This is a genomic window from Pseudarthrobacter sp. TE3704, from assembly GCF_056279405.1.
Genome location: NZ_JBWCCJ010000001.1, coordinates 165,685 through 223,355, shown reverse-complemented (window position 1 = coordinate 223,355; position 57,671 = coordinate 165,685). Strand labels below are relative to the sequence as shown.

General features: G+C 63.9%; 44 protein-coding genes (2 of these 44 only partly in view). 31 read left to right on the top strand and 13 right to left on the bottom strand.

The features are described from left to right. The 5 genes from ACZ9BC_RS01055 to dnaA form a co-directional block, all read right to left on the bottom strand. Positions 1–47, bottom strand: the start of a protein-coding gene (locus ACZ9BC_RS01055) for a DciA family protein (RefSeq protein WP_476244348.1). Its footprint begins 511 nt before the window's first position; 47 of the gene's 558 nt are visible here — the first part of the coding sequence; the start codon lies at positions 45–47; its stop codon lies off the left edge, out of view. Beyond that, positions 31–1,242, bottom strand: coding sequence for a DNA replication/repair protein RecF (gene recF, locus ACZ9BC_RS01050; RefSeq protein ID WP_476244347.1), 1,212 nt, complete (start codon positions 1,240–1,242; stop codon positions 31–33). The genes ACZ9BC_RS01055 and recF overlap by 17 nt, the downstream gene beginning before the upstream one ends. A gap of 45 nt (positions 1,243–1,287) precedes the next feature. After that, positions 1,288–2,172 (bottom strand): phosphogluconate dehydrogenase (NAD(+)-dependent, decarboxylating), encoded by an 885-nt coding sequence (gene gnd, locus ACZ9BC_RS01045; RefSeq protein WP_476244346.1) that lies wholly within the window; start codon positions 2,170–2,172, stop codon positions 1,288–1,290. A 92-nt stretch (positions 2,173–2,264) separates the two neighbouring features. Beyond that, on the bottom strand, positions 2,265–3,389 hold the full coding sequence (gene dnaN / locus ACZ9BC_RS01040; protein ID WP_079597943.1) for a DNA polymerase III subunit beta: 1,125 nt from the start codon (positions 3,387–3,389) through the stop codon (positions 2,265–2,267). A 525-nt stretch (positions 3,390–3,914) separates the two neighbouring features. Then, positions 3,915–5,336, bottom strand: a complete 1,422-nt coding sequence (dnaA, locus tag ACZ9BC_RS01035; RefSeq protein ID WP_476244345.1) for a chromosomal replication initiator protein DnaA — start codon at positions 5,334–5,336, stop codon at positions 3,915–3,917. Between the two features lie 469 nt (positions 5,337–5,805). Between dnaA and rpmH the strand changes: the two genes are divergently transcribed. The 8 genes from rpmH (at position 5,806) to ACZ9BC_RS00995 (ending at position 11,523) form a co-directional block, all read left to right on the top strand. Continuing rightward, positions 5,806–5,943: a 50S ribosomal protein L34 gene (gene rpmH / locus ACZ9BC_RS01030; RefSeq protein WP_003800212.1), complete on the top strand. Its 138-nt coding sequence runs from the start codon at positions 5,806–5,808 to the stop codon at positions 5,941–5,943. A gap of 41 nt (positions 5,944–5,984) precedes the next feature. Beyond that, the gene (gene rnpA, locus ACZ9BC_RS01025) at positions 5,985–6,395 is read left to right on the top strand and encodes a ribonuclease P protein component (protein WP_079597941.1); all 411 of its coding nucleotides are present in this window, start codon (positions 5,985–5,987) and stop codon (positions 6,393–6,395) included. Beyond that, a complete protein-coding gene (gene yidD, locus ACZ9BC_RS01020) occupies positions 6,388–6,783 on the top strand; it encodes a membrane protein insertion efficiency factor YidD (protein WP_476244344.1) in 396 nt (131 codons plus the stop codon). The genes rnpA and yidD overlap by 8 nt, the downstream gene beginning before the upstream one ends. A 15-nt stretch (positions 6,784–6,798) precedes the next feature. Further along, positions 6,799–7,773 (top strand): membrane protein insertase YidC, encoded by a 975-nt coding sequence (yidC, locus tag ACZ9BC_RS01015; protein WP_476244343.1) that lies wholly within the window; start codon positions 6,799–6,801, stop codon positions 7,771–7,773. Continuing rightward, on the top strand, positions 7,773–8,339 hold the full coding sequence (locus ACZ9BC_RS01010; protein ID WP_079597938.1) for a Jag family protein: 567 nt from the start codon (positions 7,773–7,775) through the stop codon (positions 8,337–8,339). The genes yidC and ACZ9BC_RS01010 overlap by 1 nt, the downstream gene beginning before the upstream one ends. A gap of 21 nt (positions 8,340–8,360) precedes the next feature. Then, on the top strand, positions 8,361–9,011 hold the full coding sequence (rsmG, locus tag ACZ9BC_RS01005; protein ID WP_079597937.1) for a 16S rRNA (guanine(527)-N(7))-methyltransferase RsmG: 651 nt from the start codon (positions 8,361–8,363) through the stop codon (positions 9,009–9,011). Positions 9,012–9,100: 89 nt separating this feature from the next. Next, positions 9,101–10,168, top strand: coding sequence for a ParA family protein (locus ACZ9BC_RS01000; RefSeq protein ID WP_476244342.1), 1,068 nt, complete (start codon positions 9,101–9,103; stop codon positions 10,166–10,168). A gap of 65 nt (positions 10,169–10,233) precedes the next feature. Continuing rightward, positions 10,234–11,523, top strand: a complete 1,290-nt coding sequence (locus ACZ9BC_RS00995) for a ParB/RepB/Spo0J family partition protein (RefSeq protein WP_476244341.1) — start codon at positions 10,234–10,236, stop codon at positions 11,521–11,523. A 4,722-nt stretch (positions 11,524–16,245) separates the two neighbouring features. Here the strand turns inward: ACZ9BC_RS00995 and trxA are convergent. The 5 genes from trxA to ACZ9BC_RS00970 form a co-directional block, all read right to left on the bottom strand. Continuing rightward, positions 16,246–16,572 carry a thioredoxin gene (gene trxA / locus ACZ9BC_RS00990; RefSeq protein WP_079597934.1) on the bottom strand — a complete coding sequence of 109 codons (327 nt, stop codon included), beginning with the start codon at positions 16,570–16,572 and terminating at the stop codon, positions 16,246–16,248. A 37-nt stretch (positions 16,573–16,609) separates the two neighbouring features. Next, positions 16,610–17,566, bottom strand: coding sequence for a thioredoxin-disulfide reductase (gene trxB, locus ACZ9BC_RS00985; protein ID WP_476244340.1), 957 nt, complete (start codon positions 17,564–17,566; stop codon positions 16,610–16,612). 273 nt (positions 17,567–17,839) lie between these two features. Continuing rightward, entirely contained in the window at positions 17,840–19,465 is a 1,626-nt protein-coding gene (locus ACZ9BC_RS00980) for an ABC transporter substrate-binding protein (RefSeq protein WP_476244339.1), read from the bottom strand. A gap of 166 nt (positions 19,466–19,631) precedes the next feature. Next, positions 19,632–21,791 carry a murein biosynthesis integral membrane protein MurJ gene (murJ, locus tag ACZ9BC_RS00975; RefSeq protein WP_476244338.1) on the bottom strand — a complete coding sequence of 720 codons (2,160 nt, stop codon included), beginning with the start codon at positions 21,789–21,791 and terminating at the stop codon, positions 19,632–19,634. Positions 21,792–21,852: 61 nt separating this feature from the next. Next, on the bottom strand, positions 21,853–22,353 hold the full coding sequence (locus tag ACZ9BC_RS00970) for an NUDIX hydrolase (protein WP_058269716.1): 501 nt from the start codon (positions 22,351–22,353) through the stop codon (positions 21,853–21,855). Between the two features lie 207 nt (positions 22,354–22,560). Between ACZ9BC_RS00970 and ACZ9BC_RS00965 the strand changes: the two genes are divergently transcribed. The 3 genes from ACZ9BC_RS00965 (at position 22,561) to ACZ9BC_RS00955 (ending at position 25,394) form a co-directional block, all read left to right on the top strand. Next, on the top strand, positions 22,561–24,069 hold the full coding sequence (locus ACZ9BC_RS00965; RefSeq protein ID WP_476244337.1) for a CCA tRNA nucleotidyltransferase: 1,509 nt from the start codon (positions 22,561–22,563) through the stop codon (positions 24,067–24,069). After that, positions 24,066–24,650 carry a histidine phosphatase family protein gene (locus ACZ9BC_RS00960; protein WP_079597928.1) on the top strand — a complete coding sequence of 195 codons (585 nt, stop codon included), beginning with the start codon at positions 24,066–24,068 and terminating at the stop codon, positions 24,648–24,650. Before ACZ9BC_RS00965 ends, ACZ9BC_RS00960 begins: the two co-directional genes overlap by 4 nt. Positions 24,651–25,253: 603 nt before the next feature. Further along, positions 25,254–25,394 carry a hypothetical protein gene (locus tag ACZ9BC_RS00955; protein WP_476244336.1) on the top strand — a complete coding sequence of 47 codons (141 nt, stop codon included), beginning with the start codon at positions 25,254–25,256 and terminating at the stop codon, positions 25,392–25,394. Between the two features lie 62 nt (positions 25,395–25,456). On the opposite strand, the gene ACZ9BC_RS00950 is transcribed toward ACZ9BC_RS00955, so the two are convergent. After that, positions 25,457–26,974, bottom strand: a complete 1,518-nt coding sequence (locus tag ACZ9BC_RS00950) for a glycosyltransferase family 39 protein (protein WP_476244335.1) — start codon at positions 26,972–26,974, stop codon at positions 25,457–25,459. Between the two features lie 165 nt (positions 26,975–27,139). On the opposite strand from ACZ9BC_RS00950, the gene ACZ9BC_RS00945 reads away from it, so the two are divergent. The 18 genes from ACZ9BC_RS00945 to ACZ9BC_RS00860 all read left to right on the top strand — a co-directional run bounded on the left by ACZ9BC_RS00945 (position 27,140) and on the right by ACZ9BC_RS00860 (position 52,091). Next, on the top strand, positions 27,140–28,600 hold the full coding sequence (locus ACZ9BC_RS00945; protein ID WP_476244334.1) for a glycosyltransferase family 87 protein: 1,461 nt from the start codon (positions 27,140–27,142) through the stop codon (positions 28,598–28,600). Then, positions 28,593–30,038: a phytoene desaturase family protein gene (locus tag ACZ9BC_RS00940; RefSeq protein ID WP_476244333.1), complete on the top strand. Its 1,446-nt coding sequence runs from the start codon at positions 28,593–28,595 to the stop codon at positions 30,036–30,038. The genes ACZ9BC_RS00945 and ACZ9BC_RS00940 overlap by 8 nt, the downstream gene beginning before the upstream one ends. A gap of 73 nt (positions 30,039–30,111) precedes the next feature. Continuing rightward, positions 30,112–32,100 carry a penicillin-binding transpeptidase domain-containing protein gene (locus tag ACZ9BC_RS00935; protein WP_476244332.1) on the top strand — a complete coding sequence of 663 codons (1,989 nt, stop codon included), beginning with the start codon at positions 30,112–30,114 and terminating at the stop codon, positions 32,098–32,100. 37 nt (positions 32,101–32,137) lie between these two features. After that, complete coding sequence (locus tag ACZ9BC_RS00930; protein WP_476244331.1) at positions 32,138–33,820, top strand: ATP-binding cassette domain-containing protein; 1,683 nt, start codon at positions 32,138–32,140, stop codon at positions 33,818–33,820. Between the two features lie 140 nt (positions 33,821–33,960). Then, the gene (locus tag ACZ9BC_RS00925) at positions 33,961–34,734 is read left to right on the top strand and encodes a DeoR/GlpR family DNA-binding transcription regulator (RefSeq protein ID WP_476244330.1); all 774 of its coding nucleotides are present in this window, start codon (positions 33,961–33,963) and stop codon (positions 34,732–34,734) included. Continuing rightward, on the top strand, positions 34,731–35,942 hold the full coding sequence (locus tag ACZ9BC_RS00920) for an MFS transporter (protein WP_476244329.1): 1,212 nt from the start codon (positions 34,731–34,733) through the stop codon (positions 35,940–35,942). Before ACZ9BC_RS00925 ends, ACZ9BC_RS00920 begins: the two co-directional genes overlap by 4 nt. A 147-nt stretch (positions 35,943–36,089) precedes the next feature. Next, positions 36,090–37,586, top strand: a complete 1,497-nt coding sequence (locus ACZ9BC_RS00915) for a bifunctional phosphatase PAP2/diacylglycerol kinase family protein (protein WP_476244328.1) — start codon at positions 36,090–36,092, stop codon at positions 37,584–37,586. Between the two features lie 170 nt (positions 37,587–37,756). Next, the gene (locus ACZ9BC_RS00910) at positions 37,757–38,704 is read left to right on the top strand and encodes an ABC transporter ATP-binding protein (RefSeq protein ID WP_079597920.1); all 948 of its coding nucleotides are present in this window, start codon (positions 37,757–37,759) and stop codon (positions 38,702–38,704) included. A 5-nt stretch (positions 38,705–38,709) separates the two neighbouring features. Beyond that, positions 38,710–39,606 carry an ABC transporter permease gene (locus ACZ9BC_RS00905; RefSeq protein WP_476244327.1) on the top strand — a complete coding sequence of 299 codons (897 nt, stop codon included), beginning with the start codon at positions 38,710–38,712 and terminating at the stop codon, positions 39,604–39,606. 5 nt (positions 39,607–39,611) lie between these two features. After that, complete coding sequence (locus tag ACZ9BC_RS00900; protein ID WP_476244326.1) at positions 39,612–40,970, top strand: sensor histidine kinase; 1,359 nt, start codon at positions 39,612–39,614, stop codon at positions 40,968–40,970. Then, positions 40,967–41,659, top strand: coding sequence for a response regulator (locus tag ACZ9BC_RS00895; protein WP_476244325.1), 693 nt, complete (start codon positions 40,967–40,969; stop codon positions 41,657–41,659). Before ACZ9BC_RS00900 ends, ACZ9BC_RS00895 begins: the two co-directional genes overlap by 4 nt. A gap of 64 nt (positions 41,660–41,723) precedes the next feature. After that, the gene (locus ACZ9BC_RS00890; protein WP_476244324.1) at positions 41,724–42,641 is read left to right on the top strand and encodes an intradiol ring-cleavage dioxygenase; all 918 of its coding nucleotides are present in this window, start codon (positions 41,724–41,726) and stop codon (positions 42,639–42,641) included. Positions 42,642–42,651: 10 nt separating this feature from the next. Then, positions 42,652–43,953 carry a M18 family aminopeptidase gene (locus ACZ9BC_RS00885; RefSeq protein ID WP_476244323.1) on the top strand — a complete coding sequence of 434 codons (1,302 nt, stop codon included), beginning with the start codon at positions 42,652–42,654 and terminating at the stop codon, positions 43,951–43,953. A 540-nt stretch (positions 43,954–44,493) separates the two neighbouring features. After that, a complete protein-coding gene (locus tag ACZ9BC_RS00880; protein WP_476244322.1) occupies positions 44,494–45,033 on the top strand; it encodes a GtrA family protein in 540 nt (179 codons plus the stop codon). After that, on the top strand, positions 45,030–48,089 hold the full coding sequence (locus ACZ9BC_RS00875; RefSeq protein WP_476244321.1) for a galactose oxidase-like domain-containing protein: 3,060 nt from the start codon (positions 45,030–45,032) through the stop codon (positions 48,087–48,089). Before ACZ9BC_RS00880 ends, ACZ9BC_RS00875 begins: the two co-directional genes overlap by 4 nt. A 2-nt stretch (positions 48,090–48,091) precedes the next feature. Then, positions 48,092–48,805 carry a hypothetical protein gene (locus tag ACZ9BC_RS00870; protein ID WP_476244320.1) on the top strand — a complete coding sequence of 238 codons (714 nt, stop codon included), beginning with the start codon at positions 48,092–48,094 and terminating at the stop codon, positions 48,803–48,805. Between the two features lie 80 nt (positions 48,806–48,885). Continuing rightward, entirely contained in the window at positions 48,886–50,553 is a 1,668-nt protein-coding gene (locus tag ACZ9BC_RS00865) for a glycosyltransferase family 2 protein (protein WP_476244319.1), read from the top strand. After that, the gene (locus ACZ9BC_RS00860) at positions 50,550–52,091 is read left to right on the top strand and encodes an ArnT family glycosyltransferase (RefSeq protein ID WP_476244318.1); all 1,542 of its coding nucleotides are present in this window, start codon (positions 50,550–50,552) and stop codon (positions 52,089–52,091) included. Before ACZ9BC_RS00865 ends, ACZ9BC_RS00860 begins: the two co-directional genes overlap by 4 nt. Positions 52,092–52,176: 85 nt before the next feature. On the opposite strand, the gene ACZ9BC_RS00855 is transcribed toward ACZ9BC_RS00860, so the two are convergent. Together ACZ9BC_RS00855 and ACZ9BC_RS00850 are read right to left on the bottom strand one after the other, a co-directional pair. Further along, positions 52,177–52,338: a hypothetical protein gene (locus tag ACZ9BC_RS00855; RefSeq protein WP_476244317.1), complete on the bottom strand. Its 162-nt coding sequence runs from the start codon at positions 52,336–52,338 to the stop codon at positions 52,177–52,179. A 194-nt stretch (positions 52,339–52,532) separates the two neighbouring features. Next, positions 52,533–55,226: an AAA family ATPase gene (locus tag ACZ9BC_RS00850; RefSeq protein ID WP_476244316.1), complete on the bottom strand. Its 2,694-nt coding sequence runs from the start codon at positions 55,224–55,226 to the stop codon at positions 52,533–52,535. Positions 55,227–55,691: 465 nt separating this feature from the next. On the opposite strand from ACZ9BC_RS00850, the gene ACZ9BC_RS00845 reads away from it, so the two are divergent. Then, positions 55,692–57,107 carry an amino acid permease gene (locus ACZ9BC_RS00845; RefSeq protein ID WP_476244315.1) on the top strand — a complete coding sequence of 472 codons (1,416 nt, stop codon included), beginning with the start codon at positions 55,692–55,694 and terminating at the stop codon, positions 57,105–57,107. Between the two features lie 286 nt (positions 57,108–57,393). Further along, positions 57,394–57,671: the 5' portion of a 30S ribosomal protein S6 gene (gene rpsF / locus ACZ9BC_RS00840; protein ID WP_015939036.1), read on the top strand. Its footprint extends 28 nt past the window's final position; only the first 278 of its 306 coding nucleotides appear in the window; the start codon lies at positions 57,394–57,396; the stop codon falls past the right edge of the window.

Here is a 57,671-nt window from a genome sequence, read left to right as displayed (position 1 = left end):
GGATCGCGGCCGGGCTGCAGCCCGCCGTCTTCACTGTCCCTGACCATCAATTCCTCCCGGGATGACTTTCACCCGCCGTCCGGACAGCTCTTCCGGGATATCGGCGTCGACGGCGGCGGTCACCAGGACCTGTTCCGCGCCGGAGACTATAGCGGCCAGTTTACGCCGGCGCTGCACATCCAGTTCGGCAAAAACGTCGTCGAGGATCAGGATGGGGGCGGAACCGCCCGTGCGGGCGTCGTCGAGCATCACGTAGTAGGAAGCGAGCCGAAGGGACAGGCACATGGACCAGGTTTCACCGTGCGAGGCATAGCCTTTCGCCGGCGCCTGTCCCAGGACAAGTTCCAGGTCATCGCGGTGCGGGCCCACCAGCGAAATACCGCGTTCCACCTCCTTTTTCCGCGATTCGGCGAAGGCCCGGACGTAGCGTTCGGTGAGGTCTTCCACGGACAGCGCGCGCAGGTCGTCCGGTTCGACGGCGGTGCCTGGCACTGCCGTGCGTGGCCCACCTGGCAGCGGCGCGCCGTCGTCGTCCATCTGGTTCTGCAGCGTGGAGCGGTAGGTGGCGTCAGCGGATTTGGACCCGTCCGTCAGTTCGGCATAGGCGCGGGCCAGGTGCGGGCGCAGGCGTTCCACCAGTTCGAGGCGCGCGTGGAGCAGTTCGGCCCCCGCTTTAGCCATGTGTTGGTCCCACACGTCCAGGGTTGCCTCGTGTCCGGAGGTGAATTTTCCGCCCCGTGCTGATTTGAGCAGGGCGTTGCGTTGTTTCAGTACCCTGTCGTAGTCGCTGCGGGTGGCAGCGTGGTGCGGGATGAGGCTGGCGAGCAGTTCGTCCAGGAACCGCCGGCGGTTGGAAGGATCGCCTTTGACCAACGCCAGGTCCTCCGGAGCGAAGAGGACGGTCTGGCAAATGCCCAGCAGATCGCGGGCACGTACCGGATTGCTGCGGTTGATGCGGCCGCGGTTGGCCCGCCCGGCGTTGATTTCCAGTTCCAGGACCGTGGTTTGCCCGCCGCGGACAAGCCGTGCCCTGACGAGTGCGCGGTCGGTACCGAACCGCAGGAGGGGTCCGTCCGAACTGACGCGGTGGGAACTCAGCGTGGCAAGGTAGCCGATGGCTTCCATCAGGTTGGTTTTGCCGATGCCGTTGTATCCCACCAGGACGGTGACGCCCGGCTCGAAGGCAAGGTCAACCTGGGCGTAGCTGCGGAAATCGGTCAGGGAAAGGTGTTCCAGATACACGCGGGTTTCGACAATTCTGGGGACAGCAGCTGTCCCCGGTGGATGCTACTTGGCCGGACGGGTTGCGTGTCCGCCGAACTGGTGCCGGAGGGCAGACACCATTTTCATGGCAGGGGAACTGTCTTCACGGGACTCGAACCTGGCGAACAGTGCGGCCGTGATGGCCGGGGCGGGGATGGCGTTGGCGATGGCCTCTTCCACCGTCCATCTGCCTTCACCGGAATCCTCTACGTAGTCATCGATGTTCTGCAGCCCCGGATCCTCTTCCAGTGCCTTGACGAGAAGGTCAAGGAGCCATGAACGGACCACGGTGCCTTTTTGCCAGGCGCGGAAGGTGCCCGGCAGGTCATTGATGATGTCCTTGGACGCGAGCAGCTGGTAGCCCTCCGCGTAGGCCTGCATCAGGCCGTATTCGATTCCGTTGTGGACCATTTTGGCGTAGTGGCCTGCACCGATGCCGCCTACATGCACAAAGCTGTCCTCGCGTTCACCTTCGGGACGCAGTGCATCGAACACCGGCAGTGCCCGCTCGATGTCTGCGGCGTCCCCGCCGGCCATCAGGCCATAGCCGTTCTGCAGGCCCCAAACACCTCCGGAAACTCCGCAGTCAACGAACCGGATGCCTTTGGCAGCCAAGAGTTCGCCATGCTTCTGGTCCTCCGTGAAGCGGGAGTTGCCGCCGTCGACCACCAGGTCACCCTCGTCAAGCTTCTCCGCCAGTTCCGTGATGACGGCATCGGTGACCGCGCCGGCCGGAACCATCACCCAGACCAGCCGGGGCGCCGGGATGGCGGCGAGGATTTCATCCACCGAGGCGGCGTCGGTGACGTCCGGGTTGCGGTCATAACCCGTGACGTCGATGCCGCCCTTGCGCAGCCGTTCGCGCATGTTGAATCCCATTTTGCCAAGGCCGATCAGTCCAATGTGCATGGGGAACTCTTTTCTGCGCTAGGGATGGGAGGTTGCCCAACTGGGTAGCAGTAACTGTCGTTTTGGGCCTCCAAAACGACAGTTGGCGCTACTTAGTTGGGGAGGCGGACGGGCATCACCAGGTAACGGTAGTCATCCTGGTCCTCGCCGTCGGCGTCTGCCTGGGCGGTGATCATTGCGGGCTTGGGAGCCGAGGTGAAGGAGAACCGGACGAACTTGGTTTCGATGACGCTCAGGCCTTCCACCAGATAGTGCGGGTTGAAGGCCACCGTGATGTCCTCACCGGAAAGCTGGGCTTCAAGTTCCTCTGATGCCTGGGCATCTTCACCGGTACCGGCGTCCAGGTTCAACTGCCCCTCGGTGAAGGCAAGCCGGACCGGGGTGTTGCGTTCAGCCACGAGCGACACACGGCGGACAGCCTCCACCAGTTCTTGGGTCTGCACCGTGGCGTGGATGGGGGTGGATTCCGGGAAGAGCGAGCGGATCTTCGGGTAGTCGCCGTCAACCAGCAGGGACGTGGTGGTGCGTCCGCCGCTTTCGAAGCCGATCAGGCGGCTGTCGTCGTCGGAGAGGGCAAGGTTGATATCTCCGCTGTTGCCCAACGTCTTTGCTACTTCGTTCAGGGTTTTTGCCTTGACCAGGGCGCTGGTGGAGATGCCGGGGGTCACTGGCTTCCACGGAACCTCACGCATGGCGAGGCGGTAGCGGTCGGTGGCGAGAAGGGTGATCAGGTCGTCTTCGATTTCCATCCGGACACCGGTCAGGATGGGCAGGGTGTCGTCCTTGCTGGCAGCGATGATCACCTGGGAAACAGCCTGGGCGAAGGAGTCCCCGGGCACGGTTCCGCTGATGGCCGGCAATGCCGGCAGCGGCGGGTATTCGGCTTCAGGCATTGTGGCCAGGTGGAAGCTGCTGCGGCGGCAGGTGAGAGTTACCTTGTTGCCGTCGGTTTCGACGTCGACAGGAGCCGACGGGAGGCTGCGGCAGATATCGGCCAGCAGGCGTCCGGACACCAGGATGGTGCCTTCGTCCCTGATGTCGGCTGCGATTTCCAGCCGGGCTGAGGTTTCGTAGTCGAAGCTCGAGAGGCTGACTGTTCCGGCTTCAGCCTTCAAAAGCAGCCCGGAAAGAACGGGCACAGGCGGCCGCGGAGACAAGGACCGGGCTGTCCAGGTGACGGCTTCTGCCAGGACGTCCCGATCGACTCTGAACTTCACGGAAGGGTGCCGCCTTTCATTGCTGCTGCCATGTGGACTGGAAACTCCCGTGGGGGAATCCCAAAAAGTGGTACCCCACACCCGAAACGTGCATGGTCCCTGCTGATGGAAACCACGCAGGAACCCGGGGATGGGAGCGCTGCTGACAGCTTAGCCGGAAGATCCGGGATTAACCCATCCCCCGGGTTCGTCCTGGGGAAGGCCGGGGCCGCCCGGCCCGACCCTCGTGGGGTGCGGATCGATCTTGTTGTTTGAGGGATTTCAATTTTTTGGGATTAGTAGTGTTAATAACTGCTGTGGAAACTGTGGATAACCTCGTCCAGCCCCGCGTTCCGGCGGTTAAGCCCTGTTCATGGACTGTGGGCGCAGCAGGTTTTAAACAGGGTGTGGATGGGGATAAGAATTTTGGCGATTTTGCCGATCCACAGGCGGATTAAGGGTTTTAAGCCCATTAACCGCGGTTGTCCCCTTAACTATCCACAGGCTTATCCACATGCACCTGTTAATAAGGTATAGGCGGGGCGGTTAGGAGTCGCGCTGCTGCTGCTTGATGCGGTTGGTCAGCTCTGTCACCTGGTTGTAGATCACACGGCGCTCGGCCATCAGCTCGCGGATCTTCCGGTCGGCGTGGATGACGGTGGTGTGGTCGCGGCCGCCGAGCTCCTGGCCAATCTTGGGCAGGGACATGTCGGTCAGCTCCCGGCAGAGGTACATGGCGATCTGCCGGGCAGTGACCAAAGTGCGGGTCCGCGACTTGCTGCAGAGCTCTTCCATGCTGAGTTTGAAGTAGTCGGCCGTCTGCTGCAGGATCTGGCTCGAGGTGATCTCCTGGGCGCCGTCGTCGGTGATGAGGTCCTTGAGGACCATTTCCGCCAGCGCCACATCCACGGACTCCCGGTTGAGGCTGGCGAAGGCCGTGACGCGGATCAGGGCACCTTCGAGTTCACGGATGTTGCTGGAGATCTTGGAAGCGATGTACTCGAGGGCATCATCGGGTGCGGACAGGCCTTCGCTCAGGGCCTTCTTGCGGAGAATGGCGATACGGGTTTCAAGTTCCGGCGGCTGGATATCTGTCAACAGGCCCCACTCGAAGCGGGACTTCATCCGGTCTTCGAATCCCGCGAGCAGCTTGGGCGGCTGGTCCGAGGTGATGACCACCTGCTTGTTGTTGTTGTGCAGCGAGTTGAATGTGTGGAAGAACTCCTCCAGCGTCCGGTCCTTGCCGGCCAGGAACTGGATGTCGTCGATGAGCAGGACGTCCACGTTCCGGTAGGTGGTCTTGAAGCTGGCGCCTTCGTCATCGCGGATGGAGTTGATGAAGTCGTTGGTGAATTCTTCGGAGTTGACGTAGCGGACGCGGATACCGCTGTACAGGCGGCGGGCATAGTGGCCGATCGCGTGCAGGAGGTGGGTCTTGCCCAACCCGGAATCGCCGTAGATGAACAGCGGGTTGTATGCCTTCGCCGGGGCCTCCGCAACGGCGACGGCGGCCGCGTGGGCAAACCGGTTGGAGGAGCCGATCACGAAGGTGTCGAAGACATACTTCGGATTCAGCCGGCCAAACTCATGGGAGGTGCTGGGCAGCATGGGCTGCGGCTTTTGCTCTATCAGCTGGTCCGAAGCGAAGGACGGCTCGACGGCGGGTTCGGGCTCCTCGTGGATGGGAACCAGGTCCGTGTCGACGTCAATGGCGCACCGGATGTCCTCGGAGAAGACGTTGTGCAGGGCATCATCGAGGGCGTCCTTGACCTGGGTCTGGAGGACTTCACGGGTGAGTTCATTGGGAACCGCCACCAGGAGGGTGGAGCCAATCAGGCCCTGCGCCTGGGCGAGGATGACAAAGCCACGCTGCCGCGGTGAAACACGGTGGTCCTGTTCCAGCAGGCTGACAACTCGCCGCCAGGAACTTCCGACAGTATTGGCGTGGTTGGCTTCGTCTACTGTCATCAATCGGTTCCCTCAAAACTTGCTTTGCCTGCATTGCCTGCAGCCCTAGGTCGAGAACCAGGGTGCTGGCCCCGCTTAATCCACAGGGTTATGCACAGTCCGTGGATAATCGGCTACTGAGCCACTCTAGGGGATGAAAAGCCTAGAAGATAGCTGGCAAGTAGCTTGTGGATAATTACACGGTTGTTGTTCGAAAAAGGGGCTTGTGAGCCACTTCATCCACAGGCACGGGGGGTGGGTTAGGCACAGCTGGGGATAGCGTGGGGGCGACCAGCCGGTTTGACTCGAAGGCTTAAATTGCCCTAACGTTGTGAAGTCCTTTGTGTCCGCTTTTTGGCCCCATCTGAATCTCTCAGGCGCTCCGCGTCTGAGCAGCCGGGGGAAGCGTGCATATACAAAACTTAGCGTCGGCCAGTTCTTCCCCATACTGATCGGGTGGGCGCACCTTTGATCCACTGGAGTAACTAACGTGAGCAAGCGGACTTTTCAGCCGAATAACCGCCGTCGAGCCAAGAAGCACGGCTTCCGCCTTCGTATGCGTACCCGTGCCGGCCGCGCCATCCTGGCAGCCCGTCGTGGCAAGGGCCGTACCGAGCTGTCGGCTTAAATAACTGAACTTTTCGGTAGACATCTCTTTGCGAGTTTAAGGTGCTGGCCACCCGCAACCGCTTAAGGACTGCATCCGATTTTTCAACAACTGTACGTTCCGGTGTCCGCAATGGGCGCCGGAACGTAGTGTTATATGCGGCAGCTATTGCTGCCGACGAACCCAGCCGGATCGGGTTCATCGTTTCCAAGAGTGTAGGGAACGCTGTGGTCAGGAACCTCGTTAAGAGGAGACTAAGAGAAGCAGGTGCTGCCTCGCTGCGCGAGCATGGCACAGGCTTCGCCATAGTGGTCCGGGCGCTTCCTGCGTCCGCGACTGCCAGCTGGGATCAGCTGCTGTCGGACTACAACGCTGCACTGGAATCGACGCTGACCCGGCTGGCCGGCCGCCTCCCGAAGGCTGCCGCCAACGGTTCGGCCGGTACAACACAGGAGGGGACACCGCGTGCGTAACGCCACCGCCGTCGTCGCCCGTCCCCATCCTGTTGCCGCCGCCGCCGTCGGGATGTTCTTGTGGAACCTGCCCAGGAACATCCTCATCGTGTTGCTCAAGGCCTACCGCAAGGTGATTTCTCCCTTGTACGGCCAGGTCTGCCGATTCTTCCCTTCATGCTCGGCCTACGCCCTTGAAGCGGTCACTGTCCATGGAGCCGTCAAGGGCGGCTGGCTCGCAGTCAGGCGCCTTGGCCGCTGCCATCCATGGAATGCCGGCGGCGTGGACCACGTCCCCGCCGGTAAGCGGGATTGGCCGGAGAGCCAAGCCCCCACAATTGTTGTGCTGAACAACCCGGACAAGTACCTGGCTGCTCGGACTGATGAAGAAGGCCGCAGTGCGGCCTGACGAATAGGGATAAGTATGGACTTCTTTGAAACAATCATGTTTCCGTTCAAATGGCTTGTGTCCATCATCATGGTGGGCTTCCATGAGGGCCTGACTGCTATTGGGCTCCCTGAAGCCTCTGGCTGGACCTGGACCTTGTCCATCATTGGCCTCGTGCTGGTGATCCGTGCCGCCCTGATTCCCGTCTTCGTCAAGCAGATCAAGGCCCAGCGCGGCATGCAGTTGCTGCAGCCGGACTTGAAGAAGCTCCAGGACAAGTACAAGGGCAAGACGGACCAGCTGTCCCGCCAGGCCATGGCGCAGGAACAGATGGCCATGTACAAGAAGCACGGGACCAACCCGTTCTCGGCCTGCCTTCCCATGCTGATCCAGATGCCGTTCTTCTTCGCCCTGTTCACTGTGCTGTCCGGCATCTCCGGTGCCCGCGACAAGGGCGAGGGCATCGGTGCCATGAGCCATGGCCAGGTGGTGCAGTTCGACGACTCCACCATTTTCGGCGCACCGCTGAATGCAACGCTGCTGCACGGCGGCGGTGGCGATAACCAGATAACTGTTGCCATCCTTTCGATCCTGATGATCCTGGCCATGACGGCCTCGCAGTTCATCACGCAAAAGCAGATCATGGCCAAGAACATGTCTGAAGAAGCCATGGCCAGCCCCTTCATGCGCCAGCAGAAGATGATGCTCTACATCCTGCCCATCGTCTTTGGCGTGGGTGGAATCAACTTCCCCATTGGCGTCCTGATCTACTGGACCACCACCAACCTTTGGACTATGGGGCAGCAGTTCTTCGTCATCCGCCGGATGCCGACGCCGGGATCCCCCGCCGCAAAGGCCCTCGCCGAGCGCCGTGCCGCCAAGGGCCTTCCGGCCCTTTCGATCCTGAGCGGTAAAAAGGATGAGGCAGCGGATGCTGCTGCCGCGGCCGCCGTCGCTGAATCCAAGGGCCAGCGTGTCCAGCCACAACGCAAGAACAGGAAGAAGAAGTAATGTCAGCCGAGAGTACCGAACACGCCCTTTCTGAAGAGATCCTCGAAGATCAGGACGAGTCCGTGAACGAAGAAGCTTCCTCCCCCAAGGTTTCAGCTGTCAGCCGTCTTGAAGAAGAAGGCGACATCGCGGCGGATTACTTGGAGGAACTGCTCGACATCGCTGACATCGATGGTGACATCGACATTGAGGTCCGCAACGGCCGCACCTATATTTCGATCGTTGCCGAAGAGGAGACCGAAGGCCTGGACAGTCTGGTGGGCGAGGACGGCGAAGTCCTTGAAGCCCTTCAGGAGCTCACCAGGCTTGCTGTGCTGTCCGCGACGGAGAACCGGTCACGGCTGGTCCTGGATATCAACGGCTACCGGCAGGAACGCACCGGACACCTGCAGAAGATCGCGGAAGACGCTGCGGCTACGGTGAAGGAAACCGGCCAGTCCGTGGCGCTGGAACCGATGAGCGCCTACGAGCGGAAGATTGTTCACGACGCTGTTGCTGACCTGGGCCTCGTCAGCGAGTCCGAGGGCGAAGGCACCGGACGCCACATTGTTGTTTCCGCAGACTAGAGAATTGCTGACCCGCTAATCATGGTTGACATCACGGCAGCTGAGCTTCTGGCCGCTGAGAAGATTTTCGGCGACCGGCTGGACCTGGCCAAGCGCTACGTCGAACATCTGGCTACTTCCGGAACAGAGCGCGGGCTGATTGGCCCACGGGAAATTCCGCGGCTCTGGAGCCGGCATGTACTCAACTGCGCCGTCATCGAAAGCGAGATTGCCCAGGGCAGCCACGTGGCCGACGTCGGAAGCGGCGCCGGGCTGCCCGGCCTCTGCCTCGCGATTGCGCGGCCGGACCTGGAACTGACCCTGATCGAGCCGCTGGAACGCAGGGTGATCTGGCTCCAGGAAGTGGTGGACGACCTCGGACTGGATAACGTGACGGTGATGCGGACCCGTGCTGAGCTGGCAGTGGGCCAGGTGGAAGCCGATGTGGTGACTGCGCGGGCAGTTTCTGCCTTGAGCAACCTGGCCGGCCTCACCATCCCCCTCCTGGCCGGCCATGGCGAGGTTGTTGCCATTAAAGGCCGCAGCGCGGCCGAGGAAATCGAGAAGGCCGCCAAGGTCATTCGAAAATTGGGCGGTGTTCAGACGTCTGTCCTTACAGTTGGTGACAACCTGCTTGAGGAGCCCACCACCGTAGTCCGCATCGTTGTGAACAAGTCCCAAAAGAAATCCTAATCAAGGCCCGGTGACCGAAGTCTGCCGGGTCAAGCAGTTAGGCTAGTCAACGGCAGCAAAATTGGCTGAACGAGAGTGAGTGTGCCCCAGTGACCAGTAGTGAAGCCTCCGCACAACGGATACCACCGTTTGTGTCATTGGGGTCAGCTCGTTCTGTCGCTGGCCCGTTTTCGGTCCCCGGCAGAGGGGGAATTCACCCAAAACAAGTATCAAACGGCGGAACCTCGTCGCTTGTTTCACGTGAAACAACCTCAGCAGGTCGAACCAACATCATCGATGCAATCGACGATTCCAGCCCTATTGCACGGGAGCTGGCCCATGAAACGAAGCGCCGTGAGCGTCTAATGGGACGTAAGCTGCCGCGCCCCGAAAAGACACGCATCTTCACCGTGTCCAACCAAAAGGGTGGCGTGGGCAAGACCACCACCACCGTCAACATCGCCGCGGCCCTGGCAGCAGCGGGACTGAATGTTTTGGTGATCGATATCGATCCCCAGGGCAATGCCTCCACCGCGCTGGGTATTGAGCACCATGCCGATGTGGACAGCATTTACGACGTCCTGATCAATGATGTTGCCCTGGCCGATGTGGTGGCCCAGTGCCCCGATATCGACAAGCTCATCTGCGCGCCGGCCACCATTCACCTGGCAGGTGCCGAGATTGAGCTGGTATCGCTGGTCGCGCGGGAGCAGCGACTGCGCCGGGCGATCGACGTCTACGCGAAGACCCGTGAAAAGAACGGCGAAGAGCGTCTCGACTACATCTTCATCGACTGCCCGCCAAGCTTGGGGCTCCTTACCGTCAACGCCTTCTGCGCAGCCAATGAAGTCCTGATTCCCATCCAGTGCGAATACTATGCCCTCGAAGGTTTGAGCCAGCTTCTCAAAAACATCGAGATGATTCAGAAGCACCTCAACGCTGAGCTCGTCGTCTCCACCATCCTGCTCACCATGTATGACGGCCGAACCAATCTCGCTGCGCAGGTTGCTGCCGAGGTGCGGACGCACTTCCCCGACCAGGTGCTGTCCGCAGTGGTGCCCCGGTCGGTACGGATCTCTGAGGCACCGAGCTACCAGCAGACGGTTATGACGTACGACCCATCCTCCAGTGGAGCCCTGTCTTACTTGGAAGCCGCTGCTGAAATAGCAGAACGCTAATATCTTCAACACTGCAACGACCGGAGCCGGCTCACGCCTGGTTCTACCACTGGAGGGATTTACCCATGAGCGAGAAGCGACGGGGCCTAGGCCGCGGTCTTGGCGCGCTGATTCCAAGTTCCGCCGCGTCCAATGGGCAGGGTAACGGTGCAGCCGTATCCCGTCCTGTAGATCTCTTCTTCCCCGAGGGCAGAAGGAAGACCGAACCCTCGGACGAAAGTGCAGCGGGCACAGCAAAGACTGTGGCCGAGAAGCTGACCGCCCCACCGGCCCGCAAGGCCCCGGCGAAGTCCACTGCCAAGAACACCGCCTCCCCGGCTGCCGAAGCTACTTCCCGTTCTTCCAGTGCTGCCGCAGCCAAGAAGGCTGCCACTCCACCGCCTCCTGCAGCCGGGAATGGCGGGCCTGACAATGCCGAGTCCGTCCAGGAGCCTGAGGCATCCCCTGAGGAATCCACTGAGGTCCGCCCGGACGTTGCTGCCGCCGCGCCTTTGGGCGAGTTCGCCGGATCCAATGGCGATGTTGACCTTGTTGACGTACCGGGTGTGCGTTTTGCCGAAATACCCGTTTCCGAGATCCATCCCAACCGGAAGCAGCCACGTTCCGTCTTCGATGAAGACGACATGGCCGAGCTTGTCCACTCGGTTCGGGAAATCGGCGTCCTCCAGCCAATTGTCGTCCGTAAATCAACTGAATCCGGTGGAGAACCATATGAGCTCGTCATGGGCGAGCGTCGTTGGCGTGCCGTTCAGGCTGCGGGACTCGAAACCATCCCCGCCATCGTCAGGGATACCACCGACGATGATCTCCTTCGCGACGCATTGTTGGAGAACCTGCACCGCAGCCAGCTGAATCCCTTGGAAGAAGCTGCGGCTTACCAGCAGCTTCTGGAGGACTTTGGCACGACGCATGAGCAGCTGGCTGACCGTATCGGTCGTTCACGCCCCCAGGTGTCAAACACCCTGCGGCTCCTCAAGCTTCCTCCGCTGGTGCAGCGGCGCGTCGCTGCGGGCGTCCTGTCCGCCGGTCATGCCCGCGCGCTGCTGTCGCTTCCAGACGCTGCCGCAATGGAGCGTCTGGCCCAAAAGATCGTCGCTGAGGGTATGTCGGTACGGGCCACAGAAGAGGCTGTCACTCTTTACCAGGACCCGACGAAGCAGCCGAAAAACAATGTGCCCCGTCCCGGCGCGCGTCATGAGCGTCTGGATTACCTCGCATCATCCTTGTCAGACCGCCTTGATACCAACGTGAAGATTTCGTTGGGTGTCAGGAAAGGAAAAGTCAGCATCGAATTCGCCAGTGTCGAAGACCTGAACCGCATCATGGATGTGTTGGCTCCCGGTTCAACAAACTAGTCTTTCCCTAGGGGCCCGGTTCACCACGAACCGGGCCCTTTTCTGTCTGAATACAGTTCTTATCAATACGAGCGTTTCATCCAGATTCACTTGCTGACCGTGTCCGTTCGCTCATACACAAAGGCACTTCAAGGATCCTCTCCAACTCTGCAGCATCAAAAGCATGCGCAGTCTTTTCATGGATGAGACAGGCACCGATATGTGAAGCATACGGGCCGACCGTGGAAGCACTGCCGCCCCGTGTGCACTCCCTTCAGGTCGCACTTCTTTCATCGCTTCTACGGGAAGTGACAGGTGGCTCACATGTTCGCCGCACTGCATTTCGGGTAAGACTTAATGGAGATCGCACACGGGAGTCTGAGCGTCCTGAATAGCTGGTCGCATGGCGACGCTACTGTTTCACGTGAAACGGCGCTGCTAGGTGAGTGGCGGTGTCCGGCATAGCGCCCCGCCCTGGAGCGGAGCTGAGTATTTACCCGCAGATGATTCAAGAGTCTCGGGGACATCATGATCCTGAAAGGCGATCAACAACGTTAGGAACCTTGACGGCCGCCGCTGGGGGTAAGTCGCTCAAGCACCAGAACTCGCGCTCGATCAGGTGGTCTGAAGCGAAGGATGGCTCGACGGACGAATTCGGGGCTCCTCGTGGATGGGGACTCTTTCCGCGCCGGGCTCTCCCCCCTGATCGTTCGGCCTAGCAGATTCCTTGATGGGGTTCCTGGGGCCGCACCCATGCAGGCGTAGGGGCAAGCTGAATGCAGATGTCACCAGACGCGGATAAGTCCTGGCATCTCGCTTCCTATGCCTAATGCGGAGACGGCCACAGTCGACACCGACGCAGTAGGCGGCGTGCCCATCTTTCGCTTGCACCTTGTGTCTATATCGTGTTTTTGCTCCCAGCCCGTGAGCACCAGCCTCGTGTTTCATGCGAGCAATTGCGGCTTTCCATCGCCTCCCTCATTGGACGCTGACTCGTCAGTGGTGGAGGCGGGCGCAGTGTTTCACGTGAAACGGCGTCAGCCTCGCCGGCACCTCAGCGCACCGTCCCTGTCCCCTCGTGCTTCCGAGCTTCATGGCGTCGACATTCCCGATAGACCTCCGCTCCAAGGGCTGGCATCACTAGAACTGATGGGTTGCCACGGCAAATCTTCCTAGGCCTCGATCGATGGCACCGCACTGAGTGCTGCACTAGGAAGAAGGATCAGACGTCACCAGGACGACCCGGTCCCAGCGTTATGCCTTGATGGGCGGATTGGAGTCGAACGGCAAGTGCGCAGGCCTCCCCGCGCGGAGGGGCCGGCTGAAATTTGGAGTTGCAGCGAATATCCGGCCGCGAGTCGACCGTATCCTCGGGCCCTGGCCCCACCCCGTCTCACGCACTCCTATCAGTCGTGGAATATGCGTTTCACGTGAAACATGATTCCCGTCCTATCGTCCCCCTGATTCGATTCCACCCCCCCGCGCTGCTCTTACGGTCGTCGATGCAGAACCGCTGCGCCGAGATCACATCAAGCCAGCGTTCCCTTTGCGGCGACGTAAAGGCACCAGTCATCAAATGGATACTAGCTTGGTGCTTTTTATCCGCAGCGCGAACTGGCGCCGACAAGGGCGGAGCTCTACGGAGACCGCTCTTTGCACTGGTGCTGTCCTTTTCAGTTTGGCATTAAGACACTGATGAAGGGTTGCAGCGAACAGGCCTATTTTCCGGGTGGTTGGAATACTTTCGCATCGTGTGGCGGCTCGCCATCAGCAGGGCGGCAGCGCCGTAGAGACCTAATGCGGGCACAATGTGTCGCAGTCGGGTCAACTTCTGGTCTCCGCCAACACTTCCAGTACCACGCCCTGTCACGAGCCCCTAGGCCGAACGGGACGAATAGGCCAGTGAGATTTCCACACTCTCCTGTGAGTATGAGTAGCATTATAGGCAGTGGATATCGCTGTGGATAACTTTGTGGATTACTAATCGCCCAAGCGTGGATAAACAGCAAGGACTGCACGCGAGTGCAGGGCCCTATAAGGACAGGTCCCAGGTTAGTTACTTCGCGTTCACGTAACGGCCGCTCGCTGCACGCCCCTGTTTCACGTGAAACACAAAAGACGGCGCCCGAAAGCGAGCCATACTGCAAATATTCGCGCGAATACGGTGGTTTTAGGGGCCGACAACTGCGACTTGTGGTGCTGCTGATTCAGAGTGAAGGGCGGACCCTAGGCATATAGAGCCGCCTACCTTTCCCGACGCTACGCGCATTAGGGGAGGCGGCTTCCGGGAGCACAACAAGCACACCTCCCAGGGGCTGTGGATAACTGCGTGGATAACTAGGGTCGGCGCTTGTGGATAACTTGTGGATTTGCGCAACGCATAGGAGCCGCCTGACCCGTATCCGCGGGGAATAGGCAGCGCGCCACGCGCCCGACAGGGACGACTTGGAGTCGACTTTCTCTCCGCGATGGGTCGGTAGGTAAGGTCGTCGGGAGCGCGTGACGTACCGGGAGAACATGGAGGTTTGAAGTGGAAGCCACGGCTGAGCTTGTGACCACTCGCCGAGGTGTGGATGCTCATATGGTAGGAACGCATCTGCCTGCGAAGCCAGGGTAATTCAGGAGCGAGGCCTTCGGATAGACGAAGTGGTCTTCCTCTGAAAGCTCGTTGTGCAATATGACTCAGGCAGTAACTGTAGTTGAGCCTCCAGTCGTACTGCATGTACGTTCCGCTCATCTCCCCCAGTTTTTGGTACGGCGCCCTATCTTGGCCCTGTACATCCTTCTTTCGCTACGGAGGGCCATTCCAGGCCTGGGTATTGGCAAGGCGCCGAGCGTCGTGTTTACCCACTGACAGCGGGCGGCCAGTGGTAGGCCGGGTTTCTGGCGACTATTGGCATATCGGCCGACTTGAAGCTTTGGCGGGCGTACTTCAAGAGCGGGTGCAGCTCATGCCTCTTGGCACCGCCCTCCGACGGCCTTTCGTTTCACGTGAAACATTTAGAGATGCCGTTCCTCTACGGCTTCCTTGCGGGGTCTGCTCGGTCAGACTAGTCAGTCCTCGCTGGGGCAAGGCTGTTTAGGACGGTACCGACTGTCGTGCCCTGATCATCTGGATCCTTGTATTACGGCCAGCACGAACATCACACACGGTAGCGATGGGTTCCGAGTCGATACCGCCGGCCAATCCCCTGGTGTCCCTGAAAACCGATAGGGCGGCAATCGTTACTGTGTGGCAGCGACGGATCAGACGCGTGGGTAGAAAGCCTCGGCTGAAGCTCCAGCCTTTCAACGACGTGGCGACGTTGCCGGAGGCTGCGATGTTATGTCACGACGAAGATGACGGCAGGCAGCTGAAGCTGTGTCGCCTTCTTGGGGGGCAGCTGGAAAGGCCATTCGACTGACCCATTCTTTAGGCGCAACACGTTTCTTTCGCCTGAGTTGACTGACTGTCGTCAAACACATCGTTGGCCGATGTTCCTTCTGGAGGCCTAGTCCCGGGGCCCGAACGGTTTTAGAAGTTGGACCTTGTAATGTGCTCTCGTATTCCGCGCATGGAGCTGGGGTTTGGAGCTGGCGCGTGGAAAGCATGTGTCGACGGGCTGCGCCCGGGAAGAAGGGCGAATGGGGTGCGACACTCGCCGGGGCTCCCGCTGGTTCGGGCCGAGAGGAAGCTACTGGCTGACGAGCGGGCGTTCTTCAGAAGTAATGTGCCGCTATCATTTGTCGCCAACGGATCCAGTAACAGCTCCTAAGGGATGTCGGAGACCCCTGGAGTGGTTCATTGCACAGGGCGTCGAGTATGCAGTCAAGCTTGCGCACGGGAAAGGTGCAAAGACGACAGGTAAGCATGCTTACATGCGCCCGAGCTATTTTCCCGGGTCGCGTGCTGTTTCACGTGAAACCTGCGTCGCTCGCACCACGGTGGTATCTCGGCACCAGCGGAGGCTGAATGGTTCGTGGATATACGATGAGTAGAGTCGCGCTGTCGCCGGGCTCTTATGAAGTGATGTGCAATTCACCTGGCGGCCGACAATGACGGCATCTGGTGCATGCAACAGCAGAATACCCCCTCCCCGCTCCCGCGGGCCGGGGAACGCGAGCAGGTGGGCCCGATGTTTCACGTGGAACCGCGCGACAGCCCGGGCGTCGACGGCCTGATCCAAGGTGGACAATAGTGGCGCCTTAATCATTGGGATGCCAATCGCAGGCGTACGAGCAACACTCTGCTCGTCAAGCGCTATATGACCGTGCCAGTGGTTGCTGAATGAGTTCCCTGAAGCTTTTTTCTTGAAGTTGTGAAAAGTACCGCCGGCTTGCCGTACTCCTTGACGATAATAGGAGCCACGCTCTTGCTGTGCCTTGCCTCATTAGCATCCGCTGGTTTCGTGGCAGCCATACGGACACCAGGACGCAACTCTTCCCTGCCATCTTCGCGAGTCCGCGGCCACTGGTATCGGGAAGCAGAAGACCATCTGCGGTTATCTAGAAAGGAGCAGCGCGCTGGCGAGTCCCCCTTGTTTCACGTGAAACATAGTAAGGGCGCACATTTGCATCCCGCTACACGTCTAAGCGCACACGTTGGCAGACCGGGTGCTGCTACCGGATCGAAGGGCAACCCAAGGGATCATCGCACGCGAGCAAACAAGATCCTGATGTTCCGGACAAACAAAAAAGTGGCCACTACCCGAGGGCAGTGACCACTTTCGAATGTCTCAGATAGCAATCTGAGAATCAGAATCCCTAGGAAAGGACGTCGGAGAATTCCTTTTCAAAGAACTGCTTCGGCTTTGCACCGATAACCGTGTTCTTCACTTCGCCGCCCTGGAACAGGTAAACGGCAGGAATGGAGGTGATACCGTACTCCGCGGCGATGGCGGGGTTGTCATCAACATTCACCTTGACGACATCAACCTTCTCGCTGTACTCAACGGAGATCTCGTCGAGAATCGGACCGAGTTTGCGGCACGGACCGCACCATTCCGCCCAGAAATCCACGATTACCGGCTTGTCGGAGGACAGTACGTCCGTCCCGAAGCTTGCGTCAGTTACATCTTTTGCGTTGCTCATATACCTTGTCTTTCTTTCCGATAGCGAGGGGCGAAACTTATGCGGCCAGGTCTGCCAGGTAGTGCTCCACGTCGATGGCGGCTACACAGCCTGAGCCGGACGCTGTGATTGCCTGCCGGTAGGTGGGGTCAACAACGTCGCCGGCAGCGAAGACGCCGGGAATGCTGGTACGGGAGCTGCGTCCCTCCACGGCAATGGTTCCCTCCGGGGTCAGCGCCAGGACATCCTTCACGAGGTCAGTCCTCGGGTCGTTGCCGATTGCGACGAAGACGCCCGTAACGGCAAGATCGGAAACAGTTCCGTCAACCAGGTTTTTCAACTTAAGTCCGGTGACCTTGTCTTCGCCAATAACGTCATCCACAGTGCTGTTCCAGATGAAGCTGATCTTCTCGTGGGCCAACGCGCGGTCGGCCATGATCTTGGAAGCCTTAAGCGAATCACGGCGGTGTACAACCGTTACTGATTTCGCAAACTTGGTCAGGAACAATGCCTCTTCCATCGCGGAGTCTCCGCCACCGATCACAGCGATGTCCTGGTCCTTGAAAAAGAAACCGTCGCAGGTTGCACACCAGCTGACACCGTGCCCTGAAAGGCGCTTCTCGTTCGGCAGTCCCAGTTCCCGGTATGCGGAGCCGGTGGAGAGAATAACAGCCTTTGCCCGGAAGGTCTCCCCCGTGGCGATGGTCACCGTCTTGACCGGACCATCGAGCTCAAGTGCGGTGACGTCCTCAAACTGGATCTCGGTGCCAAAGCGGGCAGCCTGCTTCTCGAAGTTCTCCATGAGGTCCGGACCCATGATGCCGTCGGGGAAGCCCGGGTAGTTCTCGACGTCAGTGGTGTTCATCAGTTCACCGCCGGCGGTTACGGAACCAGCGAGCAGCAAGGGCTTGAGATTTGCGCGGGCCGTGTAGACGGCAGCCGTGTAACCCGCCGGACCGGAGCCGACAATGATGACATCACGCACTTCGGACGCGGTGTTTTCTTCGATGGTCACTGAACGGTGAACCTCTTCCTTATTTGACGCACCTCCCTGTGGAGGCCGGCCATATGGCACAACTGCTACTGGATGCTGGATATTCCGGCGACTGGACATGGAAGACCGCCGGTAGACGGCATCATGCCATCTCCGCCAGACGCTCTTTCCAGATTACCGTCCCACAGCGGTTCCCCATCACCGGCTGCAAAGACTGCAACCCGGAAACGTATTAAAAGCCAGCGGCCCTCCCCCAGTTGATGGGGAGGGCCGCTGGTGTTGAAGAGCGGACGGTTACTGGACTTTGATCTCCGCCAGACGGATGCCGTAGCCGTACCGCGTCTTCGGTGCAGCGAGACGGGGAAGGGAGTTGACCGAAACGATGACATATTCCGCTTCCACAGGCTCGGCCATCGGCATGTTAAGGTCCGTGGAAGTGAAGCTGTTGGTGCCAACAGTCTTGGCACCGTCCAGGGACGGTTGGTCATTGGTGTAAACGGTGATGTTTCCGCCAGAGCCACCAAGCTGCGAGAGGGTGACGGATGAAACGGTGGCAGGGCTCTCCAGCTTCACAACCAGCGGAACGCCTTGTGCCGCCAGGCCGCCCCAATTGTCGGTGGCGAATTCCATGTCGGACCAGTAGCTTGCGGCGTTCCCGTCGTACGCCTTCACCAGGTCGCCGTCGAATGTGGCGGCAAAGTCGAAGTTGCCCTGCCGGGTCACACTTTCAATGACGGGCGGCGCGGCAGGCGGAGCTGAGCTGGGAGCTGCGGAGGGCGGGGCCGAACCTTCCGGTGCGCTGGTGTTGGTGACCGGAGCCGGGTTATTTGCCTGGGGCTGGGAAAAGAGGCTGCCCAGATTGGTTACGGCGAACACGAGACCAGCGATCAGGACAACGGCCAGGAGGCCGCCCACCAGCCAGCGCATGGACCGGGGTTCACGTTCAGGCTCGTCCCGGTCGCCGTCGTAGTCACCAGGGTCGGCAAAAGAAACTCCTGCGGCCGCCGGGGCTGCAGCCCGGGCAAAGGCGGCTGATTTCTTGTTCACCGGCTGGGGCTCGTCCACCGGTTCTTCGTGGTGGTTGTAGCCCTCCTGGTCCGACTGCACGTAATCGTCATCCGACCACAGGGATACCTTGGGCTTCCCGGAGCCTGCTGCTTCGGCTGAAGCACCGGAGGAAGCACCCGTGTCGGCGCCACGGGGAGCGTCTTGAACCGGATGCGCGGCGGTGGCGTCCGGATCAGCTTCGGGCGCAGTCGCGCCACGACGTGATGCCCCACCGGCACCGGAGGCAGCAGCCGCAGCGGCAGCACCGCCAACAGCCGCAGCCCCGCCAGCAGCGGCAGCCCCACGATCAGCCGCGGCTCCGCCGACTGCGGAGGCTCCAGACCGGCCAACCCCAGGCGATGCTGCGGGCCGGACGGGAGGCCTGGGCGGCACAACGGGTGCAGTCCGGTAAGGGTCCACCTGGCTGGGGTGCGTTTGGCCGTAATTGATGTAGCCGGCGTCGACGTGATCTTCATCGTCGTAGGGTTCCGGCTCGTGCGACCGGGGCTGGCCGAAGATTTCGCTGCCCAGGGTGTCGGTGAAAAAGGGCTCCACGTAGGGAGGATTCGATGCCACCACGAGGTCCAGCAGATCAGCGGCGGACGTGTGGTTGGTGATGAGGTAGGTGGCTGCCTCAGTGACGCCGAGGTCCAGCACCTGCACGGTGCCGGGGCGTTCACCAGTGGCAACCTCGCGGGCGCTCTGGGCAACCTGCTCTGTGTTTTCGGGTCCGGCAACCAGGATGCTGACGGGCCGGTTCAGGACCTGGTCCACACCATCCAGCACCAGATCGTGGTCGTGCGAGGCCAATACGGTGGCTGTGACCTTGTAGCGGCCGCCCAGTACTGATCCGACATCGATCGGGTTGGACACGTGTTCCTCCTAGATTTTCCGGGATTGCCGGTATAGATGACGCAACCGCCGTTCAGGGACTGCCGCGCGGCCTGCCCCTGGATACAACTCCCCCTTGTACCTTTCCGATCCTAGCGGATTGCGTCCGGCGCGCCGGGGACAAAGACCTCCGGAAAGGGCAGGGCAGTCACTTTTTACGGGGGCGCCGCCGCTTGAAGTAAGGGTTTTCGCCTGCCTTGCCCTGGAACGTGCGCCGGCCGGGCAGCGGGATCTGCTCACGGAGCAACCCGCCGCGTGCTGTCCCCGGCTGGTCCTCGCCCGGCAGGTAGCCGCCGTCGGACGTTCCCTGGCCGCCGCCGTCGTAAGAATCCGGGCGGCTGCCCCCACGCTCCGGCTCGGGGCCGGCGCGGAAGGAAGCAGCATCAAACTCGCCGGAAATCCGGGGAATGAGCCCCGTATCCACGGAGGTCGTGGCCCGTTCGGGACGTACAGGGCGTTCCGCGGCGACCGCACCTTCCACGGACGGCGTTCCCTCCGGAGAGGACGACGGCGGGGCCCCGCCTGCCGCCGCGGGCGCAGCCGGGCCGCCACGGCCCAGGCGGCCAAGCAGGGGACGGAGGAGGTCGCGCAGTTCGGCGACGCGGAACAGTTTGAGCAGGACGAAGTAGACCACCAGCATCACGGGACCAACAACGATGACCGTGATCAGCGCGGTCAGCCGGTCATGCCAGGCGAAGCCGTTGGGGTCGTAGCTGCCCATCAGCCACAGCGCACCCGCACCGGCAATGGCGGATCCGAGGGCGGCGTAGCCCATCCGGATGTAGGAGTTGGCGATCCGGGCCCCGTCAAGGTGCCCGAGGAGCCGGCGCAGGAAGTACGCGCTGATGACCACGGACAGGATGTTGCCCACCATGTAGAGGACCGCGATGGCGTAGATGATCTGGTTGACCGGCAGGAACTGGATGGCAAAGGCGCCGGCAACGTAAACCACCGCGAGCAGCAGCTGAATGTAGAACGGCGTGCGTGCGTCCTCGTTCGCGTAGAACACCCGGGACATCATGAAGTTGGCACTCATGAACGGTGTGCTGAGCGCCAGGATGGTGAGCGTCTGCGCCAGCATCACGCCGTCCTGTTTGTCCCCGCCCGAGAAGAACATGCCTAACGGGCCGGCCAGGGCGAACAGGGCCAGGGCACCAAAAACGGTGGCAACGGCCATGGTCCGCAGCCCGTGCGAAAGAGCATCGCGCAGCTCGTCCCGGTTGCCGTCCTGCGACGCCCTGGTCATCCGGTTGAACAGCACCGTGGCGAGGGACAGCGCAATGATGGAGTGCGGCAGCAGGTACAGCTGGCTGGCCACTTCAAGCACCGCGTTGCCCGGCAGCATCTCGGCCGCCGGGTCGCCAGCCTCCTGCAGCCTGATGCGTTCCGCACCCGGGATGGTGGCGATGCGCATGACATAGAGGAACGCGAGTTGCCCGACGGCGGCCGTCAGGAGGGTCCAGACGCTCAGCTTGGCTGCCTGGCCCAGTCCCACGCCGCGCCACCCAAACCGTGGACGGAGTCCCAGCCGGAGCCGGAATACGGGTATCAGGAGGATGGCCGTCTGGGAGACGACGCCGATGGTGGAGAAGCCGGCCACGAACAGTGTCTGCGTCTCACCCCAGTTCTCCAGCGTGTGCGGACTGAACTCGTTGGTGCCGAAGATCCAGATGAACATCCCGAGGCCGGCGATGGCCACAAGGTTGTTGAGGATGGGCGCCCACATGGCAGGACCAAAGGCGCCGTTGGCGTTGAGGACCTGGGTCAGGAGCGCATAGAGGCCGTAAAAGAAGATCTGCGGCAGGCACCAGAAAGCGAACGTGACAGCCAGGGCCTTTTGCTGCGGGGTGTATCCCTGCGTGGTGAGTTCAATGACCGCCGGGGCTGCCAGGGTGACCAGCGCCGTCAGGCCCAGCAGGAGCAGGACAGCAAGCGTCAGCAGCCTGCTGATGTAGTCCGCTCCCCTGTCCGGAGCCTTGCTGGCCTTGATGATCTGCGGCACCAGGACTGCGTTGAACACGCCGCCGGCCACCAGCAGGAAGATCAGGTTGGGCAGGTTGTTGGCGTTGATGAACGTGTCATTGACTGTGGAGCCAAGCCCCAGCGCCGTGCCCAGCATCCAGGTCTTGCCGAACCCCAGGAACCGCGACACGAGTGTGCCCGCGGCCATGATGGCGCTGGAGCGGGTTTCGCTGGCGCCGACGGCTATTGGACCGGTATCCGGGCCCGCCGGTTCCACGGGTAGACCCTCGGGGACCGCGTCGCCGGGCCGGCCGGGTTTATCGGAAGGAAAATTGGAAGCTGACATCGAGTTCATCGTCTCACCCGGACGCCGCTATCGCCGCAATGCCGGCACGGGCAGTGCGGCGCTACAGGTGTCCGGGCAGGACTTCGCGGGCAAGGTCGGCGATGCGCCGCTCGTTGGGAAAGGACAGTTTCCGGGCCAGCTCCTGGATGGGCACCCATGCCACGTCCACGGCTTCCTGGTCCGGATCGTTTTCGATGGTCAGCTCGCCGCCGGTGGCGCGCAGGAGGTAATGGTGGACCGTTTTGTGGACCCGGTGGCCGCTGACGGTAAACCAGTAGTCGATGCTGCCCAGCGGGGCGAGGATGCTGCCCTCGATGCCGGTTTCCTCGGCAATTTCCCGGACCGCGGCTTCCTCGTTGTTTTCCTTGCCCTCCGGATGGCCCTTGGGCAGGCACCATTCAAGGCGTCCGCCGCGGTTAAGGCGGGCGATGATCGCAACCCTCAACTCGGCGTCGGACGTGTCCACCACCACGCCGCCGGCGGAGACTTCCTCAACCGTCGGCAGTGAAGCCGGCGCCGAATGCTGGGCAGGTGCAACGTGCGCACCGATTGCCGACGGCAATGGTGCGTTCGTCCTCCTGCCGGGAGCGCTCGGTACTGGATGGGCCATGGAGTCCACTCTAACGACTGTTGCCCGCTCGTGATGACCGGAACATGACACCAACATGGACGGCATATGACGCAGTTTCCCGGCGGCGGACCGAATCCACGGGATCTTGACGCTTTTTTGGCCTGCCGGGCGGCAGGTTTCTGCCAAGCTTAAGTAACTATGGCGCACGCACATCACAAGACTGATTCCCACACCGTCGATTTCCAGGTGGACCCGGTGGTCCTGGAGCTCGGCCAGCGCTTTGTGGACGCCGGCCACGAACTGTCCCTGGTGGGCGGGCCGGTGCGGGACCTGTTCCTGGGGCGGACCTCCCCCGACCTGGATTTCACCACGGACGCCACCCCGGACCAGACCGTGGCCCTCATCAAGAAGTGGGCTGACAACTTCTGGGAGATCGGCCGGGCCTTCGGAACCATCGGCATGCGCAAGGACGGGTTCCAGATCGAAATCACCACCTACCGGGCCGAGGCGTACGATCCCGAGTCCCGCAAGCCCGTGGTGGCATTCGGCTCGTCCCTGACCGACGACCTGCTGCGGCGGGACTTCACCATCAATGCCATGGCCTTGAAACTGCCCGCCATGGAGCTCGTGGACCCGTTTGGGGGCGTCCGCGACCTGCACGCCTCCGTGCTGGCCACTCCTGGAGCACCCGAGGCCTCCTTCTCCGATGACCCGCTGAGGATGATGCGGGCCGCCAGGTTCGCGGCCCAGCTGGGCGTGTCAGTTTCCGACGACGTCCGGGAAGCCATGACCCGCATGGCCGAACGCATCACCATCATTTCCGCCGAGCGGGTGCGCGACGAACTGGTCAAGCTCATCTGCGGCGCACAGCCCCGGGTCGGCGTGGACCTGCTGGTGGACACGGGCCTCGCCGAGTTCGTGCTGCCCGAAGTTTCCGCCCTCCGCCTCGAGTCCGACGAGCACCACCGCCACAAGGATGTCTACCAGCACTCCCTGCAGGTGCTGGAACAGGCAGCGGAGCTGGAGACGGACGGTGACGGCCCGGTGCCCGGGCCCGACTTTGTGCTGCGGTTCGCAGCATTGATGCACGACGTCGGCAAGCCGGCTACGCGGCGCTTCGAACCTGGCGGGGCGGTCAGCTTCCGCCACCACGACATGGTGGGGGCCAAGCTCACCTCCAAACGGATGAAGGCCCTGCGTTTCGACAACGACACCACCAAAGCCGTGGCCCGGCTGGTGGAGCTGCACATGCGCTTCTACGGCTATGGCGACGCCGGCTGGAGCGACTCGGCGGTGCGCCGCTACGTCACAGACGCCGGGCCCCTGCTGGAACGCCTGCACCGGCTCACCCGCTCAGACGTCACTACCCGGAACCAGCGGAAGGCCGAGCGCCTGGCCTTTGCCTACGACGACCTTGAAGACCGCATCGCCGCGTTGCGGGAGCAGGAGTCCCTGGATGCTGTGCGGCCGGACCTGGACGGCGCCCGGATCATGGCACTGCTCAGCCTCAAGCCCGGGCCCGTGGTGGGCAGGGCGTACAAGTTCCTGCTCAATGAGCGGATGGAACACGGTCCCCTGCCCGTTGAGGACGCGGAGGCCCGGCTGCTCCGCTGGTGGGCCGAACAGCCCGAATCAGCTCCTGCCGCAGCGGAAGCCGGAAAGTCTCCCGCCGCCGTCGAACCTTCCCCGTCTGAGGAGACCAAGTGACCGATCCCGCCCTTGCCCCCCGCCCCCAGCTCTGGATCCTCCGCCACGGCGAGACCGAGTGGTCCAAGAGCGGCCAGTACACCGGGCTCACGGACCTCCCGCTCACGGTCGAAGGCGAACAGCAGGCTGTTGAAGCCCGTAAGGTGCTCGACGCCGTCGATTTCGACCTGGTGCTCACCTCGCCGCTGCGGCGTGCCCGGCGGACCGCGGAACTGGCGGGATTTCCGGACGCGCAGCACGAGCCGCTGGCCGTGGAGTGGAATTACGGGGACTACGAAGGCATCAGTTCGGACCTGATCCGCAAGGACAACCCTGACTACCTGATCTGGACCCACGGTGTGCCCAACGGCGAGACGCTGGATGAGGTGGCGGCCAGGGCGGATAAGATCATTGGCCGGGTCCTGGAATCTGGAATGGACAATGTGCTGATCGTTGCGCACGGCCATTTCTCGCGGATCCTTACGGCCCGGTGGCTGGAGCTGGCGCCCACGGAGGGCCGGCACTTTATCCTGGGCACCGCAAAAGTCTGCACACTGGGGTGGGATAAGAGGACGCCCGCAATTGTCCGCTGGGGCCTTTAATTCCCTCTTTTGATAGATAAATTTGCCGAATTCCCCAAAAGCAGTAGCCACCGGAAGAATCCTGGTGTATTTTTATTCCTGACCCCAGAGCCAACTGCCGGGGTCAGCGCCCCGGTTGCACGCTTTGTCTGCAGCGAACAGAGGAAAAGGAGGTTGGGAGAAATGATGACTTTGACTGGCGGACGGAAGACCACCATCACCGCGCACCCGGCCCCTGCGCATAATGCGCACCTGTTCGGGGGCCAGCCAGGCTGCTGACGCCTGCCCTTGCCCTCCGTCCCTTGGTGCGGCGGCAAGGTATTCACGGTATGCTCGGCGAAATTTCGCGTCCCTAGGCCTGCCTCCGATTTCTGGTTTGCGTGCAGCTTGCGGCGGTGCCGGACATTTCCTGTGAGCGTGGACTCCCGCATCCCATAACTCGGAACCAGTTTTCCGATGGGGTCTTGCTCTCCTGCCGGAAATTCCGTTTCCGCCAAAATACCCTTGATTAGTTCGGCGAATTTGTAGCGCCATTATGTGGGCGCTAATTCCTTTTCAACGCGGCCTTATTTTGTTATGCCCATTTATAAGGCTGGCTATCACCCCGTAGGGAGGTGAGAACCAATGATCCGAAAACTCCGGAAATTCCTGTTCACTGCACCACGGCGGACCAGGAGCAGGATGCTGTTCAACCAAGACCTCTTGGAGCGCCAGCGGAATGACGTCTTCGTCCTGATGCACCAACAAATGGGCGGGCTGCGCTGACACGCACGGCCGGCCGCGATGTTCCTGCCGCGTGTGCGGCGGGACCTTTGCGGCCGGGACGTTCAGGAGCAGGTGAAGGAGATCAGGACCAGCCGCTGGAAGGGTCGGTTGCCGGTCTCCCGGCACTGCGCGGCGGTGAAAGCGGAGAGGTTGCTGGGGGCGGCATTTCCGAGCCCGACAAACAGCACTTCGCCACGGCCGGACAGCTCAGCGGCGGTGACGGGGGCATCCAGGCCCCACAACGTCCCGGACTCTGCCGGTGTTTCCTCCAGGGACAGGTCCTGGATTCCGCCGAAACGTTCCGGATAGGCAAGCACCATGTCACGGAGGTACGGCTCGCCGAACACCATGGCGGCGGGTTGCGGCGCCTGCTGATCCAGCAGCGCCGCAATCCGGCGTTCGGTATCGGCCGGCTCATTCACCAGGCTCTTGAGTGTGAGCTGCGGGACCAGGCTGCAGCAGATGACTCCTGCTACCACCACGGGGCGGAGCAGTGTGTGCCTGGCGGGAAGCCTGGAAATGCCCAGTCCTACCAGCAGGGCAAACGCAGGGGCGGTGAACGTCAGGTACCGGGCCACGTAGACGGGCTGGGCCACGACGCTGACCAGCAGAAGCCCGGCAACGGGGACTGCTACGCCTGCCAGGCACAGGACCAGAAGGGGACGCAGGGCAGTGCTGTTCCGGGCGGACCAAAGGCCCCACACCAGCAAGGCAATCTCCACCACGCCGAGGAGCACCACGAACGCCAGAACCCATTGCGGAGGCATGTTCCCCGTGGGCCGGTCATCGCCATAAAAGTACTGTTTGACGGCCGCGGTCATCAGGTTCTGCGCCAGGGAACGGTTCTGGATCCAGTCCACCTGCGCCTTTTGCCCCAGGGCATAGATCAGGAACGGCAGCACAGACGCCCCGGCTGCGGAACAGGCCACCAAAGTGGCCAGCACCCGGCGCCGGAGTAGGACCGCTGCGGCTGCGTGCGCCGCGACGGCCAAGCCGAAGAACATGAATATCCACACGCCCACCACTGCGCATAGAGCGTAGAGGACCCAGTCGAGGATCCGGTTGGATTCCCATGCCCGGAGCAGCAAGAGGGTGAGGGCCACGGCCAGCATGGCGGTGAAAGCAGACTGCCGGGCCTCGGTTCCGGCCCACACCATCCGGGGAAGGACGGCCAGCACCAGGCCGGCGGCAAAACCCAGGGATTCGGACCCCAGTTTCCGCCCGATGACGGCCGTTCCCGCGCAGGCAAGACCCACCGCAAACGCCGACGGCATCCTCATGGAAATTTCCGAGAAACCAAAGACGGACGTCCAGAAATGCATGATCAGGTAGTAGAGGCCGTGAACCGCGTCCACGGACTGCAGCAGCAGAAACAACTCGCCCGGAGACCGGCCGGCCGCGGAAATGGTGGCGATCTCGTCATCCCAGAACGAGGGAATCCACGATCCTATGAACGCCGCGCAGAAGCCCAGCAGGCCCAGGGACACCGGCGTCCACCACTGCCCAGCAGCCGGGCCCGGCAATGCGGCCAGCCGGGAGCGTGGTCCGGCAGCATGGCCGCTGACCCTTTGGCTCTCCACCTATAACCCCCTGAAGCTGCTGGTTCCCTGCGGCAAGCAGCCGTACATTCGTTCACGATTGGAAGGACAATTGCCGGGAAAATGCTTCCCGGCACACCTTGCGACGATACAGGCCGTTCCGACGTTGAACCTCATCCTGGCACTCACACCGGTAAGCTCAACTCCATGGAGGAGACCCAGCCCCCGGGGCGCCGAGGACGGTCCCGACTGGTGGTTCCCAGCCGCAGCGACATGCTGCTGCGGAACTTCACGGAAGTCATTGGCGGTCCGCTGGGCCGCAGATCGGACCCCGGCGTTATTTCACCCGGGATATTCACCGTGGAACGGGTCCTGATCCTCCTCACCCTTGCCGCCGCGCTCGTCGGCGTCCTGCTTAAAGGCTATTGCCGTGCCAATGGCTGGGAGTCCCCCACGCAGTTCTACGCCACCTGCTATTCGGATTTTCCGGAGCTTTTCTCACACCGCGGTCTGGCTGAGGGAGGCTTTCCCATTCTCACCAGCCAGTTCGAATATCCCGTCCTTGCAGGACTGATCGCCGGGCTGACGGCGTGGCTGGTCCCGGGAACCGGCGTGACGGAGGGACGGGTCCTGGCCTATTTCGACATCAACGCGGCACTGTTGGCAGGGGCGGCCATGATCGCCGTCCTGGCAACAGCGAGGATGTCCGCCCGCCGGCCCTGGGACGCCGCGATGGTGGCCCTGGCCCCGGGGATCATTCTCGCGGGCACCGTGAATTGGGATCTGTGGACGGTTTGCCTGCTCGCTGTGGCCATGTACTTTTTCGCGCAGCAGCGGCTGGTGCCGGCCGGGATCCTGATCGGACTCGCCACGGCCACCAACCTGTACCCGTTGCTGCTCCTGGTAGCCATCCTGCTGCTCGCCCTTCGCACCGGCCGGCTGCGCGCCCTGCTGGTCACGGGCGGGGCGGCGGCCGGCAGTTGGATTGCAGTGAACCTGCCGTTCGCGGCCACAAACTTTGACGGCTGGGCCTACTATTTCCGGTTCACGGCTGACCGCGATGCCGGCTACAGTTCGCCTTGGTTCGCCTACAACCTGGTGGCAGGCAGGCTGCGCTGGCCAGAGCTGAGTCCGGCCGCTGTGGACGTGCTCTCGTCCGCACTCCTGGTGGTGGCATGTGCCGCCATTGCCGTTGTTGCCCTTAGCGCTCCCCGGCGGCCCCGCCTTGCCCAGGTGGCCTTCCTTCTGGTGGCCGCCTTCATCCTCACCAACAAGGCGTATTCCCCGCAGTTTGTGGTGTGGCTGATCCCGCTCCTGGCGCTGGCGCGGCCCCGGTGGCGCGACTTCCTCGTCTGGCAGGGGATCGAGGGCCTGCATTGGGCCGCCGTGTGGATGTACCTTGGACAGGTGACCAGCGCAGGCTCCTCCCAGCACAACCTGGATATGCCCTACTACGTCCTCACCGTGGCTGCCCACATGTTGGCGGTGGCCTATCTCATGGCCCGCGTTACCTGGGACATCTATGACCCGAACTATGATCCCATCCGGCGCCACCACACCGATGATCCCCATGGCGGGCCCTTTGCCGGCGCGCCGGACAGGATTCGGTTGAGCCTGCGCCGGCCGGCGGATTCACTCCTGCCCTGGAAGGAGCCTTCGAATGCCTGAAGTTGTGGTGGTGGGAGCCGGCCCCAACGGGCTGGCGGCAGCGGCAGTCATGGCCCGCGCCGGACTTTCGGTGGAGGTCTTCGAGGCAGCCGCTTCCATCGGCGGCGGGACACGAACCACCGAACTGATGCAGCCCGGCCACTTCCACGATGTCTGCTCGGCTGTCCATCCGATGGCCCTCGCCTCACCCTTCTTCCGGGCATTCGAACTGGCCCGCCGGGTGGAAATGGTCACCCCGGACATCTCCTACGGTTCGCCGCTGGACGGCGGACGCGCCGCCCTGGCCTACCGGTCCCTCGACCGGACGGCAGCGGAACTCGGGCGGGACGGCGCCGCCTATCGCAGGCTCATGGCGCCTCTGGTCCGGAACGTGGACGGGATCATGGACTTCACGCAGAACCAGCTCTTCCGGATTCCGCGCAGCCCTGCAGCCGCCGGTATTTTTGGGCTGCGGACCCTGGAACAGGGGACGGGGGCCTGGAACGCCAGGTTCCGCGAGGAGTACGCCCCCGCCCTGCTCACCGGGGTTGCCGCCCACGCCATCTCCCGCCAGCCCTCCCTCGCCGGCGCCGGCGCCGGACTCATGCTGGGCGCCCTCGGGCATGCGCAGGGATGGCCCATTCCGTTGGGAGGCTCCGCTTCAATCGCTGCCGCACTTGCCGAGGACGTTAAGGCGCACGGCGGCGCCATCCATACGAACACTCCGATAGACAGGCTTGCAGACCTTCCCCCTGCCAAGGCCACGCTGCTCAACGTATCGCCGCGCGGACTGGTCGCCATGGCCGGTCAGTCGTTGCCGGACGGCTACCGGCGGGCAATGGAGTCATTCCGCTACGGAAACGGCTCGTGCAAGGTGGACTTCATCCTGTCCGGGCCCGTTCCGTGGCAGGCGCCCGAACTGGCCGACGCCGGCACGGTCCATGTGGGCGGTACCAGGAGCGACCTGGCCCACTCAGAGAATGAGGTGAACGCCGGCCGCCATCCGGAACGGCCGTACGTCCTGGTGGCACAGCCCTCACGGTTCGACGCCGGGCGGGCGCCGGCAGGGCACCACACTGTGTGGACCTACTGCCATGTTCCGGCGGGTTCAACCAAGGACATGACCAAGGCCATCACCGCACAGCTGGAGCGCTACGCGCCGGGCTTCCGCGACCTCATAGTGCAGACGAATGCGGTCACCGCCGCTGGATTGGCCGAGTACAACCGGAACTACATTGGCGGTGATTTCAGCGTGGGGACCATGGACCTGCGGGGCCTGGTCCAGAGGCCGGTGGTTTCCCGTACGCCGTGGCGCACCCCCTTGCACGGCGTGTACCTTTGTTCGTCCTCCACTCCGCCGGGTCCGGGGGTCACCGGAATGCCCGGACTGCACGCTGCGACACATGCCCTCAAGGACATATTCGGGATGGGAGTGCCGGCGCTGGGAATGTCGGCTTAGGGAGGAAAGTGAGCCGAAAGGCACCGTCGCAATGTGGGCAAAAGGAGTGGCAAAACCGGGGCATAATGGCGCGATGGGGAAAAAAACAAAAATTTCGGTAGCCGTAGCTGCGCTCATTCTCGGAACATCGCTGGTGGCGTGCGACGACGGCCGCAGCGGTGCCGAAGCAGCCGCCACACAGCTGGCCACCGCCGTATCTGGCCTGGATATCGCGTCGGTGGAGTTCGACGGCAAGGATGCTGGAGCTGCCAACGACCAGCTCAAGAACGTTTTTGCTGCCCTTGATCCGCAAAAGCCCACCGTCGAAGCCGGCGAACTTACCCTGGACGGGGACAACGCGTCGTCGCCCCTGAACTACACCTGGTCCTTCGGTGACGCGCAGTGGAAGTACACGGTGTCGGCCAAATTCAAGAAATCCGGCGACAAGTGGCTCACGGTCTGGGATCCAGCCCTCCTGGCTCCGGGCCTCGCGGATTCCGAAATCCTGACCAAGGGCGCCCAGTCGCCGCAGCGCGCCGACATCCTCGGTGCCGGCGACGTCCCGCTGGTCACGTACCGCCCCGTGGTGAACGTAGGTATCGACAAGCCGCAGCTGGGTGCCGCCGACCCTGCCGATTCAGCCGGAAAACTGGCCGCTTTGGTGGGCGTCGATCCCGCCGGATACGTGGAGCAGGTCAAGGCATCCGGTGCCTCGGCCTTCGTGCCGGCAATCACCCTGCGTGAAGAGGGCCGGACCATCACGAATGAGCAGATTGCCGCGATCCCGGGCGCGCGGGCCATTCCAGCCTCCATGCCGCTGGCGCCCAGCCGGACTTTTGCCCGCGCTGTGCTCGGCTCCGTTGGCGAGGCGACCGCTGAGCAGATCGAAGCTTCGGAAGGAGCGTTGACGGCGGGCGATGTGACGGGCATCGGAGGCCTGCAGCAACAGTACGACGAGCAGCTGAGGGGGACGGACGCCGTCGTCATCCGCGCCCAGCGTGCGGACCTGACCCGCGAACAGATCCAGTCGTCAGCCACCGACCCCAGGCGCGTGCTTTTTGAGGTGGCGCCTACCCCGGGGACGCCCCTGAAGACCACCCTGGACCCGGGGCTGCAGACGCTCGCCGAAAGCACCCTGGAAAAAGTGGGTCCCGCCTCCGCCATCGTGGCCCTGCGCCCCTCCACCGGGGCGGTCCTTGCGGCCGCCTCCGGGCCGGGCAGCAACGGCTACAACACGGCAATGCTGGGGCAGTACGCCCCGGGCTCGATCTTCAAAATGGTGGACTCGCTGGCGATGTTCCGCAACGGCCTGACTCCCGAATCCAAGGTTGAATGCACGCCCACCCTCACGGTGGACGGACGGACGTTCAAGAATGCGGAGGGGTATCCCGAGGGTTCCCTCGGTTCCGTCAGCCTCCGCGATGCCTTCGCCCATTCCTGCAACACAGCCTTTATTGCCGCGCGTGACAAGGTCTCGCAGGGGCAGCTCGAAGCGGCGGCCATGGCCATGGGCCTCGCCGTGGAGGCGCCCGCACTCGGGGCTGAGGCATTCCTCGGTTCCGTCCCCGCCGAAGCAGCCGGAACCGAGCATGCCGCCTCCATGATCGGCCAGGGCAAGGTACTTCTGTCACCGTTGGCAGCGGCGATGATGGCCGGTTCCGTGGCCAAGGGGGCGCCTGTCTCGCCGCAGCTGGTCCTGAACCCCGACGGCGGTGCTGCCGCTGCCGGGACCACCAGCGGGTCCACAGCTCCGGCCGCCCAGCCGTCTGCGACGGCCACGGCCGAAGCACCCTCGACGGCGTCCGGCCAGCCGATCACGGCGGCCGAGGCCGCCTCCCTCGCGGACATGATGCGCGCCGTGGTCACCTCCGGACACGCCGGGTTCCTCGCGTCCGTTCCCGGCGAGCCCGTGGGTGCCAAGACCGGCACCGCCGAGTTCGGCAAAGAGAATCCGCCCAAGACCCACGCCTGGATTGTGGCCGTGCACGGAGACCTTGCCGTGGCCGTCTTCGTGGAGGACGGCGGCCTGGGAGCAACAACCTCAGGGCCGCTGCTGAAGGAGTTCCTCACCGCCGCCGGCTGACGGTCAACCCGACGGGCCGCGTGGGAAGATGGACTGCGTGGCCCATATTGACGTTTCCGGTATTGATTACTTCCTCTCCGACGGCACGCAGCTGCTGAACGGGGTGACCTTCAAGGTTCCGGATGGCACCAAGACGGCGCTGATCGGACCCAACGGGACGGGAAAAACCACTCTTTTCCGGATCATCGCCGGCGACCTCACCCCGGACGAGGGCGTCATCGGACGGTCCGGAAACATGGGGATCATGCGCCAGTTCGTGGGCCAGGTCCGGGACGAATCCACCGTGCGTGACCTGCTCGTGTCCGCAGCACCGCCTGCCTTGGCTGCCGCCGCCCGCGAGGTTGACCAGGCCGAACTGGCCATGATCGAGCACGACGACGAACCCACCCAGATGCGGTACGCGCAGGCCATCGTGGACTGGGGCGACGCCGGAGGCTACGACGTGGAGACCGTCTGGGACGAGGTCTGCATGGCCGCGCTGGGACTCCCCTTTGACCGCGCCCAGCACCGCCCGGCGTCGAGCCTTTCCGGAGGTGAGCAAAAGCGGCTGGTCCTGGAGGCACTCTTCGCCGGGCCGGACGACCTCCTGCTTCTGGACGAACCGGACAACTACCTGGACGTGCCCGGCAAGCGCTGGCTCGAGGACAAGCTCAACGAGTCCAGGAAAACCGTCTTCTTCATCAGCCACGACCGTGAACTGCTGAACAACGCCGCCGGGCGCATCGTGACGCTGGAACCCGGAATCAACGGCGCTGCGGCCTGGATCCACGGCGGCGGATTCGGCTCCTACGTGGACGCGCGCGCTGACCGGAACGCCCGTTTCGAGGAGCTCCGCAAACGCTGGGACGAGGAGCACATCAAGCTCAAGGAACTCGTCAACATGTACAAGAACAAGGCGGCCTTCCGCTCGGACATGGCCAACCGCTACCACGCAGCCCAGACCCGCCTCGCGAAGTTCCTCGAGGTGGGCCCGCCCGAGGCGCTGCCCATTGAGCAGAACGTCCAGATGCGGCTCAAGGGCGGCAGGACTGCCAAACGCGCCATCGTGGCCGAACGGCTGGAACTGACCGGGCTCATGAAGCCGTTCTCCACCGAAGTCTGGTTCGGTGACCGCGTGGGCGTCCTCGGTTCCAACGGCTCGGGCAAGAGCCACTTCCTCCGCCTGCTGGCCACTGGTGGCACCGACCCCGAGCGCGAGCACCTGCCGGTATCCGACGTCGAGATCGCCGAAGTTCCCCACGAGGGCACCGTAAAACTCGGGGCCCGCATCCGGCCGGGCTTCTTTGCCCAGACCCACGTGCGCCCGGATCTCCTGGGCAAGACACTGCTCGAGATCCTGCACCGCGGCGACGAGCACCGTTCCGGTCTTGGCCGTGAGGCCGCCGCCGGGGCATTGGACGGTTACGGGCTGGCCGGACAGTCGGAGCAGAAGTACGAGTCCCTCTCCGGCGGCCAGCAGGCACGGTTCCAGATCCTGCTCCTGCAGCTCAGCGGAGCCACCCTGCTGCTGCTCGACGAACCCACCGACAACCTGGACCTGCACTCCGCGGAGGCGCTGGAGCGGGCCATCGACCACTTTGAGGGCACCGTCCTGGCGGTCACGCACGACCGCTGGTTCGCCCGCACGTTCGACCGCTTCCTGGTGTTCGGCTCCGACGGAAAGGTGTACGAATCAGACGAGCCGGTCTGGGACGAGAAACGGGTTGTGCGCGCCCGCTAACCCCGGACGCTCTCTCACCTTTCGCGGGTTTTCCCGCGACGCTCCATCACCTTATGCGGGTTTGTCCCGAACGCACCCGCAGTGCACGCCGGCTTTGCGCATGTGATGATTAAGTAATCACTGGTTGCTATCATTTGATCATGAAGACGGACGAGCGGCATCGCACCATTGCAGAGCTGCTGCGGAAACGGTCCGAGGTCAGCGTGGATGAGCTGATCCTCGCCTGTGATGCGTCCGGGGCAACGATCCGGCGCGACCTTGAAGTCCTGGCCGCCAACGGTGTCCTGCGGCGCATCCACGGCGGAGCCAGGAGCCTCATCGCGCAGGGCAGGAACCCGGGTTACGGCCAGCGTGAGCTGGAGGACCAGGATGTCAAGAAGCGGATTGCAACGGCAGTAGCGAAGCTTTTGCGGGACGGCGAACACGTCTGGCTGGACAGCGGCAGTACGGCCACCGAGGTGGCACGCGCAGTGGCTGGCAGGGACCTCACGTTGATGCCCATGTCTCTGCGGTCGCTCAATGCTGCAGCCGGTGAGGAAGGCGGTGCCGGGGTGCGGCCATCTCTCCTCTTGCCCGGCGGAAGCCTGATCCCAGGGGAATTGTGCTTCCGGGGACCCCTGGCAGAGTCAAACATCAGGTCCCTGCGCTTTGACACCGCCGTTGTTACGCCCTGTGCAGTGGATTTCCAGGACGGCCTGCTCGCCCATGACCTCGAGGATGCGGCGGTAAAGCGCGCGGGCCTCGAAGCCGGTGCGCGTGTGGTGCTGGCAGCCGCTGCGGCCAAGTGGCACGCACAGGCAAGGGTACTTGTGGCAAGCCTGGAGCGGGTAGATGTCATGGTGACGGACAAAGATTTCAGCGCCGAAGAGCGCGCACAACTCGATAAATACTCAGTGGAAGTAGTGAATGTATGAGCCTGAATACCGGCACGGCACATGAAGCGGGATTAAAGGCAGCAGCGGTGGCCACGTTCGTGGTCTTTGGCATCAACGGCCTGGTCTTCGCCAGCTGGGCTGCACGAATTCCGGCAGTCACCGAAACGCTACAGATCACCTCGGGCCAGATGGGGACGCTCCTGCTGTGCACCGCCGTCGGCTCACTGCTAGCGCTGCCCACGGCCGGCCTGGTGGTGGGCCGGCTGGGAACGGCCAATACTGTCCGTTTAGGCGGTTTGCTGGCTGCCGCCGCGGGTGCTGGCATCGCCCTGTCACTTGCCGTCGCATCGATTCCCGGCACGGCCGTTTCCCTCTTCTTCTTTGGCATCGCCATCGGCCTGTGGGATGTGTCCCAGAACATTGAGGGGGCCGACGTTGAACACAAGATGCGCCGCACCATAATGCCGCAGTTCCACGCGGCCTTCAGCGGCGGCGCCTTCGTGGGCGCGCTCGTCGGCGCGGGCCTGTCAAACCTGGGTGTGGACCTTCCCGTGCACTTGCTGGTTATTGTCGGCATCGTCGTTGTGGTCACCATGATCGCCCCCCGCTACTTCCTGCCCCACATCCCAACTGCCACCCCTGTGGGCGAAGCGACGCCCGCCAAGGGGCCCTCCGCATGGCGGGACAGCCGCACCCTGCTTATTGGTGTTGTGGTCCTGGGGGCGACCCTGACGGAGGGCGCGGGTAACGACTGGATTGCCAAGGCATCGGTCGACGGGCTTGGAACCTCAGAGTCGACCGGTGCCCTGATGTTTGCCCTCTTTGTCCTGGCCATGACAGCCATGCGGTTCTTCGGCGGCCAGGTCATCGACAAGTACGGCCGCGTTGCCGTGCTGCGGGCCAGCATGGCGGCGGCCGCCGCCGGTCTTTGCCTCTTCGTCCTCGCCGGGAACGTATGGCTGGCTGCAGCTGGTGCTGCGCTGTGGGGCGTGGGAGCAGCACTGGCGTTTCCAATGGGGATGTCCGCAGCGGCCGACGACCCGAAGCACGCCGCGGCACGGGTATCCGTTGTATCCACCCTCGGTTATATCTCGTTCCTCGCGGGCCCTCCCCTGCTGGGGTACCTCGGGGACCTCACCGGGATCCACCTGGCGTTGCTTGCGATCCTGGCCCCGATCCTCCTGGCCCTCTTGCTTGCCGGTGCAGCCAAGCCGCTCAAAACGAAGCAGGCGTCTGAAGCCGCGTAAGCCGTCGGACCTGCGAGAGCGTTCCGGGTTTCGCCGCAATAGGTGAGAGAGCGTTGGGGTTTTAAGCCCCAAAGGTGAGAGAGCGTTGGGGTTTGGGGGCCAAAGATGATGGGGCGTCCCTGCCGGCGGTGGCGGTAGGGTGAGGGCATGCAGAGCACATGGCGTAACAGCCATCGATGGATCGGCCGACTGGATAAATACCTCCTAAAGCATGTTTCCGATTTGCCCGGCGGCAACCACGACGACTTCTTCCGCAGGCTCTCGGCTTCGGGCAACCACGGGAAGCTCTGGATTGCGGCGGCCGCAATGATGGCCGCTTTCCCGGGAAAGACCCGCCGGGCAGCCCTGCACGGTTTGCTGGCCCAGGCTGTGGCATCGGCTGTGACCAACGGCGTCTTCAAAACGCTGCTCCCCCGCACCCGGCCGCTGCCGGAGCACCTCCCGGTGTTCAGGTTCGTCCATCCCCAACCCACCAGCTCCTCCATGCCGTCCGGCCATTCGGCGTCAGCGGTGGCGTTTGCCTTGGGAGTAGGGCTGGTGCGGCCCGCCCTGGGGGCCGCCTTGGCGCCGGCAGCCCTGGGGGTGGCCTACTCCCGGGTCCATACCGGCGCGCACTGGCCCTCGGACGTCTTCTTTGGCTCCGCCCTGGGGGCAGGAGCAGCGTTGGTAACCCGCAGGTGGTGGCCGGTCCGTCCACCCTTCCCGCAGCCCGCGCGGACCTGGACGCCTGCGCCCGAAATGCCGGGCGGTGAGGGCCTGAGCATCGTGGTGAACACCCTGGGTGGCTCGTTCAGGGAGGAGACGGCTGCCGCCCTCAAAGAAGTATTCCCGAAGGCGCATGTCAACACCGTTCAGCCCGACCACGACCTGCTGGCGGAAATAGCAGCAACCGCGGACTGGCCGGGCACCCGCGCCCTCGGCGTATGGGGCGGCGACGGCACGGTGGGCGCAGCAGCCGCGGCCGCCGTCGAACGTTCCATCCCCCTCCTGGTCCTGCCGGGCGGAACGCTCAACCACTTTGCCCGCGACGCAGGAACAGGAAGCCTCAAGGAAGCCGTTGCGGCCGCCTCCAGGGGCGAGGCCGCGTTGGCGGACATCGGCATTGTCACGGTGGAGCGCGGGCTGGCGGGACAGCCTGAAGTTGCGGAGCTGATCATGCTGAACACGTCCAGCATCGGCCTCTACCCGGACCTGGTGCGGCGGCGCGAGCAGCTGCAGCCAGCGCTCGGGAAACCGCTCGCCGGGGTTGTGGCGATGATCAGGACCTTCGCCGCGGGGACGCCCGTCACGCTCACGGTGGACGGTGTCCTGCACAAGGTGTGGATCGCCTACGTGGGGCGCGGCCGCTACTACCCCCGGGACCACGCGCCGCTGCTCCGCCCGGTCCTGGACGACGGGCTCCTGGACGTCAGGCTGATCACGGCCGATGAATCGTTCGCGCGGCTCCGGCTCCTGTGGTCGGTGCTGACCGGAACGGTGGCAGGTTCGCGGATCACCCACCTGAGGGAGGCAACCGAGGTCCGCATCGACGCCGGCGGGGCACCCATGGCATTGGCGGTGGACGGCGAGGCCTTGGCCGGTGTGCGCAGCGTGAAGTACAGCGTGGTTCCCCGGGCCCTGTCCTACTACACGCCCCACTCCTAGAAGGGCGCGCCGCCTGTTGGGCTGCCGGTCATCCACGGGGACTACCCTGAGTTGCCCCTGAATCATCCCTGAGACAGGCGAAATGGGGCATCGGCCTCGGTAGCGTAAGGGGTACACCGCGTACCTGAACCCATCCGCAGCCCTGCGCTGCCGTCCAAAGGAACATATCCATGATTGAGGCAAAAGACCTGGCCAAGGTCTATGGCGCGAAAACCGCCGTGGCCGGAGTCAGTTTCACTGTCAGGGCAGGGCAAGTCACCGGCTTCCTGGGCCCCAACGGCGCCGGTAAATCCACCACCATGCGCATGATCATGGGACTGGACCGGCCGACGTCGGGATCCGTCACGGTCAATGGGCTGCCCTACGCGCACCACAAGGCACCGCTCCACGAGGTGGGTGCCCTGCTGGATGCCAAGGCGGTGCACACGGGCCGCAGCGCATACAACCACCTCCTGGCCATGGCTGCCACGCACGGCATCCCCAAGGCGAGGGTCCATGAGGTCATTGAGATGACCGGCCTTGATGCCGTGGCAAAGAAGAAAGCCGGCGGCTTTTCGCTGGGCATGGGCCAGCGGCTGGGCATCGCCGCCGCCCTCCTTGGCGACCCGCAGACGCTCATCCTGGACGAGCCGGTCAACGGACTGGATCCCGAAGGCGTCCTCTGGGTGCGGAACCTGGTCCGGTACCTGGCGAACCAGGGCAAAACCGTCTTCCTCTCCTCGCACCTCATGAGCGAAATGGCCCAAACCGCCGACCACCTGATCGTCATCGGCCGCGGCCGCATCATTGCCGACGCTCCTGTCCAGGAAATCATCGCCGGAACCCGCCAGTCCAGGACGCTGGTCCGCACGGACTCCGCCCCGCAGCTTTCTTCACTGCTGGCAGGAGACGGCGTCACCGTGGACCAAAGCGAACCGGAGACCCTGACGGTGACCGGCATCGGGCCGCGTGAGATCGCGGAGGTGGCGCTCCGCAACGGCGTCCTGGTGTATGAACTCACGCCGCAGGTTTCGAGCCTGGAAGACGCCTACTTCGACCTCACCAAGGATGAAGTTGAATACCACTCGCACCTGACCGGAGGGCCTGCGCTGGCCTCCCCGGCGACGGCAGGAAAGTAAGGACCATGAGCACACAAACACCAACCGCTGACGCCCCCGCCCGTTCTTCAGCAGGCTCCCACGGCGTCACTTTCGGCGGCGTACTCCGGTCCGAATGGATCAAACTCTGGTCCCTGATGTCCACCCGCATCCTGCTGCTGCTCACGCTGGTGGCCATCGTGGGCGTGGGCGCCCTGGCCGTCCTGATCCGCTACACATTCCTGGACGAGATGATCCGCAATGCCAGGGACCAGGGCCAGACCCTGACCCCGGAAATGTTGGAACAGACGTTCCCGCCGGGATCCGGATTCGACCTCTACAACCTGCCCAACGCCGGCCTGCAGATCGGTATCCTGGTCCTCGGATCCCTGGCGGTGCTGTTCATGTCCTCCGAATACGCCACGGGCATGATCCGTTCCACCATTAATGCCGTTCCGCGCCGCACACCGGCCTTCATGGCCAAGGCCATCATTCTTGCCGTGATCTCGTACGTCATCACCACCATCGCGGGCGTGGCCACGTTCCTGATCGCCATGCCGGTGTTCCAGGGCATCGGCTTCGACCTGGACTGGTCCACCGACGGTGTGCTCTACAGCATCTTCACCGGTGGCCTCTATGTGGCGGGCGTTGCCCTGATCGGACTCTCGCTGGGAACCCTGCTGCGGAACTCGGCCGGCGGCATCACAGTCCTGGTGGGCATCTTCTTCGTCCTGTCCATCGCCGCGAGTTTCCTCACGCTCATTCCCGGTGACTTCTGGAAGTACGTCCCGCAGTACATTCCCAGCGACGCCGGCGGACGGTTCCTGTCCATTGGCCATACGGACGGCGTGATCGATCCATGGCAGGGCGGCCTGATCTTCCTGGGTTACGTGCTGCTGTTCCTGATTCCGGCCATGATCGTGCTGAAGAAACGCGACGTCTGACCCGTATGAACCAGGGGGGACCAGCACTGGACGCGGCAGCCGGACAGGCTGACGCGTCCTTTGCCGAACTGACGGCCCGCCGCCGGGGACTTGTCCGGCGGTATCTCTATCAGCACCCCCGCGTCATGGATGCGGTGGTGGCGCTGGGTTATGCACTGCTGGTGACGCCGACAGTGGTTGATGCCGTCATCTCCGGCAACTGGCCCGCGGCAGCCCTGCTGGCGGCGGTGGCGGCAGCGATGTTCCTTCGCCGGGCCCGCCCGGTAGGCCTGGTGGCCTTCGTGGCGGTGGTGGAGGTGGCCGTTACGCTGCTGCATCCCTGGGGCTCCAATGTCTCCGCCGGGCTGTGGTTCTCGCTGTATGCCGTGGCCGTGGTCCACACCCGCCGGTTCGCGCTGATCACCATGGCGGTGGCCACCGCGCCGCTGGCCCTCCTCTATCTGCTGGCCGCCGTGGGTACCCACACCCACCCCATGGAAAGCTCCTTCGTCCACGACGCGGGCGCCAACCCGGGCGACTTCAACCTTCTGGCCAGCATTGCCACCGGTGCCAGCATCGCGCTGTCCAACGTCATCGCCACCGGCATCGGCATCGGCGTGAAGCAACGGCGGGAACATGAGCAGGAGGTGGCGGCCTGGGCGGCACGGACAGCCCGCCTGGCCTCGGTCAACGAACGGAACCGGATTGCCCGGGAAATGCACGACGTCGTTGCCCACTCGCTGACGGTGATGATCAGCCTGTCGGACGGGGCCGCCGTCGTAGTCCGGAAAGACCCGGGACACGCCGGAGACGTGCTGGGCGAGTTGTCCCGAACGGGCCGCACAGCCCTTGCCGACATGCGGCGAGTGCTGGGCGTCCTCCGGGATGACGCCGGCGCAACCGCCCCCAGGCTGCCGATTGCCGCCGGGAACAGCCTGGCCAAGCTGCTGGACGGATTCCGCACGGCCGGGCTGCCGCTGCATTACTCCCACAGTGGCCCGGCGTTGCCCGATGATGCCGCTTTCCAGCTCACCGTCTACCGGATCGTCCAGGAGTCGCTCACCAACGTGCTCCGCTACGCCAGGTCCCTGGGCCGGGTGGACGTCAGCATCGTCCGTTCCGGTTCCACGGTCACCATTGAAGTGCTCGACGACGGCGCGGGGGTTCCGGGGCAGCAGGCCAGTGAGGGAGGCGGCGTCCAGGGCGGCTCCTATGGGACCGGCCAGGGACTGGCAGGGATGGCGGAGCGTGCGCGCATTTACGCCGGCACAGTGGAGGCCGGTCCAACCGGCCGCGGCTGGCGGGTTACCGCCGTGTTGTGCTGGCCGGGCGATGACCAGCCAGAACTCATTCCCTATCCGCACGAACTGCAAGGCAAGGTATGACCGAAAACGCACCGATCACCGTCCTGCTGGTGGATGACCAGCCACTGCTGCGGATGGGTTTCCGCCTGATCCTGGAAGGCGAGGAGGACCTGCGGATTGTGGGTGAGGCGTCCGATGGCACGGAAGCCATCCGGCTGGTGGGCGAGCTTAGCCCGGATGTGGTGCTCATGGACGTCCGGATGCCTGTCCTGGACGGCATCGAGGCAACCCGGGCCATCACCGCCACCGGCTCCTGCGCCCGGATCATCATCCTGACCACCTTCGATGTGGACGAGTATGCCTTCGCCGGTCTCCAGGCAGGTGCGTCCGCTTTCCTCCTGAAGGATGCGGCGCCGTCGGACCTGATCAATGCCGTCCGCGTGGTGGCCAGCGGCGACGCCGTGGTGGCGCCCCGGATTACCCAGCGCCTGCTCGAAACGTACGTCCGCGGCTCGGCCCGGCCGGCACCTGCCGCGCCCGCACCGGACCCCCTGCTGGCAGATCTCACGCCGAGGGAGACGGAAATGCTGGAGGCGATGGCTGAAGGTCTTTCCAATGCTGAAATTGCCCACCGCTACTTCCTGTCCGAGGCCACCGTCAAGACGCATGTCCGCCGGATCCTCACCAAGCTGCACCTCCGGGACCGCGTCCAGGCAGTGGTCTATGCGTATGAGACCGGCCTGGTGGTTCCCAGCAACCCGGACTACTGATACAGATCCATGCACGGCTGATACGGACCTATGCAAGGCACGCGCGGTGGCCTTTGATGGAGTCATGACCACTTTCCGCACGCCCGAAGATCCCGGCGCGGACGCCAGGCAGCCGCATCCGAACCATGACCGGGGACTCGACTTCGACCTGTCAACGATGATGAGCCGCCGTTTCTTTGGGAGGTTCCTTGGCGCGGGCGGCGCCGTGGCAGCCCTTGCTGCCTGCACGCCCGGTGAAGGCACACCAGCCAGCCCGTCGCCGTCGTCCGCTTCCCCCTCCCCGGCCGCCCCGGCACCTGGCGGGATATCCTCCGCTCCGGCCAGCCCCACGGTGACCCGCGCAATCACCGAGTGCGGCGTTGACATCCCAAAGGAAACGGCAGGGCCCTTCCCGGCAGATGGCTCCAACGGACCTGATGCCCTGACATCCTCCGGAGTGGTCCGCCGCGACATCACGCCAAGTTTCGGTGCCTTTTCCGGCAAGGCGGAAGGCGTCCCGCTGACCTTCACCCTGACACTCCTGGACAACGCGGGGGGATGCCGGCCGCTGGCCGGGGCGGCCGTTTACGCCTGGCACTGCGACCGGGACGGGAAGTACTCCATGTACGACTCCGGCCTGGCCAATGAAAACTACCTCCGCGGCGTCCAGGAAGCGGACGCCAACGGTCAGGTCACCTTCACATCGATCTTCCCCGGCGCCTATCCGGGCCGCTGGCCGCACATCCACTTCGAGGTGTTCGAGTCCATGAGCAATGCCACCGCCGCAGGGCAGGTGCTGGCAGTTTCCCAGATTGCCCTCACCCAGGCGGCCTGTGACGACGTTTACGCCACATCCGGATATGAGGGGAGCGTGGCCGCGATGCGTCGCACCACCCTGCAGTCGGACAGCGTCTTTCGGAACGACGGCGGCATCTACCAGCTCGCCACGATGACCGGATCCGCGGCGCAGGGGTACACGGCGGGGCTTAACGTGACCATCTAGACTCGGGAGCATGCCTTTCGATTCCTCCGCCGCAGACCACATCCGGGACCTTGGCGCCTATGTCAGCGCATCGCCGTCGAGCTTTCACGCGGTCCGCGAGGCGGGCCGGCGGCTGGAAGGGGCGGGGTTTACGCGGCTTGATGAGCTGGAGCCGTGGGAGGGCGGGCCGGGCTCGTTCTTCATCATCCGCGACGGCGCCCTGATCGCGTGGGTGGTTCCCGGGGGCGCAGGGCCCACCACCGGATTCAACATCCTGGGGGCCCACACCGATTCGCCGTCCTTCAAGCTCAAACCCAAGCCCACAACCGGCGCCCACGGCTGGCTCCAGGCCGGTGTGGAGGTGTACGGCGGGCCGCTCCTGAACTCCTGGCTTGACCGGGAACTGCAGCTTGCGGGCCGGCTGGTGATGCTGGACGGCACCGAACACCTGACGAAAACCGGTCCCCTGCTCCGGTTTCCGCAGCTGGCCATCCACCTGGACCGGGCCGTCAACGAGGGGCTGACCCTTGATAAGCAGCGGCACATGAACCCGGTATGGGGGCTGGGCAACCCGGCTGATTTTGACCTGCTGGACGTTTTGGCTTCTTCTGTGCCTGATGCTTCCGTGGATCCTGCACGCATTGGCGGGTACGACGTCGTTGTTGCGGATACGCAGGCCCCTGCGGTTTTCGGGGGTTCAGGTGAGTTCTTCGCATCCGGGCGGCTGGACAACCTTTCGTCCACCCATGCGGGGCTTGCTGCGCTGATTTCGCACGCCTCCGGTGGGGCTGCTTCCGGGCCCATCGCCGTCCTTGCCGCCTTTGACCACGAGGAGATCGGCTCCAACTCCCGCTCCGGCGCCTGCGGGCCCATTCTGGAGGATGTCCTGGTGCGCATCTCCGACGGCCTGGGGGCCTCGGTGAGCCAGCGGCGGCAGGCGATGTCGGCGTCGTTCTGCGTCTCGGCAGACGCCGGGCACGCGGTACACCCGAACTATGCGGAACGGCACGACCCCGCCAACCACCCGGTGCTCAACGGAGGGCCGCTGCTGAAGATCAATGCGAACCAGCGGTATGCGACGGACGCGCCCGGCGCCGCGTTCTGGGCCCGGCTCTGCTCTGAGGCCGGCGTGCCGTTCCAGGAATTCGTCTCCAACAACGCAATTCCCTGCGGTTCCACCATCGGTCCGTTGACGGCCACGCGGCTGGGGATCCGTACCGTGGACGTTGGGATTCCTCTGCTGTCCATGCACTCCGCCCGGGAGCTGTGCGGTGTGGAGGATCCGCGGCGGCTTTCGGCCGTGACGGAGCTGTTTTTCCGGACGGCAGCCTAGGGCTCGGCCTGCGGCTCCCGCAAAGTGGGGTGACATGCCAGAGCGTGTCACATGAATGCCGGACGCGGCCTTGGACGGACGGCCCGGCCGCGCGCCTGAAATTTGCAGGTCAAGCCGGTCCCTCGCGGCGGAGCATGAGCCGTCACAACTTCTCCGGCCACGGTGAGTAGCTTGGCGTCCTTTTATTGCAGACACCACCCGGTTGAGTGCGGATAGCCACATAAAGCACCATCCAAACTGATGCGGCTGCGTGCCAGCTGCCCGTACCCCTCGTTCTGCCGCGCCCGCATCTGTGCGCTGTGCTGCCCCGCGATGCTCCCAGAAGGTTCTGCGGCGGCAGGACGAGGCCCTGCCAGCTATTCACGGCCCATCACCCGTGTTCCTGTAGGGGCCGATACCGCAGTTTCCGCAGCTTCCACATGAACCAGCCATATCCCCGCACCGGTGTCCACTCGCGAGGCCGAACAGCGTCCCACGCTGCCTAGCTTGAAGGCAGTACGACGCCTCGGCAGCATTTTCGAGCTCAGGACTACGGTGAATATGACTACTCCTTCCTTTCAGGACACACACCTCGCCACCGCCGCGTCACCGGTGCGGTCCGGCCAGCGCTCGGGAAAAATGACCGTCACTCCAATGGTCGGCCGGATGTCCCGGTTCGCAGCCGTGGGGGCATTCGGCGCAGTGCTCAACCTCGTGATCATGTCAGTCATGCTCGGCATGGGAACGCACTACCTTGCAGCGGCGTTCGTGGCCACGGAGCTGACCATCCTGAGCAACTTCCTCATGCAGGAGCGGCTGGTGTTCCACGATATGCGTGAGCGCCGGCCCTTCTGGCAGCGCTTCGCAGCCAGCTTCGGGTTTAACAACATCGAGACAGTCGTCCGCATGCCAATGCTTGTGCTCCTGGTGGACCTGCTGCTCATCCCCGGCCTTGTCGCCCAGGCGGTGACCCTGGCGGCCGCGTTCCTGGTCCGCTTCGCCTTCACGTCCCGGGTCATCTACCGGGTCCGGCCCTCGGCCGGCATACCCGCGGAGGTCCCTGCAACCGCCATCACCCCGGTCGGAGCGGAATCCGCATGAACCGTCGCGCCCGCCCCCGCTTCGCAGCCCTCCTGGCTGCGGCCAGCCTGGCTGCGACAGGGCTTATTGTCCTGTCCCCTCCCGCTCAGGCAGCCCTGCCTACGGGCGTCCTGGTGGCTCCGGCCAACAACAGCACCCACGTTGCCGGTGCCAGCATGCAACTTAGTGCCACCGTTCAGGACACCCCGGGTCCCACCGGCCCCACACCCGGTGTCCGCCAGGTCGAGTGGTGGCTGTATGCCGACAAGAACCATGGCGCCCCCACAGATTTCTCCGACCAGTACCCCAATAACGTCGAGGACAAGATCAACCTCGGTGTGGCTGCAGCGCCCGCCTCGGGCACTGCAGCGAATGGCACCTTCGAGGCCAGCTTCACCGTGCCCTCGGGCGGGACCATCGCTGTGGGCTGGGACGGCGACCACACCACCCCGATCCCAGGCGGGCAGACCCGTCAGTACACGCTGCCTTCGGGCACGTACCGTGTCCAAGCCCACCTTCAGGACGACGAGTGGCTGGCCAACCCGGGAACACCCGGCCTGACGCAGGTCCACACGATTACCCTCGACACGGGTACCGCGCCCCCTCCTCCGCCGCCGGGGGATGCCACCAATCTGGTGTCCAATGCTAACTACGCCACAGGTACGGGCATCCCGACCTGCTGGATGGAGGGGTCGTGGGGTACGCACAGCCGTTCCGGCGCGCTGTCGGGCACGGATGTTCCGGCTGGATCGCCGGCTGGCACGCGCAGCTTTGCCTACACGGTGAGTGGCTACCAGAGCGGTGACGCAAAGATCATGGCGTCGGACGCGGCAGGTTGCGCCCCGACTGTCAGCCCTGGCACGAGCTACACCCTTGGAGTGCAGTACAAGTCGACGGCGGCCACCAACGCCATCCCGCTGTTCACCGCGACGTCCACAGGCGGTTGGCAGTACTGGACGACACTCCGCACCCTGCCCGCGGCCGCCGGCTGGACGCAGGTCACCGCGCCGGTTCCCGCCATCCCGGCCGGCACTACGCGGCTGTCGTTCGGAATGTCGGCGGTCGGCAACGGCACCGTTATGTCAACGGGCTGGACACTCACAGCGGGTTCACCTCCTCCTCCGTCGGACACCACCAACCTGGTGGCCAACGGCAACTATGCGACGGGCACGGACATCCCTACCTGTTGGATGGAGGGGTCCTGGGGTACGCATAACCGTTCCGGCGTGCTGTCGGGCACGGATGTTCCGGCCGGGTTCCCGGCTGATACGCGCAGCTTTGCCTACACGGTGAGTGGCTACCAGAGCGGTGACGCAAAGATCATGGCCTCGGACGCGGCGGGATGCGCCCCGACTGTCAGCCCTGGCACCGGCTACACACTCGGCGTGCAGTACAAGTCCACGGTCGCCACCAACTCAATCCCGCTGTTCACCGCAACATCCACAGGCGGTTGGCAGTACTGGACGACACTCCGCACCCTGCCCGCCGCCGCCGGCTGGACGCAGGTCACCGCGCCCCTGCCCGCCATCCCGGCAGACACCACGCGGCTGTCATTCGGAATGGCAGCCATCGGCAACGGCACCGTCATGTCAACGGGCTGGACGCTCACAGCTGCTGTGGGCACCACCACGCCCCCACCCACCACAGACCCGCGCGCCACCATCGGTGAGTGGGAAATCGCCTCGATCACACTGCCTAACCGGGGGATCCACCAGACGCTGCTTCGCGACGGGCGGGTCCTGGTGATCGCCGGCTCGGGCAACGACGAGGGCAACTTCCGGGCAGGTCAATTCACGACGCACGTCTGGAACCCCACGACTGGCGCAATGACTCAGGTCCCCACGCCGGAAGACATGTTCTGCGCCGGGCACGTCACACTGCCCGACGGCCGCGTCCTGATCCAGGGCGGGACCAAGGAGTGGTGGACGCCGACCAGCGGCTTTAAGGGGTTGCGCTCGTCCTACATCTTCGACCCAGGGACGAACCAATTCACACGGACCAATGACGCCAACGAGGGCCGCTGGTACCCAACACTGACCAAGCTGGAGAACGGAAACGTCTGGATGGGGGGCGGCCTCACCGACGCCGCGGGCACACACGGTGCACACACCACGGAGATGTTCAACTCCGCCACAAGCTCCTGGCTGCCCACCTCCCAGGTGCCCCAAACCTGGAGCTACTGGGGCGAGTACCCGCACATGTTCCTGCTGGGCGATGGACGCATGTTCTACACCGGGGCACATACCTTCGGAGACCAGCGCCCGGGAAGCGGGTCGTCGCTTTACAACTGGCGCACCGCCCAGGTCGCCGACGTCCCAGGCCTGCGGGACAAGGACCTGCGCGACCACGCCGGTTCCGTGCTGCTGCCGCCGGCGCAGAACCAGCGCTTCATGATCGCTGGCGGTGGCTACATCGACCGGGGTGCGGCTCCCACCAACGCGGTGGACCTCATCAACATGAACGAGACCAACCCGACCTGGCGCCCCGGCCCGGACCTGCCTGGACCCGGCCGTCAATACCTCAACCTCACCAATATGTTCGACCGGACGGTTCTGGCCTCCAACGGAGCCGCAGGCAACCGCATGGGCGACATCAGCGCGGCCTCGATTTTCAACCCGGCGACCAACACCTGGACTACTATCCCGGCTGATCCGGTGGGTCGTAACTACCACTCGATGAACCTGCTCCTGCCTGACGGACGCGTCATGATCCTCGGATCAAACCCGATCGACGGGTCGGTCGAGATGCGCGTCTCTATCTACAACCCGCCATACCTGTTCCGGGGCACCCGGCCCACGGTGACGTCTGCCCCGGCCGACGCAACCTACGGGCAATCGATCAGCCTCGAGGTCACCGGGAACGTCGCAAGCGCCTCGCTGACGAGCCCGATGTCATCCACCCACCAAATGGACACCAACTCCCGCCTAGTGGACCTGCCGATTACCGGCAACGGCAACACCAGGACCGCCCTCGTCCCGAGCAACGCAGCTCTGCTGCCGCCCGGGCCGTACATGCTCGCGGTCCTGGACGACAAGGGGGCCGTCTCGGTGGCCCGCTGGATCACGATAGGACGATAAGGATGAAAAAGCGCAGGACGCTGGCCGCCGGGATGGTGGCCCTGGCCTCCACCCTCGGGCTCATCGGAATGGTCGGCACAAGCGTAGCCGCCCCCGGGGATTCCCCGGCCGCCACACACGCGCAGCACTCAACCCATGCTCAGGCAGGCAGCCAGGGCGGTGCTTCGTCCACAACGAGCCCCCCGTCAAACGGCACCGTCCCCGCCGCCGCTTCGGCACTGCCTGACGTGGCAACTGTCGGCGCCCGGCCGGGCAACGGCAAGCCGAAAAGCCTCAGCGACGCCCTTGCCGAGCCGCACGGTGTTGCCTCTGCCGACACCGGGCCGGGTAACGGCAAGCGGCAAAGCCTCAGCGACGCCCTGGCCCAACCGCACGGTCCGGCAGCAGCGGGCGTGACCACCGAGGGCGCTGGGGTCAACGACGGCACCACCAAGCAGGCGGTTGGCCTGAAGATGCGGTCCCTGGCACGCGGGGAACAGGACGCCGGAGTCAACGACGCCGCACGCACGGGCGGTTGTGCTCCCGGCTACGGCGACGGCCGCTCGTGTCTGCCGGTCGCCCCACCCAGCGCCGCACAGCATGCCGGTCACAACATCAATGTGGCCTGGACCTGTACGGAGCTGCTGACGCTTTTCCCGCAGGGCATCCCCCTCCAGGTCCGGGGCACCGACCCCCTGGGCCTGGACGAGGACGGCAACGGCATCGCCTGCGCCTGAGCACCATTCCCGAGCCATGCCGGGTCGCTGAACCGCAGTGACCCAGCCTGGTGCCCACGCCCTTCCCCGTCTGGAGAGACATGACATCGCTCGCCATCCGCACCGTACCGCCAGAGCCCACGGTTGTGGCACCGCCGAACGACCAGGAGAAGTACGCCTACATCAAAGGATCCCAGCACCGCTGGTTCTTCTGGGCGCACGCCTTGGCGTTCCTGGGCATCGCCATCAGCTTCTACGGCTTCTCGCGCATGGAACACTGGACGCTGGTCTTCCTCATCCCGCTGGTGTTCTACGCCGCGGAGACGCTGCTGGGCCTGCGCACATCGACCTACAGGCGCAACGTGACCCTGCCGGACCACCTGTTCATGGTCGAGACGTGGGCTCCCGTGAAGTACCCCTCGGTTGATGTGTTTTTGCCCACCGCTGGTGAGCCGCTGGACATTCTCAAGAACACCTACTCTTACGTGTCCAAGCTCGACTACCAGGGAACGGTCAAAATCTACGTCCTGGATGACATGGGCCGTGAGGAGGTCCGGGCTGCCGCCGCGGCACACGGCTTCGAGTATGTCGCGCGTCCGGGCAGCGAGTTCAAGAAGGCGGGCAACCTGCGCTACGCCTTCGATCGCAGTTCCGGCGACGTAATCGCGATCTTCGACGCCGACTTTGTACCGCGCCCGGACTTCCTTTCCGAGCTTTTGCCCTACATGGACGACACCTCTATCGGCATCGTACAGAGCCCGCAGTTATTCTCCACCCCCAAATCGATGCACTGGCTGGAGCGGGCCGCCGGCGCAACCCAGGAGATCTTCTACCGCCTCATCCAGGTCAGCCGCGACTCGGTCAATGCGGCGATCTGCTGCGGCACATCGGCTCTGTATCGCCGGGCCGCGTTGGACAAGATCGGGGGGTTCCCCCCGATTGCGCACTCTGAGGATGTGTTCACCGGCATTGAGATGGGCAAGGCCGGCTACCGGCTCCAATACGTCCCGGTGAACCTGTCCCAGGGGATCTGCCCGGACACCATCGACTCGTTCATAAGCCAGCAGTACCGGTGGTGCGAGGGCTCGATGGAGCTCGTCAGAAGTGAAGAGTTCCATACCAGCTCGGGTCTGGACGCGCGCCAGCGGCTCTCATATTGGTCTGGCTTTTTGTACTATGCCACCACGGCGATGAACGCGTTCTTCGCCCCGCTGCCCATCCTCATCATGATCCTGGTCTTTCCCCAGTACATGGTAGCCGCGAACTTCCTTCCCCTCTTGCCACTGCTGGCGCTGTGGCTCGTGGTTTACCCCCTGCTGCTTTCGTCGCGCTGGAGGCTCGATGTGCTGCGGGCTCAGCTCATCTACTCCTTCGCCCACGCGGTGGCAATCTTTGACGTCTTCTTCGGGCGGCCGTCGGAATGGATTCCCAGCCACGGCAGTACCAAGCCGGCCCCGTTGGCGGTCAAGGTCAAACGCCTCATCGTCGGGTACGTCGGTGTCACGTTCGGCGCTGTGATTGCAGGGCTCGCCTGGCGGCTGTCCCAGCCGGAGTACGCGATGGCCGACTGGTGGGCCGCCGTGGTTTTCGTGGGGGTAAATGCGTACGTCTTCGTGCCGGTGTTCCTGCTGGCGCTGGGTATCGACCTGCCACGGGTCAAGCTGCCCTCCCGCAAGCTGCGCAAGGAGGCTGACGTCAACGGACAGCTGCGCAACCCTGTTGATCTCTTCCGGGGCATCAGCGGGGACAAGAAGGGTGCGCGCGCATGACCACCATCGCTCCCAGCCGCCCCGAGGCGAGGGTCCCCGTGTGGGGGTTGGCGATCGCCTCTTTCCTGCCCGCGAAAGTACGACCCGCCGCCCGCTCCTGGATGAGGCACCTGCCACTGGGCCTGATCCTGCTCGTCCAGGCAATTGCGAGCCTGCGGCTGAGCAATACCATCCATCGCGATGAGGGCCTGTACATCTGGACCGGCTACCGGATCATCGAGAACTGGCTTCATGGTACGCCGCTGTTTGACGAGCCCGCCCATTACTTCTCTGGGGCCCCGGTGCTCTACCCGGTCATCGCCTCGGTCCTGGACCGGGTTGGCGGCCTCGAGCTGGTGCGCATCTTCAGTCTGTTGTGGATGCTCGCGGCGACAGCCGCGCTCTACGCCGTAGCCAAGCGCCTCTTCCACGCCAAGGCGGCGTTTTGGACGGCTGCCGCATTTGGCGTGGCGAGTCCAACCTCGTTTCTCGGGCACTTCGCAACCTTTGATGCCATGGCCCTGTCTCTGCTCGCCCTGGCCATGGCTGCCGGGGTCCGGGGGGTCCAAACGCGCCGGCTCGCCTGGGCGCCGGCTGTGGGCCTGCTGCTCACGGTCGCCGTCGTTTCCAAGTACGCGGCCCTTATGTTCGTTCCGGTGGTGCTGGCGGTAATTTTGTTGTCCTCGCATCAGCGCTGGCGCAGCATCCGGTTCACCGCTGCGGCTGGCATGGTCACCGCCGCGACCCTCGCCGCCCTGGCGCTCACCGTCGGCAGCCCCGCCGTGGAGGGGCTGATCACCACAACGACTGACCGAAACGTGATCAACAACACGCCCTGGCAGGATATAGCGATGATGACTGCGAAGAGCATCTGGCCATACTTGGTGGTCGGCCCGGTCGCGGCCGGGTATGTCGCACTGAAGCTGCGCAGGCCGCTCCTGGCCGTAACGTTGCTCGGGGCCATGCTCGCCCCGGCCATTTATCAGGGATACATCGGCGAGAGCGTCTCGCTGGAGAAGCATTTGGGTTTCGGGCTGCTGTTCGTCTCCCTGGCAATCGGGGCCCTGCTATCCGCCCACATCATCCACCCGGCCCGCAGACTGGTGTCGGTGGCCCTCGTGGGGGTCCTGGCCATCGCCGGTCTGGCTGAGAGCCACCGCCTGTACGGCGGGTGGTCCAACACAGAGAAGCTTTCGGACATCATGGCTTACTCCTGGGAGGCGACACCCTACATGCGGACCCTGGGCGACGTCGTGGAGCCAATGCGTTACCGGTTCATGCACGATACGGAGGTCTGGCAGTTCACCACGACGGACTGGATCTACTACGACGGCCAGCATGGCATGCAGGCAGCCGAAAACGGACTTCGTGACCGCTACTGGCAGTACGTCTACTTCAACGGAGCCACACCGGCGAGCCGCGATCTCATGCCAAGGATGGAGTCATTCGGCTATGAGCTCACGAACACGATCACCCTTCAGAACTCGTACGGCACCGACACCTATTACGTCTGGGAAAACTACGAGCCTCCCCGGGGGGCAGCAGCAACCGAGCGATGACGGCGCGTCAACATGGATCATGTCCCCTGGGGCGTCGCGTTCGTAGTGCCGGTCGGTGGCCCGGGACGCCCGGACCGTGCCCTGGTCACGGGTCCAGGTCCCACAGTCTGGGCATGCCGGCGCGGGCCAGAATCCGGGAGACTGTCCGGGCACTGGTGCCGCAGCGCAACGCTATATCCGTCGGCCCCTCGCGGTGCTCCACGCGTCGGGTCAGGACATCGGCAACGAATTCTACCGGGAGTGGCATGCGGGCATGCCTTTGGTCTGGAGCTACGTCCTGAAGGCCGTCCAAGCCGTGGGCCCCGGTACCGGCTGATCCACAGGTGGGCACAGGTCCGCGAGACGCCCATTTACGCGGCTACATGGGCAATCGGACGGCAACCAGCAACCTAAGAGGTCTTCACCTATTCACGCTGTAACCAACGTCTCGACTCAGTACACCTAGAGAACCGGCAAGACGTACTTCTGCCGGGACGGGGTCTCCTTGCTGGCCGCCAAGGCGGTCAACTGTGCCCGCGATTCCACTCCCAGCTTTCGGTAGATGGCAGTAAGGCGCACCTCCACGGTCCGGACGGAGACGAACAGCTTGGCGGCGATTTCCTTATTGCGCATGCCGCGGGCCACCATGTGTGCAAGGGCACGTTCATGGTCTGCGAGCATCAGCAACGCCGGGTTGCCGGCACTGCGGGACGGCTCCACCCGTTCGTCCAGAAGGAGGGCGTCAACAAGGTGGGTCCAGGCATGCGCTCCGGCCTCGTCAAACAGCACCTTTGCGCACAACAGCCGGTCCCTGGCCTCCCGCAGCTGGCCCAAGGCACCGAGCCGCTCGGCGTAGCACAGCAAAGTCCGCGCACGTTCCAGGAGCGAGTCGTGGCCGGTTCTGCTCTCCAGGGCCTGGTTGAACAGCTGAAGCGACTGCTCCCCGTCGGCCAGCATTGCGCGACTGCGGGCAACAGCGCTGAACAGCCAGGGTGACCGCAGCCCAACGGATCGGCTTTCCAGGCGCTGCAGGGCCTGCGTGGCCTCGCGGTGCCGGCCCAGCCGGATGAGGACCTCCACAAGGTCCGGCTCACACCGCAGCAGCGTTGGATTGCCAAAACCCATGCCGATCTCCGTCGCGCGGGACAGCTGGGCAAAGGATTCCGCGAGGTCTCCCCGCAGGAGGGCAAAGTGGCCCTGGCAGGCAGCCAGCTGGGCGCTGATGGCCGGGTGGCTTTCCGCGCCCGAGTAGCGCTGCGCCTCAACGGCGTACCCCTGCGCCAGCGTCTCGTCGCCCAGGGCATGGGCACGCCAGAGCCGGAAGACATGCCGCATGCCTCGGTGGTACTTCATTTCAGGTTCATGGCGTTCGAGGTCATCAATGAGTTTGACTGCCGCACGCACGTTTCCCGCCCGGATCTCATTGTCCACCGCCAGGAACAGTGCGGTTTCCCGCCAGATGGTGTTGCTTGCCCCCGCATCGCTCCGCACCATGGCGAATGCTTCCCGCGCATGATCGTAGCGCTCCGCGTAGCTGAGGGAACGCCCCTGAACCAGGAGGCTGGGCATGCGGGCGTTTCCCGCCGGCTCGTGCTTCCTGCTGACGTTGCCGGTGTCTCCGCCCATGGCAGCTGTCAGCAGTTTGGCGCGGTCAGCAATGGCCAAGCTCTCAGCCGATGCTGAGCCGTGGAACTCAGCCCCCAAGGTGAGAAGTTCTGCGGCATCCTTCGGCTCCCAGCGTTCGGCATAGTAGAGGGCGGCGCCGGCCAGCAGGCTGGCCGCATATGCCGGGTCATGCTGGCCACATTCCTTCACGAGGCGCTGCACCATGCTCGAACGGACCGTCCCGCCCTGGATGAACTCGATCTCGAATGACAGGCCGGTCAGCCGGAGGATCAAGGCGGGATTGTGAGTGACCCGCTGCGCCCAGTCCAGGTAACGCCGGGCGTAGACGAACTCGCCCCGGTGGAACAGAAGCTCCGCCAGGGTGGTGAGGCGGGCAGCGGTTTCGGCTTCCCACGGATTGATGGTGAGGGCACGTTCGATGTACTCCACCGCGAACGGCACTTCCCCTCCGCGGATCAGGCCAACCGCGCTCCGGAGCAGCCCAAAGGGGGTCTGCCGTTCGAGGGTGGTGAAGCTCAGGTGCCAGCGGCGCGCGTAGGGGTCGGTGGCTTCGGAGGCCTGCGCCAGGGCCCGGTGGCCGGATGTGCGGACCGCCGGCGTCATGGCGGCGAAGACATAACCCCGGAGCAGCTGGTCCCGGATTGCCAGGTGTGGCCCGGACCTGCTGACCATACCGGTGGCCAGCAGTTCGTCCACCCCGGCCCAGGCATCCGGGCTGACTTTCTCCAGCGTGGCCATGTCACTGCGGCAGGACAGCGAGAGCAGGTCCAGGACGTGGCGCGCGCCCGGCGCCAGCGTGCCCACGGCGGACGCGTACCCGGCTTCAAAGCTGCCCTTGCAGGGCAAGGGGACGGGCAGGGCAAATTTGCCCTCCGCCTGCCGTTCCAGCAGCCGGTGGTAAAGCTCGACGGCGGCGAGCGGGTTTCCCAGGGTGGCTGCGGCAACCGCGTGGGCCGCCGCCGTCGTGGTGTGCCGCCCGGGCATTGCCTCCAGCATCCGCACACTGTCGCAGTAGCTCAGGGCAGCAAGCTGCAGGGCCGGCAGCCCGCTGAAGGGGCTGTCCTGGATGTCTCCGCGGACACTGAGAAACAACGCGATGTCCGTTCCGGCAAGCCGCCGGGCCAGGAAACCGATGACGGCCTGGCTGCCGGGATCCAGCTGGTCTGCGTCATCGATCACGATGACGGTCCGGGACGATGAGCGCTGGCACAGGGCGTTGAGGAGCATGCTCGACACCCTTGACACGTTCATGGCTCCGGCGGCGTCGCGCAGGAGCTCATCGCTGATCCGGTTCAGGACGGGCTCGTCCATGCCGTTGAGGAGGGCCGTGAGCCCCGAGAGTGGCCAGTCCGACTCTGCCGCGCTGGCGCCCAGGAAGACCGTACGGTAATCGCCCAGGGTAGGAATCTCGGACAGCAGGGCCGACTTTCCCGCCCCGCGTCCACCCACCACCGCGAGGGCGGACTCCTTGGAGCTCCGGATGACCGAAAGGATCCGGTCCAGTTCTTTGCTTCGGCCAATTAAGGACATGCGGTCTCCCCATCAGAAGGAGACCGTTATCCAGCGCTACCAGTTCCAATACGAAGCCGCGCCGTCCGGTCGCTTGCGTAACCGGGGGTTCGGCAAGCTGTCGGCTCATCACCTCCAGCACGGTACCCAGCCGTTAGAAGTGAATATAGCGCCGCCCAAGGACGGGCTGGCAGTCGAATAACCGCTGGATTCCATCAAGATTGCCGCATTCGTTTCCTCGACGTTTCGCAGTTGCCTCCTGGTAACCTCTTGGTTCACAGAACTGCGTGCGCCTGTGGGAAGATCTGATTTGGCCTCCCGCCGTCTGTGCCGATGCACATGAGCCCCCCGCCTTCTCCGCGTCTAGGGTGGGAGAAACATGTGACCCGCAGCACTGGGCGCCGGCTTGCCCGGCGACCGCCCCGGCCTGTTGCCCCCGGCGCAGGTTCCCATCAATTCGCAATGACCCAAAAGGACGGCGCACCCATGCCCGCTGACCAACAGTTAGTAAAGTCGCTCAAGCCGCGGCACCTCTCCATGATCGCGATAGCCGGAGTCATCGGAGCCGGCCTCTTCGTGGGCTCCGGCGCGGCTATCCAGCAGGCCGGTCCCGGAATCCTGGTGGCCTACATGGCGGCCGGCATTGTGGTGATCCTGGTGATGCGCATGCTGGGCGAAATGGCGGCAGCGAACCCCGAAACCGGCTCGTTTTCCACCTACGCCGACAAGGCGCTGGGCCGCTGGGCGGGATTCAGCATCGGCTGGCTCTACGCATGGTTCTGGATCATCGTGCTGGGCATCGAGGCTACGGCCGGCGCGGCCATCATGCACCGGTGGGTACCAGGTATTGACCAGTGGATCTGGGCCCTGATCCTGATGGTCCTGCTCACGCTGACCAACCTCGGTTCGGTGAAGTCCTACGGCGAGTTCGAGTTCTGGTTTGCCTCCATCAAAGTTGCGGCCATCGTGCTGTTCCTGCTGTTCGGTGCCGCGGCCATCCTTGGCCTGGTGCCCGGCGTCCCGGCGCCCGGCCTGACCAACCTGCTCGATAACGGCGGGTTCATGCCGAACGGTCCCGGTGCGGTCCTGGCCGGCATCCTGGTTGTGGTCTTCTCCTTCTTCGGGGCGGAAATTGCCACCATTGCAGCCGGCGAATCCGAGAACCCGGTGGACGCCGTCAAGAAGGCCGTAAAGTCCACCGTGTGGCGCATCCTGGTCTTCTACATCGGTTCCATTGCCATCGTTGTCACCCTGCTGCCGTGGAACGATGCCAGTGTCGCCAAGAGCCCCTACGTTGCCGTTATCGAACTCTTCGGCATCCCCGGTGCCGGCACCATCATGGACGTCGTGGTCCTGACCTCCGTCCTGTCCTGCCTGAACTCGGGCCTTTACACGGCCAGCCGCATGCTCTTCTCGCTGTCCAAGCGCGGAGACGCACCGGCCTCGTGGACCAAAATCTCCCGGCGGGGCGTTCCGGCCTCGGCAGTCCTGGCCTCCACGGTTGTGGGTTTCGTGACAGTCGGCCTGAACTATATTGCCCCGGACACCGTCTTCCTGTTCCTGGTGAACACCTCAGGTGCCATCGCCCTGTTCGTCTGGCTGGTCATCGCGTCATCCCAGCTGGTCCTCCGCAAGCGCATGGGCAGTGCCGCCAAGGACCTCGCACTGAAAATGTGGCTGTTCCCCTACCTCACCTGGCTGGCGATCGGCAGCATCGTGGCTCTGCTCATCGGCATGATCATCCTGGAGTCCACCCGGGAATCGCTGCTGCTGTCCGTCGCCCTGGCCGCGGTTGTGGTGGCCATCGGGGTATGGCGCTACCGCAGGTCCGGTCCGGCCGCTGCCGCCGGGGACGCCGGCGAACCGCAGGACGTGCCCGTGAAGGCGGGTCCGGCGTCGTAATTCCCCGCCTTGCCTGACCCTGACTGAAAACCGCAAGCCCGGAGCCGCCCTCGGCCCCAGGCGGGCGGTTTTCCACATACGGGCTGCCCCTGCTGCCGTTCGGCAAGCGTCCGCCCTAGGCTCGTGTCAAGCGCGAATCGCCTATCCGGTCCAAATGCACTAAGATATTGAAGTCTGTGCTGCGTCCTGCCTCCGTTCCGGCGGCGGGGCATCGCACGGCATCGCAAATGAACCTCCTGTTACGGAAATGCCGTAACCGCTTAGCCCAAAGGAGGTGGGTTCACATATGCGTCCTTACGAATTGATGGTAATCATCGACCCCGAGGTCGAAGAGCGTACCGTTGAGCCGTCGCTTCAGAAGTTCCTGAACGTCATCACCAACGATGGTGGAACCATCGAAAAGGTTGACATCTGGGGCCGTCGCCGGCTGGCTTACGACATCAAGAAGAAGTCCGAAGGTATCTACGCCGTGGTGAACTTCACCGCCAAGCCGGAAACCGCCAAGGAACTTGACCGCCAGCTGTCTCTTAACGAGACCATCATGCGCACCAAGATCACCCGCCC

Coding starts and splice junctions, on each gene's coding strand:
- ACZ9BC_RS00910 (WP_079597920.1), top strand. CDS start 37,757: ATGATTGAGGCAAAAGACCTGGCCAAGGTCTATGGCGCGAAAACCGCC.
- yidC (WP_476244343.1), top strand. CDS start 6,799: ATGGACTTCTTTGAAACAATCATGTTTCCGTTCAAATGGCTTGTGTCC.
- rsmG (WP_079597937.1), top strand. CDS start 8,361: ATGGTTGACATCACGGCAGCTGAGCTTCTGGCCGCTGAGAAGATTTTC.
- ACZ9BC_RS01010 (WP_079597938.1), top strand. CDS start 7,773: ATGTCAGCCGAGAGTACCGAACACGCCCTTTCTGAAGAGATCCTCGAA.
- gnd (WP_476244346.1), bottom strand. CDS start 2,172: ATGCACATTGGACTGATCGGCCTTGGCAAAATGGGATTCAACATGCGC.
- ACZ9BC_RS00955 (WP_476244336.1), top strand. CDS start 25,254: ATGATCCGAAAACTCCGGAAATTCCTGTTCACTGCACCACGGCGGACC.
- ACZ9BC_RS00845 (WP_476244315.1), top strand. CDS start 55,692: ATGCCCGCTGACCAACAGTTAGTAAAGTCGCTCAAGCCGCGGCACCTC.
- ACZ9BC_RS00935 (WP_476244332.1), top strand. CDS start 30,112: ATGGGGAAAAAAACAAAAATTTCGGTAGCCGTAGCTGCGCTCATTCTC.
- ACZ9BC_RS00860 (WP_476244318.1), top strand. CDS start 50,550: ATGACCACCATCGCTCCCAGCCGCCCCGAGGCGAGGGTCCCCGTGTGG.
- ACZ9BC_RS00870 (WP_476244320.1), top strand. CDS start 48,092: ATGAAAAAGCGCAGGACGCTGGCCGCCGGGATGGTGGCCCTGGCCTCC.
- ACZ9BC_RS00900 (WP_476244326.1), top strand. CDS start 39,612: ATGAACCAGGGGGGACCAGCACTGGACGCGGCAGCCGGACAGGCTGAC.
- ACZ9BC_RS00895 (WP_476244325.1), top strand. CDS start 40,967: ATGACCGAAAACGCACCGATCACCGTCCTGCTGGTGGATGACCAGCCA.
- ACZ9BC_RS00995 (WP_476244341.1), top strand. CDS start 10,234: ATGAGCGAGAAGCGACGGGGCCTAGGCCGCGGTCTTGGCGCGCTGATT.
- ACZ9BC_RS00875 (WP_476244321.1), top strand. CDS start 45,030: ATGAACCGTCGCGCCCGCCCCCGCTTCGCAGCCCTCCTGGCTGCGGCC.
- dnaA (WP_476244345.1), bottom strand. CDS start 5,336: ATGACAGTAGACGAAGCCAACCACGCCAATACTGTCGGAAGTTCCTGG.
- ACZ9BC_RS00885 (WP_476244323.1), top strand. CDS start 42,652: ATGCCTTTCGATTCCTCCGCCGCAGACCACATCCGGGACCTTGGCGCC.
- ACZ9BC_RS00965 (WP_476244337.1), top strand. CDS start 22,561: ATGGCGCACGCACATCACAAGACTGATTCCCACACCGTCGATTTCCAG.
- ACZ9BC_RS00905 (WP_476244327.1), top strand. CDS start 38,710: ATGAGCACACAAACACCAACCGCTGACGCCCCCGCCCGTTCTTCAGCA.
- ACZ9BC_RS00920 (WP_476244329.1), top strand. CDS start 34,731: ATGAGCCTGAATACCGGCACGGCACATGAAGCGGGATTAAAGGCAGCA.
- ACZ9BC_RS00940 (WP_476244333.1), top strand. CDS start 28,593: ATGCCTGAAGTTGTGGTGGTGGGAGCCGGCCCCAACGGGCTGGCGGCA.
- ACZ9BC_RS00855 (WP_476244317.1), bottom strand. CDS start 52,338: ATGCCACTCCCGGTAGAATTCGTTGCCGATGTCCTGACCCGACGCGTG.
- trxA (WP_079597934.1), bottom strand. CDS start 16,572: ATGAGCAACGCAAAAGATGTAACTGACGCAAGCTTCGGGACGGACGTA.
- ACZ9BC_RS00925 (WP_476244330.1), top strand. CDS start 33,961: ATGAAGACGGACGAGCGGCATCGCACCATTGCAGAGCTGCTGCGGAAA.
- ACZ9BC_RS00945 (WP_476244334.1), top strand. CDS start 27,140: ATGGAGGAGACCCAGCCCCCGGGGCGCCGAGGACGGTCCCGACTGGTG.
- ACZ9BC_RS00915 (WP_476244328.1), top strand. CDS start 36,090: ATGCAGAGCACATGGCGTAACAGCCATCGATGGATCGGCCGACTGGAT.
- ACZ9BC_RS00865 (WP_476244319.1), top strand. CDS start 48,886: ATGACATCGCTCGCCATCCGCACCGTACCGCCAGAGCCCACGGTTGTG.
- murJ (WP_476244338.1), bottom strand. CDS start 21,791: ATGTCAGCTTCCAATTTTCCTTCCGATAAACCCGGCCGGCCCGGCGAC.
- ACZ9BC_RS00850 (WP_476244316.1), bottom strand. CDS start 55,226: ATGTCCTTAATTGGCCGAAGCAAAGAACTGGACCGGATCCTTTCGGTC.
- ACZ9BC_RS00880 (WP_476244322.1), top strand. CDS start 44,494: ATGACTACTCCTTCCTTTCAGGACACACACCTCGCCACCGCCGCGTCA.
- ACZ9BC_RS00890 (WP_476244324.1), top strand. CDS start 41,724: ATGACCACTTTCCGCACGCCCGAAGATCCCGGCGCGGACGCCAGGCAG.